The 56,229-nt window shown below is 69.1% G+C and carries 53 protein-coding genes (2 of these 53 cut by a window edge); 28 read left to right on the top strand and 25 right to left on the bottom strand.

Annotated features, from left to right (window positions below):
• Positions 1-300: the 3' end of a stage II sporulation protein M gene (locus J7E45_RS03010; protein ID WP_215067303.1), read on the top strand. The gene continues 693 nt to the left of window position 1, outside the view; the window shows 300 of its 993 coding nt (coding positions 694-993); its start codon lies off the left edge, out of view; it ends in the stop codon at positions 298-300.
• 27 nt (positions 301-327) lie between these two features.
• Here J7E45_RS03010 and J7E45_RS03005 read toward each other — a convergent pair whose 3' ends face one another.
• The 5 genes from J7E45_RS03005 to J7E45_RS02985 are packed head-to-tail and all read right to left on the bottom strand — an operon-like array spanning position 328 to position 5,811.
• Positions 328-1,635: a DUF58 domain-containing protein gene (locus J7E45_RS03005; RefSeq protein ID WP_167635329.1), complete on the bottom strand. Its 1,308-nt coding sequence runs from the start codon at positions 1,633-1,635 to the stop codon at positions 328-330.
• Complete coding sequence (locus tag J7E45_RS03000) at positions 1,636-2,559, bottom strand: MoxR family ATPase (RefSeq protein ID WP_205829398.1); 924 nt, start codon at positions 2,557-2,559, stop codon at positions 1,636-1,638.
• A gap of 44 nt (positions 2,560-2,603) precedes the next feature.
• Positions 2,604-3,809 carry a DUF4350 domain-containing protein gene (locus J7E45_RS02995; protein ID WP_215066967.1) on the bottom strand — a complete coding sequence of 402 codons (1,206 nt, stop codon included), beginning with the start codon at positions 3,807-3,809 and terminating at the stop codon, positions 2,604-2,606.
• Positions 3,806-4,447 carry a DUF4129 domain-containing protein gene (locus J7E45_RS02990; protein ID WP_091033933.1) on the bottom strand — a complete coding sequence of 214 codons (642 nt, stop codon included), beginning with the start codon at positions 4,445-4,447 and terminating at the stop codon, positions 3,806-3,808. Before J7E45_RS02990 ends, J7E45_RS02995 begins: the two co-directional genes overlap by 4 nt.
• Complete coding sequence (locus tag J7E45_RS02985) at positions 4,444-5,811, bottom strand: hypothetical protein (protein ID WP_251053358.1); 1,368 nt, start codon at positions 5,809-5,811, stop codon at positions 4,444-4,446. The genes J7E45_RS02990 and J7E45_RS02985 overlap by 4 nt, the downstream gene beginning before the upstream one ends.
• A 106-nt stretch (positions 5,812-5,917) precedes the next feature.
• Between J7E45_RS02985 and mtrA the strand changes: the two genes are divergently transcribed.
• The 5 genes from mtrA (at position 5,918) to hpf (ending at position 11,533) form a co-directional block, all read left to right on the top strand.
• Positions 5,918-6,598: an MtrAB system response regulator MtrA gene (gene mtrA / locus J7E45_RS02980; protein ID WP_029261966.1), complete on the top strand. Its 681-nt coding sequence runs from the start codon at positions 5,918-5,920 to the stop codon at positions 6,596-6,598.
• A 7-nt stretch (positions 6,599-6,605) separates the two neighbouring features.
• Positions 6,606-8,288, top strand: coding sequence for an MtrAB system histidine kinase MtrB (gene mtrB, locus J7E45_RS02975; protein WP_091033930.1), 1,683 nt, complete (start codon positions 6,606-6,608; stop codon positions 8,286-8,288).
• Entirely contained in the window at positions 8,285-10,003 is a 1,719-nt protein-coding gene (locus J7E45_RS02970; RefSeq protein WP_251053357.1) for a GerMN domain-containing protein, read from the top strand. Before mtrB ends, J7E45_RS02970 begins: the two co-directional genes overlap by 4 nt.
• Before the next feature lie 93 nt (positions 10,004-10,096).
• Positions 10,097-10,741, top strand: coding sequence for a phosphoribosyltransferase family protein (locus tag J7E45_RS02965; protein ID WP_215066966.1), 645 nt, complete (start codon positions 10,097-10,099; stop codon positions 10,739-10,741).
• A gap of 135 nt (positions 10,742-10,876) precedes the next feature.
• Complete coding sequence (gene hpf / locus J7E45_RS02960; protein WP_091033926.1) at positions 10,877-11,533, top strand: ribosome hibernation-promoting factor, HPF/YfiA family; 657 nt, start codon at positions 10,877-10,879, stop codon at positions 11,531-11,533.
• Between the two features lie 75 nt (positions 11,534-11,608).
• Here the strand turns inward: hpf and J7E45_RS02955 are convergent, their stop codons facing one another.
• The 4 genes from J7E45_RS02955 to J7E45_RS02940 form a co-directional block, all read right to left on the bottom strand.
• A complete protein-coding gene (locus tag J7E45_RS02955; RefSeq protein WP_215066964.1) occupies positions 11,609-12,934 on the bottom strand; it encodes a hypothetical protein in 1,326 nt (441 codons plus the stop codon).
• Positions 12,935-13,010: 76 nt separating this feature from the next.
• Positions 13,011-15,851, bottom strand: a complete 2,841-nt coding sequence (locus tag J7E45_RS02950; protein WP_215066962.1) for an ABC transporter permease — start codon at positions 15,849-15,851, stop codon at positions 13,011-13,013.
• Positions 15,848-16,573: an ABC transporter ATP-binding protein gene (locus J7E45_RS02945; RefSeq protein ID WP_091033918.1), complete on the bottom strand. Its 726-nt coding sequence runs from the start codon at positions 16,571-16,573 to the stop codon at positions 15,848-15,850. Before J7E45_RS02945 ends, J7E45_RS02950 begins: the two co-directional genes overlap by 4 nt.
• A complete protein-coding gene (locus tag J7E45_RS02940; RefSeq protein ID WP_029261958.1) occupies positions 16,570-17,190 on the bottom strand; it encodes a PadR family transcriptional regulator in 621 nt (206 codons plus the stop codon). The genes J7E45_RS02945 and J7E45_RS02940 overlap by 4 nt, the downstream gene beginning before the upstream one ends.
• A gap of 188 nt (positions 17,191-17,378) precedes the next feature.
• Here J7E45_RS02940 and secA point away from each other — a divergent pair, with 188 nt between their 5' ends.
• Positions 17,379-20,180, top strand: coding sequence for a preprotein translocase subunit SecA (gene secA, locus J7E45_RS02935; protein WP_091034522.1), 2,802 nt, complete (start codon positions 17,379-17,381; stop codon positions 20,178-20,180).
• 65 nt (positions 20,181-20,245) lie between these two features.
• Complete coding sequence (locus J7E45_RS02930; RefSeq protein ID WP_091033913.1) at positions 20,246-21,472, top strand: pyridoxal phosphate-dependent aminotransferase; 1,227 nt, start codon at positions 20,246-20,248, stop codon at positions 21,470-21,472.
• Here J7E45_RS02930 and J7E45_RS02925 read toward each other — a convergent pair.
• Together J7E45_RS02925 and J7E45_RS02920 are read right to left on the bottom strand one after the other, a co-directional pair.
• Entirely contained in the window at positions 21,396-22,643 is a 1,248-nt protein-coding gene (locus J7E45_RS02925; protein ID WP_215066960.1) for a P-loop NTPase, read from the bottom strand. The two genes, J7E45_RS02930 and J7E45_RS02925, sit on opposite strands and share 77 nt — an antisense overlap.
• Positions 22,640-23,263 carry an SAF domain-containing protein gene (locus J7E45_RS02920; protein WP_167633253.1) on the bottom strand — a complete coding sequence of 208 codons (624 nt, stop codon included), beginning with the start codon at positions 23,261-23,263 and terminating at the stop codon, positions 22,640-22,642. Before J7E45_RS02920 ends, J7E45_RS02925 begins: the two co-directional genes overlap by 4 nt.
• 97 nt (positions 23,264-23,360) lie before the next feature.
• Here J7E45_RS02920 and J7E45_RS02915 point away from each other — a divergent pair, with 97 nt between their 5' ends.
• The gene (locus tag J7E45_RS02915; protein WP_215066958.1) at positions 23,361-23,639 is read left to right on the top strand and encodes a helix-turn-helix domain-containing protein; all 279 of its coding nucleotides are present in this window, start codon (positions 23,361-23,363) and stop codon (positions 23,637-23,639) included.
• Here the strand turns inward: J7E45_RS02915 and J7E45_RS02910 are convergent.
• Positions 23,627-24,250, bottom strand: coding sequence for a hypothetical protein (locus tag J7E45_RS02910; protein ID WP_167633252.1), 624 nt, complete (start codon positions 24,248-24,250; stop codon positions 23,627-23,629). The two genes, J7E45_RS02915 and J7E45_RS02910, sit on opposite strands and share 13 nt — an antisense overlap.
• Positions 24,251-24,381: 131 nt before the next feature.
• Here J7E45_RS02910 and J7E45_RS02905 point away from each other — a divergent pair, with 131 nt between their 5' ends.
• Entirely contained in the window at positions 24,382-24,768 is a 387-nt protein-coding gene (locus tag J7E45_RS02905; protein ID WP_167633251.1) for an Rv3235 family protein, read from the top strand.
• 24 nt (positions 24,769-24,792) lie between these two features.
• Entirely contained in the window at positions 24,793-26,277 is a 1,485-nt protein-coding gene (locus tag J7E45_RS02900; protein ID WP_091033899.1) for a sensor histidine kinase, read from the top strand.
• A gap of 64 nt (positions 26,278-26,341) precedes the next feature.
• On the opposite strand, the gene J7E45_RS02895 is transcribed toward J7E45_RS02900, so the two are convergent.
• Positions 26,342-26,590, bottom strand: coding sequence for a WhiB family transcriptional regulator (locus tag J7E45_RS02895; RefSeq protein ID WP_017203224.1), 249 nt, complete (start codon positions 26,588-26,590; stop codon positions 26,342-26,344).
• Between the two features lie 230 nt (positions 26,591-26,820).
• Here J7E45_RS02895 and J7E45_RS02890 point away from each other — a divergent pair, with 230 nt between their 5' ends.
• Positions 26,821-27,207: a hypothetical protein gene (locus J7E45_RS02890; RefSeq protein WP_308162041.1), complete on the top strand. Its 387-nt coding sequence runs from the start codon at positions 26,821-26,823 to the stop codon at positions 27,205-27,207.
• A gap of 38 nt (positions 27,208-27,245) precedes the next feature.
• Here the strand turns inward: J7E45_RS02890 and bcp are convergent, their stop codons facing one another.
• From bcp to aroA, 3 genes are read right to left on the bottom strand one after another with little or no spacing between them, the layout of a single operon-like run.
• Positions 27,246-27,719 carry a thioredoxin-dependent thiol peroxidase gene (gene bcp, locus J7E45_RS02885; protein ID WP_215066955.1) on the bottom strand — a complete coding sequence of 158 codons (474 nt, stop codon included), beginning with the start codon at positions 27,717-27,719 and terminating at the stop codon, positions 27,246-27,248.
• 9 nt (positions 27,720-27,728) lie between these two features.
• Complete coding sequence (gene rsgA, locus J7E45_RS02880; protein WP_215066954.1) at positions 27,729-28,799, bottom strand: ribosome small subunit-dependent GTPase A; 1,071 nt, start codon at positions 28,797-28,799, stop codon at positions 27,729-27,731.
• Positions 28,800-28,801: 2 nt separating this feature from the next.
• The gene (aroA, locus tag J7E45_RS02875; protein ID WP_215066953.1) at positions 28,802-30,118 is read right to left on the bottom strand and encodes a 3-phosphoshikimate 1-carboxyvinyltransferase; all 1,317 of its coding nucleotides are present in this window, start codon (positions 30,116-30,118) and stop codon (positions 28,802-28,804) included.
• A gap of 70 nt (positions 30,119-30,188) precedes the next feature.
• Here aroA and J7E45_RS02870 point away from each other — a divergent pair, with 70 nt between their 5' ends.
• From J7E45_RS02870 to J7E45_RS02860, 3 genes are read left to right on the top strand one after another with little or no spacing between them, the layout of a single operon-like run.
• Entirely contained in the window at positions 30,189-30,851 is a 663-nt protein-coding gene (locus J7E45_RS02870) for a sigma-70 family RNA polymerase sigma factor (RefSeq protein ID WP_091033888.1), read from the top strand.
• Complete coding sequence (locus J7E45_RS02865) at positions 30,848-31,093, top strand: zf-HC2 domain-containing protein (RefSeq protein WP_029261944.1); 246 nt, start codon at positions 30,848-30,850, stop codon at positions 31,091-31,093. The genes J7E45_RS02870 and J7E45_RS02865 overlap by 4 nt, the downstream gene beginning before the upstream one ends.
• A 33-nt stretch (positions 31,094-31,126) precedes the next feature.
• The gene (locus J7E45_RS02860) at positions 31,127-32,428 is read left to right on the top strand and encodes a GNAT family N-acetyltransferase (RefSeq protein WP_215066951.1); all 1,302 of its coding nucleotides are present in this window, start codon (positions 31,127-31,129) and stop codon (positions 32,426-32,428) included.
• Between the two features lie 57 nt (positions 32,429-32,485).
• Here the strand turns inward: J7E45_RS02860 and J7E45_RS02855 are convergent, their stop codons facing one another.
• Positions 32,486-36,160 (bottom strand): multifunctional oxoglutarate decarboxylase/oxoglutarate dehydrogenase thiamine pyrophosphate-binding subunit/dihydrolipoyllysine-residue succinyltransferase subunit, encoded by a 3,675-nt coding sequence (locus J7E45_RS02855; RefSeq protein WP_215066949.1) that lies wholly within the window; start codon positions 36,158-36,160, stop codon positions 32,486-32,488.
• Between the two features lie 161 nt (positions 36,161-36,321).
• Between J7E45_RS02855 and J7E45_RS02850 the strand changes: the two genes are divergently transcribed.
• The 3 genes from J7E45_RS02850 to J7E45_RS02840 all read left to right on the top strand — a co-directional run bounded on the left by J7E45_RS02850 (position 36,322) and on the right by J7E45_RS02840 (position 40,263).
• Positions 36,322-37,776: a GuaB1 family IMP dehydrogenase-related protein gene (locus tag J7E45_RS02850; RefSeq protein WP_215066947.1), complete on the top strand. Its 1,455-nt coding sequence runs from the start codon at positions 36,322-36,324 to the stop codon at positions 37,774-37,776.
• Between the two features lie 112 nt (positions 37,777-37,888).
• Positions 37,889-39,205, top strand: coding sequence for a hemolysin family protein (locus tag J7E45_RS02845; protein WP_091033878.1), 1,317 nt, complete (start codon positions 37,889-37,891; stop codon positions 39,203-39,205).
• Complete coding sequence (locus J7E45_RS02840; protein ID WP_029261939.1) at positions 39,202-40,263, top strand: hemolysin family protein; 1,062 nt, start codon at positions 39,202-39,204, stop codon at positions 40,261-40,263. The genes J7E45_RS02845 and J7E45_RS02840 overlap by 4 nt, the downstream gene beginning before the upstream one ends.
• 66 nt (positions 40,264-40,329) lie before the next feature.
• Here the strand turns inward: J7E45_RS02840 and J7E45_RS02835 are convergent, their stop codons facing one another.
• Positions 40,330-41,397, bottom strand: coding sequence for an NADH:flavin oxidoreductase/NADH oxidase (locus J7E45_RS02835; protein ID WP_215066945.1), 1,068 nt, complete (start codon positions 41,395-41,397; stop codon positions 40,330-40,332).
• A gap of 56 nt (positions 41,398-41,453) precedes the next feature.
• On the opposite strand from J7E45_RS02835, the gene J7E45_RS02830 reads away from it, so the two are divergent.
• The 6 genes from J7E45_RS02830 to J7E45_RS02805 are packed head-to-tail and all read left to right on the top strand — an operon-like array spanning position 41,454 to position 46,191.
• Positions 41,454-42,296, top strand: a complete 843-nt coding sequence (locus tag J7E45_RS02830; RefSeq protein ID WP_215066943.1) for an ADP/ATP-dependent (S)-NAD(P)H-hydrate dehydratase — start codon at positions 41,454-41,456, stop codon at positions 42,294-42,296.
• The gene (locus J7E45_RS02825; protein ID WP_308162040.1) at positions 42,293-43,528 is read left to right on the top strand and encodes a hypothetical protein; all 1,236 of its coding nucleotides are present in this window, start codon (positions 42,293-42,295) and stop codon (positions 43,526-43,528) included. The genes J7E45_RS02830 and J7E45_RS02825 overlap by 4 nt, the downstream gene beginning before the upstream one ends.
• Positions 43,529-43,532: 4 nt before the next feature.
• A complete protein-coding gene (locus tag J7E45_RS02820) occupies positions 43,533-43,862 on the top strand; it encodes a thiamine-binding protein (RefSeq protein ID WP_091033868.1) in 330 nt (109 codons plus the stop codon).
• Positions 43,855-44,331: a GNAT family N-acetyltransferase gene (locus J7E45_RS02815; protein ID WP_215066941.1), complete on the top strand. Its 477-nt coding sequence runs from the start codon at positions 43,855-43,857 to the stop codon at positions 44,329-44,331. Before J7E45_RS02820 ends, J7E45_RS02815 begins: the two co-directional genes overlap by 8 nt.
• A 9-nt stretch (positions 44,332-44,340) precedes the next feature.
• A complete protein-coding gene (locus tag J7E45_RS02810; RefSeq protein WP_215066939.1) occupies positions 44,341-45,570 on the top strand; it encodes an MFS transporter in 1,230 nt (409 codons plus the stop codon).
• Between the two features lie 9 nt (positions 45,571-45,579).
• Positions 45,580-46,191, top strand: a complete 612-nt coding sequence (locus J7E45_RS02805; protein WP_215066937.1) for an NUDIX domain-containing protein — start codon at positions 45,580-45,582, stop codon at positions 46,189-46,191.
• 10 nt (positions 46,192-46,201) lie between these two features.
• Here the strand turns inward: J7E45_RS02805 and J7E45_RS02800 are convergent, their stop codons facing one another.
• The 3 genes from J7E45_RS02800 to J7E45_RS02790 all read right to left on the bottom strand — a co-directional run bounded on the left by J7E45_RS02800 (position 46,202) and on the right by J7E45_RS02790 (position 49,895).
• On the bottom strand, positions 46,202-47,407 hold the full coding sequence (locus J7E45_RS02800) for a homoserine O-acetyltransferase (RefSeq protein WP_167633237.1): 1,206 nt from the start codon (positions 47,405-47,407) through the stop codon (positions 46,202-46,204).
• A gap of 98 nt (positions 47,408-47,505) precedes the next feature.
• Positions 47,506-48,438, bottom strand: a complete 933-nt coding sequence (locus tag J7E45_RS02795; RefSeq protein WP_215066935.1) for an endonuclease/exonuclease/phosphatase family protein — start codon at positions 48,436-48,438, stop codon at positions 47,506-47,508.
• A 134-nt stretch (positions 48,439-48,572) separates the two neighbouring features.
• Positions 48,573-49,895: a bifunctional o-acetylhomoserine/o-acetylserine sulfhydrylase gene (locus tag J7E45_RS02790; protein ID WP_029261929.1), complete on the bottom strand. Its 1,323-nt coding sequence runs from the start codon at positions 49,893-49,895 to the stop codon at positions 48,573-48,575.
• 264 nt (positions 49,896-50,159) lie between these two features.
• On the opposite strand from J7E45_RS02790, the gene J7E45_RS02785 reads away from it, so the two are divergent.
• From J7E45_RS02785 to J7E45_RS02770, 4 genes are all read left to right on the top strand, one after another.
• Positions 50,160-50,777, top strand: a complete 618-nt coding sequence (locus tag J7E45_RS02785; protein WP_215066933.1) for a hypothetical protein — start codon at positions 50,160-50,162, stop codon at positions 50,775-50,777.
• Between the two features lie 62 nt (positions 50,778-50,839).
• A complete protein-coding gene (locus tag J7E45_RS02780; RefSeq protein WP_215066931.1) occupies positions 50,840-51,622 on the top strand; it encodes an SDR family oxidoreductase in 783 nt (260 codons plus the stop codon).
• Between the two features lie 2 nt (positions 51,623-51,624).
• A complete protein-coding gene (locus J7E45_RS02775) occupies positions 51,625-52,344 on the top strand; it encodes a uracil-DNA glycosylase (RefSeq protein ID WP_215066929.1) in 720 nt (239 codons plus the stop codon).
• A 57-nt stretch (positions 52,345-52,401) separates the two neighbouring features.
• The gene (locus J7E45_RS02770) at positions 52,402-53,013 is read left to right on the top strand and encodes a GNAT family N-acetyltransferase (RefSeq protein WP_215066927.1); all 612 of its coding nucleotides are present in this window, start codon (positions 52,402-52,404) and stop codon (positions 53,011-53,013) included.
• Between the two features lie 23 nt (positions 53,014-53,036).
• Here the strand turns inward: J7E45_RS02770 and J7E45_RS02765 are convergent, their stop codons facing one another.
• The 4 genes in view from J7E45_RS02765 to J7E45_RS02750 are tightly spaced (each overlapping or abutting the next) and all read right to left on the bottom strand, a layout consistent with a single transcriptional unit that may run on beyond the window.
• Entirely contained in the window at positions 53,037-53,846 is an 810-nt protein-coding gene (locus J7E45_RS02765; RefSeq protein ID WP_215066925.1) for an ABC transporter ATP-binding protein, read from the bottom strand.
• Positions 53,843-54,634 carry an ABC transporter ATP-binding protein gene (locus J7E45_RS02760; RefSeq protein WP_215066923.1) on the bottom strand — a complete coding sequence of 264 codons (792 nt, stop codon included), beginning with the start codon at positions 54,632-54,634 and terminating at the stop codon, positions 53,843-53,845. The genes J7E45_RS02765 and J7E45_RS02760 overlap by 4 nt, the downstream gene beginning before the upstream one ends.
• Positions 54,631-55,500, bottom strand: a complete 870-nt coding sequence (locus J7E45_RS02755; protein WP_374225442.1) for an ABC transporter permease — start codon at positions 55,498-55,500, stop codon at positions 54,631-54,633. Before J7E45_RS02755 ends, J7E45_RS02760 begins: the two co-directional genes overlap by 4 nt.
• Positions 55,497-56,229, bottom strand: the 3' portion of a protein-coding gene (locus J7E45_RS02750) for an ABC transporter permease (RefSeq protein WP_215066921.1). Its footprint extends 218 nt past the window's final position; 733 of the gene's 951 nt are visible here — the last part of the coding sequence; its start codon lies off the right edge, out of view; it ends in the stop codon at positions 55,497-55,499. Before J7E45_RS02750 ends, J7E45_RS02755 begins: the two co-directional genes overlap by 4 nt.

The raw sequence follows: 56,229 nt of genomic DNA, 5'->3' as shown, positions 1-56,229 counted from the left end.
GTGTTCTGGGCCTGGGTGGCTCCGGGGCACCGTACCCGTGGGGAGGCGCTGGCCGAAGAGGGGCGCTCACTCGCGACGGTCGCTCTCGGGCTCGTGTTCGCTCTTTTCCTCGCCGGTCTCGTCGAGGGCTTCGTCACCGGCTGGGGCTTGCCGTGGCCGATTAAGATCGGCATCGGCGCCGCTGCGCTGGGCGTGTTCCTCATCTACATGCTCGTCATCGGCGGCCGCGCGCATCGACGGGGCGAGACGGGCGACCTCGTCGAGTACGAAGCCGGGACGCCGCGCCTCATCGCCGGCTGACCGCGGACGGGTCAAGGACAGCAGTCGTCAGAGCCGGCCCGCCGCCTTCAGCTCCAGGTAGCGGTCGGCGATGCGGGGCGGAAGCTGTTCCGGGTCGGCGGCGATCGCCTCGCCACCGGCTCTGCGGATCGCATCCGCGACGTTCTCGGCGTCACGAAGCGTCCGCTCCGCCGCGGCAGCGAGATAGACCTCTTCGCGGGAACCGCGTTCGCGCGCCAGCGCAGCGATGCCGTCATCGGTGACCGATCCGACGAGCACGGTGGTCGCACGTGACGCGTTCGGGAAGGCGCCGAGGAACCCTCGAGCGGATTCTGCCGCGTCCTGCGCAGTCAGCACGACGATCAGAGAAGGCCGCGTGGTGAGCGTGCGCACGGCGGCGAAGGCACCGTGCCAGTCCGTGTCCACCAGGCGCGCGTGTACGGGCGCCATGGCGTCGCTCATCGCCGGCAGGAGTGCCGTGCCGTCCACGCCGGTGACCCGGCCACGCACCACGCGGTCGTACAGCAGCAGGTGCACGTGGTCGCCCGCGCGGGAGGCGAGCGCAGCCAGCAGCAGCGCCGCTTCGAGAGCGGCGTCGACGCGGGTGCCGTCGCCCACGCGTGCGGCTGCTGTGCGACCGGTGTCGATGATGATGACGACATGCCGGTCGCGCTCGGGGCGCCAGGTGCGCAGCATCGTGGTGCCGGCGCGGGCGGTCGCGCGCCAGTCGATCGAACGCACGTCGTCGCCGCGGACATACTCCCGCAACGAGTCGAACTCAGTGCCTTGGCCGCGGACCTGGATGCTCGTGTTGCCGTCCAGCTCGCGCAGACGTGCCAGGCGCGACGGCAGGTGCTTTCGCGAGGAGAAGGCGGGAAGCACCCGGATCGCGCCCCGGACCGGATGCCGTGCCTGCCGACCGGCGAGACCGAGGGGCCCGCGCGAGCGGATCATCACGAACTCGCTCACCAGCTCACCGCGTCGGCGGGGGGTGAGGGGGATGGCGACGCGACCGCGCTCGCCCGGGGCGACCTGCAGCTGCTGTCTCTCTGCAGGAGCACCGGCCGTGGGCTGCCACGCGTCGCGGAGCACCGCGTGCAGCGCCCTGGTGCCGTGGTTGTGGACGGCGACGCTCACGGGGACCTGTTCGCCGAGGCGGGCGCGCTTCGGCACGCGGCGACTCACGGTCACCGACCGGGCGCTGGCGGCGAGAGAGACGTCCACGACCACCAGCAGGATGCACACGCCGATCCAGGCGCCCAGCACCGCGTACGCCGGGTAACCCGCGAGCCCGGCGAGGACCAGCGGGACGATGCCGACGGCGAGAGCGACGGCGAGACGACCGGTGATGAACACCTAGATCGGTACCCTGGTCTGCTGCACCACCGAGGTGAGCACCGCGTCCGCGGAGACGCCCTCCATCTGGGCATCGGGCCGCAGCTGGAGCCGGTGCCGCCATACGGGCACCAGCATCGTCTGCACATGATCGGGGGTCACCGCGGTGGAGGCGTTCAACCACGCCCAGGCCTTGGCCGCGGCGAGGAGGCCGGTCGACGCACGAGGGCTGGCACCGAGCTCGACCGAGGGGGACTGCCTCGTCGCGCGCGCCAGATCGACGACGTAGCCGAGCACATCGTCCGTGACGTCCACCGCGGCGGCGGCCTGCTGCGCCGCCCGGATCTCGTCTGCGGAGACGACGGACTCGACGCCGGTCAGCTCACGCGGGGAGAAGCCCTCGGCATGCCGACGGAGCACAGACACCTCGGCGTCGCGCTCCGGCATGCCGACGACCAGCTTCATCAGGAAGCGATCCAGCTGTGCTTCCGGCAGCGAGTACGTACCCTCGTGCTCGATCGGGTTCTGCGTCGCGGCGACGAGGAAGGGATCGGGCAGCGTGCGGCTGACGCCGTCGGCCGATACCTGGCGCTCTTCCATCGCCTCGAGGAGCGCGGCCTGCGTCTTCGGCGGCGTCCGGTTGATCTCGTCTGCGAGCAGGATGTTCGTGAAGACCGGGCCGGCACGGAAGTCGAACTCGCCCGTTCGTGCGTCGTACACGAGGGAACCCGTGACGTCGCCCGGCATCAGGTCCGGCGTGAACTGCACGCGTTTCGTGTCGAGCCCGAGTGCGCGGGCGAACGACCGGACCACCAGAGTCTTGGCGACGCCGGGCACTCCTTCGAGGAGCACATGGCCGCGTGCGAGCAGCGAGACGAGGAGGCCGGTGACGGTGCCGGCCTGGCCGATGACCGCCTTGTCGACCTCGGTGCGCACCCGGTGCATGGCCTGACGAAGCGCGGCGTCGTCGGTGGAGTGGTTCTCAACGGTCACGTGGTTCCCTCGGCTTCTGTGGGATGGATGGTCGGTCGGCGGGTGCTGGTCTCTACGGCCGCCTCGAGCTCGTCGAGACGCCGAGCGAGGTCGACCAGAGCGGCGTCGTCGGTGGGGAGAGGCCCCGCCAACAGTGTCTGCAGGGTTCCCCGAGGAATCCGGAGCCTGTCGGACGCGGCGTCGGCGACCTCGTCTGCGCCGGCATGCACGGCCAGGCCCAGTCGGCGGGCGAGGCGCCGCTGCGCACCGTCGCGAAGGGCCTCGGCCGCGTGTGCGGCGTCGGCGGCTCGGGCGGTGAGACGTGCGCGACCGTGCATCGTCTCGGACGCGCGCACCGTCACCGGCAACGTCTCGGCGACCAGGGGGCCGAAACGCTGACCGCGCCAGATCGACGCGGTGACTCCGGCGAGCAGCAGCAGCAGGATCGCCGGAGTGACCCACGGCGGAGTGAGGCTCCCCAGCGTGTCGACCGACTTGCCCTCGATGTCGGAGTCGCCGAAGCTCGGGACGTACCAGACGACCCGCTCGGTCTGCCCGAGCAGTGCGAGCGCGAGGGCGGCGTTGCCGTTCTCCGCCAGGTACGCGTTACTGAAGAGTCTGGTGCCCTCGACGACGGCGACGCGGTCATCGCCGCGGTCGTCGATGAGCACGGCGGCACCGGCGGCATCGCCGAAGCACCCCTCGACCTCGGCGGCGGGAGCGAAGAGTCGATCGGCCCGGATCGTTCCGACCTCGGCGAACTCCGGGACATCGCACCTGGCTGCCACGGCCGCGCGTGTGCCCGGGGCATTCTCGCCGATGCCCAGTGCGTTCAGCAGGTGCGAGCTCGTCGAGAGGAAGACGACGCGATCCGCCGGTTCCATCAGGGTCTCCAGGGCGCCATCGGTCAGCGTGTACGGGTTTGCCATCACCAGCGTGGTTCCCTCGTCGAGGGCGGCACGTGCCTCCACTCGCGATCGGTGGATGTCGACCTCGACCCCCTGGCCACGCAGGATCTCCGCGAGGGCGAGGGCGCCGGAGTCATCACGCCCTTCGGGATCGAGAGCTCCGTGTTCCCCCGGCGCCGTGGCGCTGACGCGGATGGTGACGAAGACGACGATCAGGACCAGGACGGCGAGGACCAGCCAGCCGACGATGGTCTTCGTCCTGCGCGGTCGGTGCTCGGCGGTCGCCGGGACACCGCTCAACTCGGTCGCCGTCATGCGGGCACCGCCTCGAGGCGACGGGTGCGGAGCCGTTCGTCGGTTGCCGAGAGGTCCTGATAGCTCTCCTCGGTCGCCGGATGCCCGAGGTAACGCACGTCATCGAATGCCACGGCCGCGCGACGCAGGGCCGAGGCCTCGTCCGAGAAGACGGCGCTGGCGTCGCGGGCTATCGACTGCGCGGTGGCACCGGGAGCAGGGTCGATCAGATCGCGCTCCAGCAGGCTGCGCGCGATCGCGCGGTAGCGGAGGATCGTCGCAGTGCTCCAGTCGCCCGCACGGGCGCTGCGCTCGGAATCGGACCGGAGCTGCGCTGCCGTGCGGTCATCGGACTCGCCGAGGAGGTCTGCACGGGCACGCCGAACGGCGCGGGAGCTGCGGGGCCGGCCCCAGATGATCAGGGCAGCGATGAGAGCCGCCACGATGACGGCCGTCACGATGATGAGCGCGGACGGGCCGATGTTCGCGCCGTTGTCCGAGCTGAACAGATCGGCGAGGAAACGGCCGATGTCACGCGCGACCAGATCGAACCATGTCGGCTTCGCCTCCGCATACCGCGGGTTGGCGAGCTCGTCCTCCGCCCAGCGGCGTGCCTCATCGCCGTCGGGGATGAACAGGTCGTCGAACCGGGAGATCATGCCGTGTCGTCGCTGCCGGGAGCAGCCCAGCCTCCGTCAGCGGGTCCGGGCGCGGTCGTCGGGTGCGGCGTGGGCGCGCTCGCCGCGGGGGGCGGCGGCGGAGGGAACGCCGCGGGAGCATCCGCGACCGGCGCGGGCGCTGTCATCGTCGCGCCGTTCTGCTGCGGCGCGTACGGCTGTTGCCCGTACGGCGGCGGCTGCTGCGTGTACGGCTGCCCGGGGTAGGGCTGTCCGGGGTAGGGCTGGGGGTAGGCATTGCCCGGTGTCATCAGCACGTGATCTGGCACCTGTCGGGGCGGAGGCGCCGAGGTGACGGCTCGCGTGGGGTCGACGATGAACGGGTCACCCAGCTCATCGTCGGTCTTCCCGAGATCCCGGTGCTCGACATACGCGATGAGTGTCTGGTCGAGTCCCTCGTAGCGCATCCGGCAGTCGAGATAGACGAGTGCCGACCCGGTGCTCTGCACGACGAGGGTGATCGCCTGGATGACGAGGAGCAGGATCTGGGGTGCGAGGAAGGCGAGGACAAAGCCGACGATGGCGCTCGGATCCTCGGCGCCCGTCGGCGCGATGACCGACCCGAGAAGGCTGCTCAGCAGCGTGGCCGGAATGCTCACCACCTGCGCGGCGACGCCCATGATGGCGCTGATGAGGAAGGTCACTCCGAACGCGACCCAGAAACGGCCCCGGGTGAGTCGCCAGGAGCGCACGAAGGCGTCGCGGAAGCGCGCGCGCTCGAGGACGAGGATCGACGGCACCAGCAGCAGCTTCGTCGTCAGCCAGACGGACAGCGGGATCGCAGCGAGTCCGAGGAGGACCACGACGAGGACGACGACCCCGATGAGCTCGACGCTTCCCCCCGCACCACCGGCGACGAACGCGGCGATGATGGTCACGACGATCGCGAGGACACCGAACACTGCGATCACCGAAAGCGACGCGAAACCGGCGAGACGCCAGAATGCCGGCACCATCCGGCGCCAGAGCATTCGCAGCGTGGCCTTGACGCCGACGGCTGCGTAGCCGATCTCCGCGGCGACCACGCCCTGCATCATGGCCGTGAAGGTGATCGATGCCAGTCCGACGCCGAGGCCGGCGATGAGGTTGATCCCGATGGTCCCGGCCAGCACCGCCTCGAAGTCGGGGGAGGAGGGGGAGACGGTCTCGAGGCGCGAGAAGGTCGTGAAGAGGACGACGCCCATCACGGACGCCGTGACGACGGTCGCGATGAGCTGGATCACGACGGCGAAGCCGAACAGCACCTTCGGGTTGTGTCGCAGCGCCGCGAAGGCCCTGCCCAGCAGCATCCCGAACGTCAGCGGATGAAGGGGGATGATCCCCTTCTTCGGCGCGGGCGTCCACATCTGGCCACTCAAAGGCACTCCCTCCATGGTGGCTCCATCGTGTCACACCGCACACGTGGTGCGCAGACCTGGGGTCGGCGGGACTCGGTGCCATAAGGTAACAGTTATGACCTCACGCATTCTCGTGGTCGATGATGACACAGCGCTCGCCGAGATGATCGGAATCGTGCTGCGCACCGAGGGTTTCGAGCCGGTGTTCTGCGCGGACGGTGCGCGTGCCGTCGACGAGTGGCGCTCGCAGCGGCCCGATCTCGTGCTGCTCGACCTCATGCTGCCCGGCATGGACGGGATCGAGATCTGCACCCGCATACGCGCCGAATCCGGCGTCCCCATCATCATGCTCACGGCGCGCAGCGACACCGCCGATGTCGTCCGCGGACTCGAGGTGGGCGCCGACGACTACATGGTCAAGCCCTTCAACCCGAAGGAGCTCGTGGCTCGGATCCGCACCCGTCTGCGTCCGACGCCGCAGACCACCAGCGAGCAACTTCGGGTGGGCGACCTCACCGTCGACGTCGACGCCCATGAGGTGCGCCGGGGCACGGCGCCCATCGCCCTCACGCCGCTGGAGTTCCAGCTGCTGGTCGCACTCGCCTCCAAGCCGCAGCAGGTGTTCTCCCGTGAGATGCTCCTGGAGCAGGTGTGGGGGTACCACTACAAGGCCGATACCCGTCTGGTGAACGTGCACGTGCAGCGCCTCCGCGCCAAGGTCGAGCTCGACCCGGACAACCCGAAGATCGTGATGACGGTGCGTGGCGTCGGCTACCGTGCCGGGAGCGTCGGCTAGGAGCACGATGGCCGCGACGACAGCGACCACCACGACGGTCGCTGTCCTGCGCGACTGGCGAGGCTGGCCGACGATGCTCGGCACTCTGTGGCGACGCTCGCTGCGGTTCCGCACCCTCTCGATCACGCTGCTCGCGACATCGCTGGCGATCTTCATCACCTGCGTCACGATGGCCCTCGTGATCCAGAACGACCTCTTCATCTCGCGCAAGACCGTCGCCCTCGAAGACGCCCGTCGTGCGGTCGACCAGGCCCAGCGCATCCTCGACGTGGCCGAGGTGGGAGACGATCCCGCGGCGCTCTCGAGTCTCTGGGCCGGCATCCAGGACACGCTCGCCCGCACCTCGAGCACCGATCAGCTCGCGGGCTACAAGATCGACACGGGTGCGGACACCGCGCGACTGAACGGATTCGAGGCCGGGCTGAACGAGAGCCTGCTGAGCCCGAACCTGCGCGCACGTGTGGTCAAGCTCGACGATCGCCAGGCATGGCAGTCGGTCGCGCTTCCGGTGGAGGACGGGCCCCCGGTCCCCGGCATCGTCGTGGGGCAGCAGTTGCAGGTGCCCGAAGCCGGACCCTTCGAGATCTATTTCGCCTACGACCTCGGCGATGCCGATCAGACCCTCGTCTTCGTGCAGCGCACACTGTGGATCGCCGGGATCGGGCTCGTGGCCATCGTCGCCGCGATCTCCTGGATCGTGTTGCGGGCGGTGGCTTCCCCGATCGTGCAGGCCGCCGAGACGAGCGCACGACTCGCTGCGGGCGAGCTCGGGGTGCGCATCGACGTGCACGGCGAGGACGAGCTCGCCGTCCTCGGTCGGTCCTTCAATGCGATGGCCGACAGCATCGAGGCGCAGATCAAGGAGCTCGGCGAGCTGTCGATGGTGCAGCAGCGGTTCGTCTCCGATGTCTCGCACGAGCTTCGCACTCCGCTCACCACGATCCGGCTCGCCGCCGACATGCTCAACGATCAGCGCGAGGAGTTCGATCCCACCACCGCGCGCACCGCCGAGCTGCTGCACACCCAGGTGCAGCGGTTCGAGACGCTGCTGTCCGACCTGCTGGAGATCAGTCGGTACGACGCGGGGTCGGTGCAGCTCGAACTGGAGGCGACGAGCCTCGCGCATCTGGCGGAGGACATCATCGATCAGATGCGACCGCTCGCGGAGGGGCACGGTACGGAGCTGAGGCTGGTCGCCCCCGGCGGGTATTCGCCCGTCGACATGGACCCCCGCCGCGTGCGGCGTGTGCTGCGCAACCTGATCGGCAACGCCATCGAGCACGGCGAGGGGCGCCCGGTCGTCATCACGATCGACAGCAACCAGCATGCGGTGGCGGCGGGGGTGCGGGACTTCGGGATGGGAATGGAGCCGGACGACGCGGAACGGGTGTTCGACCGATTCTGGCGCGCTGATCCCTCCCGTCAGCGGACGATCGGAGGGACCGGACTGGGGCTGTCCATCGCGCTCGGTGACGCCACGCTGCACGGCGGTACGCTCGCCGTCTGGTCCGAACTCGGCGTCGGCACGAACTTCGTCCTCACCATCCCCCGTCACGAGGGCGTGCTGGACGGCCCGAGCCCCGTCCCGATCGAGCCGCAGGAGCCCCTCGCGGAACTCGGGGATGCGACGCAGCCGATCTCCCTGGCCGAGCCTCCCCCTGGGCTCTTCGACGAGAGCGACAGGTCATGAACCGGACGAGATGGACGAGGACGCTGCGCGGTGGCGCGGTGGCCCTCGTGGCGCTGCTGCTCACCGCCTGCGCCGGGCTTCCGACCAGCGGCGGGGTCTCGGTGGGGCTCGAACTCGGGGAGTCCACGCAGGATGTCGACTTCCTTCCCGTGGCCTCCGGACCGATCAAGGGTGCCGGTCCCGAGGAGATCGTCGAGGGTTTCCTCGAAGCGGGGATCACGACGTCCGACAACTGGGCGACGGCGCGGGAGTTCCTGGCTCCCGACCTGCAGCGCACATGGCGGCCGGCAGCGGGGGTCTCGATCGACGTCGGTACGGACACGCGCACGATCACTTCCACCGTTCCGCCGGCGGACGTCGAGAACGCGGACTCGGCCGACGTCCAGGTCCTGCTCGATCTGGTCGCCAGCGTCGACGATGCGAACACCTACTCGGAAGCGCTCGGTGCCTCCACCATGCCGTTCACGTTGCAGCGCATGGAGGACGGTGAATGGCGCATCACGGAAGCCCTCGACGGGATCGTGATCGACGAGCCTCGATTCGAGAACGTCTTCGAGGGCTATCCGCTCCAGTACTTCGACCTCACCTGGTCGCGTCTGGTGCCCGACATGCGGTGGTTCCCGCGGCGGCAGAGTCCGGCGACCACCGTGACCCAGGCCCTGATCGGCGATGCTCCGAGCGATTGGCTCGACCCCGCGGTGCAGAACGCCTTCCCCGCCGACGTGCAGTTGGCCCAGGATGCCGTGCTCATCACCGGGCAGGTGGCCGACGTCGCCCTCACCCGCCCTGCGGCCGCACTCGACGAGACGACGCTCTCTCGCATGCGCACGCAGTTGCAGGCCACTCTGCGGGCCGCGGGGGTCGCCGTCACCCGCGTGCAGTTCACCGTCGACGGTCGCAGCGTCGACGCGGGGGTCGTCGACGTCGTGGAGCCGTCGGCGGAGATCGGCACTCTCGTGCTGCAGAACGGTGCGTTCGGTCGGATCGTGGGGGACGAGATCTCCCCGATCGCCGGAATCAGTGCCGAGATCGCCGCGATGCCGCAGCCCATCACGTCGATCGATGTGGCCCTTGACGACTCCATCGCGGCAGTCCAGCTCGGCGACGGGCGGGTGTACCGGGTCGGCGACGGAAGCCGCAACGAGTTCGATGCGCCACCGGGACTGATCGAACCGTCCCTCGACCCGTACGGGTACACCTGGACCGTTCCCGAAGGTGACCCGGCGGCCCTGCAGGCGTGGGGTAGCGATATCGCCGCGCACAAGATCGGGAATGCGTGGCCGACGGCGTCGGCGGTCTCGGACCTGCGCGTCGCCGGGGATGGCAGCCGCGTGGCGGCGGTGCTCACCGTCGGCAAGCAGCGCTGGGTCGTCGTTGCCGCTGTCATCCGCGACTCGGCGGGGCTCCCCGTGGAACTCGGAGATGCCAAGCAGCTGGTGCAGCTCGATGAGGCGGCGACGGGTCTGGTGTGGCTGGGGCCGGATCGGCTGGGTGTGCTGGTGGATCCGGTCAGCCCTCGGCTCATCACCCAGACGGTGGGCGGACCCGGCACGTCGGAGGCCGCTCCGGGCGAGGCCGTCTCGGCGGCCGGTGCGCGGACCGCTGCCGGTGTTCGCATCCTCGGTGCGGGCGGCCAGCTGTTCGCACACGCGGGGTCGGCGTGGCGCGAGGTCGCATCCGACATCTCGGTGCTCGCCACGCGCGTCGGGGAGTGACTCCTCCTGCACGCCCGGGGGGATTGATCGCTGTTGTCGACGGTAGCGGCCTCGTCGTCGGCGGGGTGCAGGGCGCGGCCCCAGAATCGTCGGATGCAGACATCTTCGCGCCTCCTCGGCGTCGGGGCGGAGCTGGCGGCGTTCCTGCTGGCGGCGACCTGCGCAGGATGCGACGAGCCGGGAACACTGCTGTGTCCGCGGTGCCGGTGCGACCTGACGCCGCGTCCGCGATCGTCGGTGACGCCGGGAGGCCTGCCGGTGCACGCCGCGCTCGAGTTCGACGGGGTCGCGGCGCGCTGCATCCGCAGCCTCAAGGGCGAGGGTGAGACGTACCTCGCTCGGCCGCTGGCTGCGGCGCTCGCGACGGTGCTCTCCCCATTCGCGACCCCGATGACCTGGATCGTGCCGGTACCCACTGCACGAGGAGCGTTCCGCCGCCGCGGCTATCGCGTGCCCGAGCTGCTGATCCGCCGCGCACGTGCCCAGCCGCAACGGATGCTCTCGCTCGTGGCCGCAGCCGTCGATCAGCGCGGCTTGGGGGCGCGCGAGCGTGAGGAGAACGTTCGCGGCACGATGCGCGCGCGGGGGCGGGGAGAGGGCGCTGAGGTCGTGATCGTCGACGACGTCGTGACCACAGGGGCGACGCTCGATGAGGCGGCCAGAGCGCTCGAAGCGGCCGGCTATCGCACCGTGGCAGCGGTGGTGCTCGCCGCCACGCCGCATCGGTCGGGATTCTGAGGAACCTCATCGAGAACGCACCGGCGACACAGGGTCGCAACCCCGTGACATCCGTCGACGGTCGGACTACGGTGGGGTGACACAAGGCGACCACGGTCCGCCCTTGGCCGGGAGGACCGGGACAAGGAGGCAGCAATGGAAACAAGCATCGTTGGCGTCGGGGTGGGTATCACCGATCGCTTCCGAACCGTTGTCGAAGAGAAGATCGCCAAGGTCCAGATGTTTGCGTCACGGGCGCAACGACTGGATGTCAAGGTCACCCACCGCGTGTATCGCAATGGGCGCATCCCGGACGAGACCGTCGAGCTGACACTGGTCGGCAAGGGACCGGTCGTCCGCGCGGAGGCGACGGACGGTGACAAGTTCGTGGCTCTCGATCTCGCCATCGACAAGATGTCCGAGCAGCTTCGTCGTGCGAAGGAGAAGCGTGTCGATGGCCGACAGCACCCGCGCGGCGCCCACTTCGAGAAGGGCACCGGATCGCTGGAGGGCATCGATGTCCAGCCGGCATCCGTGGACCTGCTCCACGCCGTCGCGACGGGCAGTGTTCCGGTGCAGCAGTCGGAGGACGAGTCCTACTCGCCCGTCGTCATCCGCACGAAGAGTTTCGACGCCGAGTGGATGACGGTGGAAGAGGCGGTCGATCGGATGGAACTGGTCGGGCACGACTTCTTCCTCTTCGTCGATGTCCGCACCGACCACCCGAGTGTCGTCTACCGGCGCAAGGGTTGGGACTACGGCGTGATCGCATTGAGCACGCAAGCGCCGCCCTCTGAGGCCCTCGCTTCCTGACGGAGTCGCAGAACGGCCCGGTCCCTCGAGGGACCGGGCCGTTCTGGCGTCTGACGCTGCCGCAGGTGCGGGTCGTCAGTCGAAGATGCCGTCCAGGAGGCTCCCGATCACGAGTCCGCCGAGGATGCCGGATGCGAGGTCGCCGCCGCCACCGCCGCGTCGCTGTCCGCCGCCCCAGCCCCCGCCGCCGCCCCAATCCTGATCCCGCGGACGCGAAGAGTCGATGTCGCGCTGGGCGAGCTGGAGAGCCTCGGAGGCGAGGTGCGCGACCCGACGGGCCTGGATCAGGGCCGCCTCGCGCGTGTCCTCCGCAGGAAGGAGGTCGGAGACGTCGACGCGGAGTCGCTCTGCCTCGGCGAGACGCGTGCGGGCGTCGGCGCCGATCCAGCCGCGATGGCCCGCGATGAGGCCGCGTGCGACGCCGAGCTGACGGTCGGCGTCGTCGATCGCGTGCTGCACCTGCGCGATGCTCGGGAGGGGGTTCTCGGCGCGGTGGCGCGCCTTGGCGATGGCCTCGTCGAGCGCCGAGTTGGCGTCGCGCAACTGCGAGAGCTCGGCGAACGGATCGTTGGGCTTTCCGGACGGCGTGAGGGCGGAGAGTGCGGCCTGGAGCGCCGCGACGGCCTCGGCGACGGCGGGCACACCGGGGGCGTTGCGCGCGGCGATGAGGTCACCGCGGGAGTCGGCGACGACCTCGGCGAGGGTGGATTCCGCCCGGAGCGCCTCGATCTCGAAGTCCTCGACCGCATCGAGAAGCGCGGATGCGCGCCGGGTGGCCTCCGTGGCCGTCTCGAGGGCGATGTTCGCCTCTTCGTTCTGCTTGGCAGCTCGACGGCGTTCGGAGATGTCGGCGCTGTGGGTGGCGAAGCGGATGAGCTGCTCGGCCTCGGCGGCGCTGGCGGTGATCTGGTGCATGGCCGAGTCCGCGTAGCGCGCCGAGAGGCGTGCAACGGCCTCGTTGGTCTGGGGGATGCGGGTGCTGAGCGCGGCCGCATCCGCCCGCACCTGCGCGATGATCTCGGGTGCGCGGCGGACCTTGGCGACGGATTCGGCGAGGACGGAGGTCTTCTCGTCGAGAAGATCCTGAGCCCAGTCGCACAGCTGCAGGATGCGCGCGTTGCGTGTGCGCAGCTCCTCTGGCGTGTCGGGGATCTCATCATGGTTCAGCTGGTGGAGCTGGAATGCCTCACGCAGGTGGGTGCGCACCGCGGTGAGAGCCGTGCGCAGGTCGGCGGTCAGCGATTCGCCGAGTTCGGCCTCGGCGAAGGAGAGCTCATCCGACGTCGTGCGGATCCGCTCGTCCGCGCCGACCAGTGCCTGCTCGGCGCGGCGCGCCAGATCGGCGTCCTGTGCGGCGAGTTCTTCCTGTTCGCGTTTGCGTCTGCCCCATATTCCAGCCATGGATCGATCCTAGTTTCTCGCGTACGGGCGGTGGCTGAGCATCCGCTTCGGGCAGGCACTGTTCGCTCAGGGCACGTCAGGCGATCGCCGTACGTCGAGTGAGTTCTGCGCGCCGCGGGGGGATGAGCCAGCTGACCGCGGCGATCGCGAGAGGCAGCGCGACCGCGAGCAGGGCGAGCACTGCCCAGGGGATGTCCGGAATCAGGAGGAAGCCGCGCGACTGGATCGCGAAACCGATCGGGGGCAGCACACCGGCCACGGCTCCCGCGAGAGTGCCGAACCCGGCGATGATGAGTCCCTGCCAGAGGCCGACTCGGCGACGGAGGCCGTTCGTGCCGCCGACCGCGGAGAGCGTGGCGTCGTCGGGGCGGCGCTCGAACCGCGCCAGACTCAGAGCCACACCGCTCGCGCAGAGGACGAGCACACCCACCGCGCTCAGGATCGGCACGATCCACAGGGAGTCCTCGGGCGGGCCGTTCTCGAAGTACGGGGAGACGAGCCAGTCGGCTGTCGCCAGCGCATCGGCGTGTTCCTGCACGCGGTCGCGCACCTCCACCGGCACGGGGGCGTCGAACGAGGCGATCACCAGGCTGGGAGTCGTCGCCATGTCCAACTCCGCCGCGGTCTCCGGGGCAATCGCGATCGCGATGGCCTGGTGGGGGAGTTCGAGCGCGATGGCGTCGACCTTCCGTTCCCAGAGCGGCTCGCCGCGTGGTGCCGCGTCTACCCATGCGGTCCAGATGTTGTCGGGCGCCTTCCCCTCGTAGACATCCCGGCCGCTCCAGGCGCCGACCTCGATCGTGCCGTCGGTGACATACCGTGGGTCGGTGACGATCGCCGCACCGTCTCGATACGCAGCACGCTGGGCAGCAGTCACCGTGATGCCCAGGGCCCCGTCGAGCTCCTCCGCCGAGACCACCGCGATCGGGTTCGGTCGGTTCTGGCCGTTCGCCGTGAAGGAGGTCTCGCTTTCGGGGTCCAGGAGATGGCGTTCCGGCATCACGGCGATGACCCGCGTCTCGTCCGCGGGAATGTCGAGCGAGTTCGCGTAGCCCCACACCTCGGGCTGGCGGGCGATGACGGCCGTGCCGGACGCCCCCACGCTGTCCGCGAGCGCGATTCCCGCGTCGGCGGCGTCGGAAGCGACGGAGGCATCGACGGTCGACTCGGCTCCGGTCGGCTGGATGCCGATCGCAAGGGTGCCGACCGGAGCCTGATATGCCCAGTCCCGCGCGGTCCACGCGTTCTGCATGGAGGTCTGGCTCAGGGCGAAGACCGCGACGAAGACGGTCGCGGCGATCGCGGCGAAAGCGGGAACCGTGCGCGAGGAGTTCGCTGCGGCGTCGCGGGCGGCGATGCGAGCAGCGACGCTGACCGGCGAGAGCGCTTTGGCGGTGATCCACAGCAGCCAGCGCCCGGAGAGCAGGATGCCGATCTGCACGAGGATCGGCCCGATCACGATGCCGAACGGAGGAATCGCCCGCAGCGGCGAGTCCCATGGGAGATCCGTCACCTCGATGGCGAGGATCGCGAAGGCGCTGCCGATCGTGAGCGCGACGCCGAGGATCAGCAGGATCGATCCCCAGATCGGCCGAGATGCTCGGGGCCTCTGCGGACGACGCGCGCCGCGCAGCGCACTGAGGGTGTCGGTGCGGGCGACCGTGCGTGCGGGGAGCACTGCGGATGCCGTACCGACCAGCACCGAGAAGAAAAGGATCCCCGCAAGTATCAGCCACGGCACGTGGAAACCCCAGAACTGGGTGGCCGATCCGTCGGCGAGGAGCGCCATCGTGACCGCGGCCGCCCCGACGCCGAGGGCCAGCCCGAGAATGCCGGCGATGAGGCCCAGACCCGTGCCCTGGAGCAGGATGACCCGGCGGAGGTCCGACGGCGACGCTCCGACGCTTGCGGCGACGGCGAGAGACCGCTGCTGGCGCCGTGCGGCGACCGCGAAGGCGGCACCCGCGAGCATCACCACCACGTACGCGGCGAAGAGCCCGCCGGCGACGAGCACGATGAGCACCGTCCACAGGGCGCCATCGTCCGCTCCGGACCACCCGCCCCTCGTCTGGTCCGAGATGACCGGCGGTTCCTGGATCACCGACCGCGAGTAGGCGACGACGCCGTCTCCGTTCAGCTTCTCGACCTCCGGCCAGCTGAGTGACAGGTCGGGGAGATACCAGCGGGCGTCGCCGGAGAGTCCAGCGCTCGCCGGCAGGAAGAGCGCGGAGGTCGCATCGGAGAGAACTGCGGAGTCCAGCGTCCCGACGACGGTGTAGGTGCGCTCGCCGTCGGTGACGACGACCTCGTCTCCGATCGCGATCCCGAGCCGCTCGAGTGCGGCCGGGGTCGCCATGATCTCGCTGCCGGACCGCGGGGTCGTCCCCTCGAGAAGCTCGTACCGTCCCTCGAAGCGCGCATCCCAGACTTCGCCTCCCCACGCGGGCATCCCCGTCAAGCCGTCGGGAGTCTGCACTCGCACGGTGGACTCGACGACGCGGATCGCCTCGGTGCCGGACGGCAGCACAGTGGTCGGATCCGCGATCGGCGTCCCCTCGGGGGCATTGCCGGAGTTGTCGGGATATCCCGTCCACGTGGGGTCGGTGGGGGACTGCCAGAATCCGCTTCCCGGCAGGCCACCCACCGAGATCCACGCCTGCATCCGTCCCAGTTCCGCGGTCACGCGCTCCTGTGGGCTGCCGATCATGCTCGCCCCTATGACCGCATAGGCGGTCATGGCCGCGATCGGGAGCAGGACGAGGGCGCTGATGAGCGCGCTCGACAGGAGGGTGCGGCGCAGCTGCCGGTGCGCGAGCCGGGCGGCGACGCGCCAGCGGGCACGCCTCCCCGGCCGTCGGACGGACGAGGAGGGCTGGTCGGACGTCCTCGTCTCCGGCCGCTCGACGGTCGAGGTCATCGGCCCGTCCCGCTCAGCAGCACCTCGGCGTCGTCGCGCCGGGTCTCGTCGACGATCCTCCCGTCCCTGAGGAACACGATCCGATCGGCGAATGCTGCATGGCGGGCTTCGTGCGTGACGAGGATGCCCGCCGCGCCCGCGTCCACTCGTCCCCGGAGCATCCGGAGCACGAGTTCGCCGGTGACGGAATCCAGTGCGCCGGTCGGCTCGTCGGCGAGGATGAGTCGTCGTCCGCCGACCACGGCGCGGGCGATCGCGACGCGCTGCTGCTGACCTCCGGAGAGATCGTCGGGATAGGAGTCGAGCTTGTCCGCCAGGCCGACCGACTGCAGGGCGTCCTTCCCCGCGCGGCGGGCGACCCGGGTGCGGAAGCCGTCGAGTTCCAGCGGGAGCGTCACGTTCTCGATCGCGGTGAGGGTGGGGATCAGATTGAAGTCCTGGAAGACGAATCCGAGGGAGCGTCGGCGCAGGCGCGCGAGTTCTGCCGCGCTCTGCTCGCTGAGGTAGGCGTCTTCGATCACGACCTCCCCGGTGGTGGGGCGAGCGAGTCCGCCGGCGATGGCCAGCAGCGTCGACTTGCCGGAGCCCGAGGCGCCCATCACGGCGACGAGTTCACCGCGCCGGACCTCGAGGTCCACGCCGGACAGCGCGGACACCGCCGTCGCGCCGGCCCCGAACTGTTGCGTCACCCCGACCAGGCGCAGGACCGTCTCGGCGCTCACAGTGAGGGAGCCGCATCCGCGAAGGGAGCACCAGCTTTCGCGGGCCGCCCGCGCTTGGGGCGCTCGGTCGCGAGTTCGAGCGCCATCGCCTGTCGCGGGTGCAACGCGAGACGCTGTTCCGTGTGGTCGAGCCACCGCACCTCGGCCTCCGCGGCGAAGATCATCGAATCGACGACCAACGCCCAGGAGAGCTCCTCCGGGCCGTCCGCGTCACCGCCCGCGTACTTCGCCCGCTGCAGGGACTGCAGCTGTCGCAGCGACGCCGTGCGCTGCGACTGGATGACCGCTGCGACGTCGACTCCGGGCAGCGTCGCGGCCACGGCGAGCTTGATCGCGAGCTCGTCCCGTGTCGCCTGCGTCCGCACCACCGGGGAGGAGAGCCACTGCGCGACCTCGGCGGAACCGGCATCCGTGATCTGCCAGTACACATGACCCTGCTCGTCGGCGTCACCGCGCTCGACGAGTCCGTCGCGCTCGAGACGCTCGAGCGTGTTGTAGATCTGTCCGACGTTCAGCGGCCAAGTGGAGCCGGTGCGTCGATCGAATTCGTGCCGCAGCTGGTAGCCGTAGCAGGGGCCCTGATCGAGGATCGCGAGCAGGCTCTGACGTACCGACATGGTGGGCTCCCTGGTTGTCGAGATGAATGCAATACCGAGTATATGCATACTCGGCAACTATTCGAATCTTCGCGCGGAAGCCTCGTGCAGGCGACGTGCAGGTCACAGGCCGGTAACATGGCAAAGCATGCCTGGCGTCGGGTTCACCGGCGGCCGGCGATTTACCCACTGACAGGGAGATGACATCCGTGGCCAATCCTCTTGAGAAGCTGCTGCGTGCTGGCGAGGGGCGGGTCATCCGCCGCCTGAATCAGGTCGTCAAGGCAGTGGGAGCGCTGGAAGAGGACATCTCCAAGCTCACCGACGACGAACTGCGCAACGAGACAGTCGAGCTGCGCGCGCGCTTCGAGAACGGCGAGACGCTCGACCAGCTCATGCCCGAGGCCTTCGCCGCGGTGCGGGAGGCAGCCAAGCGCACGCTCGGCATGCGCGCCTACGACGTGCAGATCATGGGTGGCGCCGCCCTCCACCTCGGCAACATCGCCGAGATGAAGACCGGTGAGGGCAAGACCCTCGTCGCGACCCTGCCCGCGTATCTGAACGCGATCGCCGGCAAGGGCGTGCACGTCATCACGGTCAACGACTTCCTCGCGAGCTACCAGGCCGAGCTGATGGGACGTGTGTTCCGTGCCCTCGGCATGACCACCGGCATCATCGTCTCCGGCCAGACCCCCGCGGTGCGTCGTGAGCAGTACGCCGCCGACATCACCTACGGCACGAACAACGAGTTCGGCTTCGACTACCTGCGCGACAACATGGCGTGGCGCAAGGAAGACCTCGTCCAGCGCGAGCACTTCTTCGCGATCGTCGACGAGGTCGACTCGATCCTCATCGACGAGGCCCGTACGCCGCTCATCATCTCGGGCCCGTCCTCGGGTGAGGCCAACCGCTGGTTCGCCGAGTTCGCGAAGATCGCCCGCACCCTCGAGGTCGGCGAGGACTACGAGGTCGACGAGAAGAAGCGCACCGTCGGCGTGCTCGAGCCCGGTATCGAGAAAGTCGAGGACTATCTCGGCATCGACAACCTCTACGAGTCCGCCAACACCCCGCTCATCTCGTTCCTCAACAACTCGATCAAGGCGCTCGCGCTGTTCAAGAAGGACACCGACTACGTCGTGATGAACGACGAGGTCATGATCGTCGACGAGCACACCGGTCGCATCCTGGTCGGACGCCGCTACAACGAGGGCATCCACCAGGCGATCGAGGCCAAGGAGGGCGTGCCGGTCAAGGCCGAGAACCAGACTCTCGCCACGGTGACGCTGCAGAACTACTTCCGTCTCTACGACAAGCTCGCCGGCATGACGGGTACGGCCGAGACCGAGGCCGCGGAGTTCATGTCGACCTACAAGCTCGGCGTCATCCCCATCCCGACGAACCGGCCGATGGTCCGCAAGGACCAGTCCGACCTCGTCTACAAGAACGAGACCGCGAAGTTCGCCCAGGTCGTGGAAGACATCGCCGAGCGTCATGCCGCCGGCCAGCCTGTGCTGGTCGGAACGGTGAGCGTCGAGAAGAGCGAGTACCTCTCGCGCCTGCTCGCGAAGAAGGGCGTCAAGCACGAGGTCCTCAACGCGAAGAACCACGCACGCGAGGCCGAGATCGTCGCCCGCGCCGGACGCCTGGGCGCCGTCACCGTCGCCACGAACATGGCCGGACGAGGCACCGACATCATGCTCGGCGGAAACGCAGAGTTCCTTGCGGTCCAGGAGCTCAAGGGCAAGGGGCTCGACCCCGTCGAGACGCCCGAGGAGTACGAGGTCGCGTGGGATGAGACCTACGAGTCGATGAAGAGCATCGTCGCCGAGGAGGCCGAGAAGGTCATCGAGGCCGGTGGACTCTACGTGCTGGGCACTGAGCGGCACGAGTCGCGTCGCATCGACAACCAGCTCCGTGGTCGTTCCGGGCGTCAGGGCGACCCCGGTGAGAGCCGCTTCTACCTGAGCCTGACCGACGACCTGATGCGTCTGTTCCAGTCGGGTGCCGCCGAGGCGATTCTCGCCCGCACGAACTTCCCGGACGACGTGCCGATCGAGTCGGGCCTCGTGTCCCGTGCGATCCGCAGCGCCCAGTCCCAGGTCGAGTCGCGCAACGCCGAGATGCGTAAGAACGTCCTCAAGTACGACGACGTCCTGAACCGTCAGCGCGAGGCCATCTACGCCGACCGCCGACACATCCTGCAGGGCGATGACATCGCCGACCGTGTCCAGCACTTCATCGAGGACGCCATCAGTGGCGTGGTCCGCGATCACACCGGCGAGGGGCACAACGAGAGCTGGGACTTCGACGCGCTCTGGACCGAGCTGAAGACGCTCTACCCCGTGGGCGTGACGATCGACGAGGTCGTCTCGGAGGCGGCAGGGCGCAAGGGCGGTATCACGGCCGACGGACTCACCCGAGAGCTGCTCTCCGACGCGAAGATCGCCTACGAGACGCGCGAGGAAGCGCTCGGCGAGGCGGCTACGCGCGAACTGGAGCGTCGCGTCGTCCTCCAGGTGCTCGACCGCCGCTGGCGCGACCACCTCTACGAGATGGACTACCTCAAGGACGGCATCGGCCTGCGCGCGATGGCTCAGCGCGATCCGCTCATCGAATACCAGCGCGAGGGCTACGCGATGTTCCAGTCGATGATGGGGCAGATCAAGGAGGAATCCGTCGGGTACCTCTACAACCTCGAGGTCGAGGTGCGTCGCGCCGGAGACTCCCAGACGGCCGAGGTCGAGGCCAAGGGACTCGCCTCCGACGGGGGAGAGCAGCGTCTCGAGTACTCCGCGGCGAACGACGCGGGCGAGGTCGAGGTCCGCAACGATCGCGGTCAGGTCCAGCAGGCGGCCACCGATCGTGTCCGTCAGGCGGCGGCTCGCGCGCAGGCCCCGCAGACCGAGCCGGAAGAGGCGCCGCGAGGCGCCTTCGGGCAGCGCACCGATGCCGAGGCTCCGGCCGCCGGCAACCGCGAGCAGCGTCGCGCCCAGGGCAAGAAGAAGAAGTAACTCCCGCGCAGAGGAGGGCCAGTCCACGTGGATTGGCCCTCCTTTCGTCGCTGTAGGCTTGGCCGATGACCCCAACGCGCCACTTCGACCAGTCGTCGAAGCTCAAGAACGTCCTGTACGAGATCCGCGGAAACGCCCTCGTCGAGGCGGCGCGCCTGGAGGCCGAGGGGCACAAGATCCTCAAGCTGAACACCGGGAATCCGGCGATCTTCGGCTTCGATGCTCCCCATCAGATCGTGCATGACATGCTCGCGGCGCTCCCTTCCGCGCACGGCTACAGCGACAGCAAGGGCATCATCTCTGCCCGCCGCGCGGTCGTGAGTCGCTACGAGCAGATCGAGGGTTTTCCCCGCTTCGACCCGGACGACGTGTATCTCGGCAACGGCGTCTCCGAGCTCATCACCATGACGATGCAGGCGCTGCTCGACGAGGGCGACGAGGTGCTCATCCCGGCCCCGGACTACCCCCTGTGGACAGCGATGACCAGCCTCGCCGGTGGCACCCCCGTCCACTACCTCTGCGATGAGGATGACGAGTGGCAGCCCGACCTCGAGGACATCCGGTCGAAGATCACGCCGCGCACCAAGGCCCTCGTGATCATCAACCCGAACAACCCCACCGGCGTCGTGTACTCGCGCCAGATCCTCGAGGGGCTCGTGCAGATCGCTCGGGAACATGAGCTGCTGCTGCTGTCGGACGAGATCTACGATCGCATCCTGTTCGACGGTGCCGTGCACATCCCGACCGCGACGCTGGCTCCCGATCTGCTGTGCCTGACCTTCAACGGGCTGTCCAAGACCTACCGGGTCGCGGGATACCGCTCGGGCTGGATGGTCATCACCGGGCCGCAGGGCCACGCCAAGGGATTCATCGAGGGCATCACGCTGCTGGCGTCGACGCGACTGTGTCCGAACGTTCCCGCCCAGCACGCGGTGCAGGCCGCACTGTCGGGTGTGCAGTCCATCGACGCGCTGATCGCACCGACCGGTCGCCTGCACGAGCAGCGGGATATCGCGTGGGAAGGGCTCGAGTCGATCCCGGGGGTCTCGTGTGTCAAGCCACAGGGCGCGCTGTACGCCTTCCCGCGGCTCGACCCGAATGTGCACGAGATCAGAGACGATGCCCGCCTGGTCTACGACCTGCTCGTCTCGGAGCACATCCTCCTGGTGCAGGGGACCGGTTTCAACTGGGCGACCCCGGATCACCTCCGGCTCGTCACGCTCCCCGAGCCCCGAGTATTGAGCGAAGCCGTCGAGCGACTGGGGAACTTCCTCGCGAGCTACCGCCAGTAGCGGGCTCTGCGTCGACAGGAGACAGCGTCGCCGCGAGCCCTCGGATGCCCGCGACGAGCGTCGAGCGCGGTGTGACGTCCGTCATCGGACGGGCATGCAGCAACGACGCGTCGGCGGCGCGCTGGTCGAACGGCAGGAACGTGACGTCGGTGATACCCGCGAACCGCTCGAGGGTGCGCCGCACCTGCCCGCGGGCATCGATTCCGAGCGGTCCCGGCCGGACCTGGTTGACGACGACCGACACCGGTGTCGGCGCGGTGAGCCGGCGCACTTCTGCGTGATCCCGGAGGAAGCGGCTGATCCCCAGCGGATCGGCTGCGGCCACGGCGACGATCAGGTCGGCTTCGCTCAGCGTCGCCGACGTCGCGGCATGGCGTCGAGGCCCGGCGATGTCGTACGTCACCTCGTCGTCTGCATCGAAGGCGCTCGCCACGTCGACGACCGTCTCCTCCCTCCATTCACGACACGCGCCCAAAGCCATTCGGAGACGGGCTGCCCCCAGCTCCGGCCATCGGCTCGGGCGGTTGATACCCGCCAGCACCTCGACGGCCTCACCGCCGCCGCAGGACACCATCGTGGCGAGCCGGGTCAGCTCCGTGGCGTCGAGGGCGCCGCGCTCGGCCCGACGGCAGGCCGCAGCGATCCCCGGTGCGTCGTCGCTGAGCCCGAGCAGCAGCGCGAGCGACGGAGCGACCGTATCTGCGTCGACCAGGGCGGTGCTGCGCCCGGACCGTGCGAGTTCCACTGCGAGCTCGATGGCGATCGTGGAGCGGCCCGGTGCGCCATGCGGCCCCCACACGGCGATGACTCGGTGCGGATGGAGTGATCGGGGTGCGGGCACGTGGTCGGAATCGGCGCGCAAAGCCGCCGCGACCTCCCAGCCGGCCGCCTCGGGCGGCAAGGCTGCGGACAAGCCCAGGCGTCCGAGCAGACGGCTGTCGGCTCCTCCGAGCGGGAGGATGCGGACTCCTGCTCGATCGCACGTGGAGACCAGCGCGGCCGTGAGAACTGTACGTGCGGCCGTCACGATGATCGCCTCGGCACCACGAGGAAGGTCGAACTCGGCGGTGGGGAGAGGCAGGACGGCGAGGACCGTGACTCCCTCCAGTTCGAGTTCCGCAGCCAGTTCGCTCGCACGCGGCTCCGGGATGGCCACGACGACAGCCGTCACGAGCCGGCCCCGACCGGCAGCACGGAGAGGGAGGCGCCTTCGGTGATCGCGGCGAGCACGTCGGCCGTGTCGCCTCTGTCGATCACGAGTTCGAGCCGGGCCGCCGCGGTGTCGGCCAGCATGCCGTTCGACTCGATCACGTCGCGGACGACCACGTCCGTGACGAGGATTCGTGGAGTGTCGTACGTGCGACCGTCGTCGAGAGGCGGGGCGAACCAGACGTCGACCACCGAACCGGCCTGTACCTCTCCGGGGATCCCGGTGCTGCTCTCGACGACGATCGTGGTGCTGCGGCCGTGGTCGGCATCCGCCAGCGCAGCAGACGGCACGATCTCGCCCTTGGTGAGTGTGCGCGCCGCGATCTGACCGGGTTTCAGGTCTTCGGGGCCGAGGTAGTCGTCGGCAGACAGGCCCAGTCCCACCTCGATGACCTGGAAGTCGTCTGAGGTCAGCTTCTCACCCTCCACGATGGTGCGGTCGGCTCGGAGTACCGGCCGTGCCTGGTCGGATCCGGTGACGATGAGCCACACTGCGGTGATGGAGAGCGCCACCAGGGCGATCCCGATGAGGAATCGGGTGTCGCCCCAGAACGCACGCCGAGGGCGAGAAAGGGAAGCCATGGCGATATCGTCACAGAAATCCCGCACGTGCACCGTCGGTTATCCACAGGACGGCAGAGCGCCCGATCCTCCCGACCCCGTCATGGAGAATAAGGGGATGGCACCCCCGACCCGGCCCGCGTCGCGATTCCTCGCCCCCGCGCAGGTGGCCGAACTCCTGAGCATCGGTGTGGACGAGGTGGTCGAACTCCTCCATGAAGGAAGACTCCGCGGTGCGCAGCTCGGCTCGCCGCCGCACTGGCGGGTGGAGGAGTCGAGTCTCGAGGACTACCTGGCGGAGGAATCGGAGATCGCTCGCCGCATGGCGTTGTGGAGGCAGTCGCAGGTCGCGAGCTTTCCTGAGGTCTGGGGCACCTCCTCGGCTCACCGCAGCTGATCTCCCGGGGTACGCACGGCGACGAGCGCGGCGAACGGGATGATGCGGAAGCCGTGCACAGCGCCGGCGAGACGCGCCTGGCCCGGATCGTGCAGCGCCAGATCGAGGTGATCCGCCGCGGCGCGGTCGATCGTGCCGTGGGCGTCGTCGCCGACCTGCACGCTGATATGCACGGGTATCCGCCGTCGGGCGAGATCCCGCAGCACGAATCCGAGCGTCATCCGCTCGCGAAGCGGGTGTACGTCCGTCGCAGAGTCATCGAGGCTCGCCAGGATCATGCCGTGGTCCGTCGTGAGGCCGGCGACGGCGTGCAGGGGGAGGATCAGCGCCGATGCTGCCGTGCCCGTCGAATGGCGGGCGCCGCCGACATCGCGTGAGACCACGGCGAGCCAGTCTGCTCCGAGAGCCTGGAGTGTGACCGGCAGCCGTCGTCCGTTCACGAGGTCGATCGTCGCGTCGGTGCTGGCGCTGCACAACGTCCGGAGACGGGCGCGCAGGTCCAGCTTCGCGATGCGTAGTCGCTCGGACTCGGCGTCGAGCACGGCTCGCTCCGCCTCCCAATCCGACGCCAGCTGGCCTTCGAGGTCTTCGAACAGACGGTCCCAGTGCACCCGACAGAGCGTAGGCGACGAGGAGATCTCACGTACGAGTTATCCACATAGTTGCTCGATGCGCCCCCCGGCGGGGGACGACGCGGTGCTGTACTGGCGGACTTCCAGACCTCCCCGACCGAGAGTCCGACATGATGCCTCACGAGTACTTCGCCGCCCAGCCCACGCCGACCAGCGAGCTTCCCGACCCCGCACCGCTCCTGCGGAGCCTCACCACCGGCGTCCTCGAGGCTCTCGCCGGAGTCAGGGAGGTCGATCAGCTCGCCCGCTGGCTCAGCGAGGATGCGTATCGGAGTCTGGTCACCAGAGTCAATCTCTCGGCGAGAGCGCGCAGCGCGCGGGGTGTCGCTCCGGCGCGACCGGCATTCGCGATCAGGTCGCTGCGCGTGGCCGAGCCGACCGACGGCGTGATCGAGGCCGTCGTCGTGGTGGCGGGGCCGGGGCGCACGCGCGCGGTCGCCGTCCGGCTGGACGGCATCGATCGGCGTTGGCGCGCGACGTCCTTGGCCATCCTCTGACGGATCTGACCGTAGGCTGGTGGGGTGTCAACCCTCAGTGATCTCGCCCATGCCCAGGGTCTCCTGACCGACAGTGATGTCGAGTGGCTGCACCGACTCGCCGGTGACGGGCAGCTCCTCGCCGACCTCGCGTCGGCGGACATCGTCATCTGGATTCAGACGGAGGACGGTACCTTCATCGCGGTCGCTCACGCGCGGCCGAGCGGGGCGGCGACGCTGTTCTACCGCGACATCGTCGGAGAGCGGGTACGACCGCAGTGGCGTACGCAGGTCCAGGGCGCCTTCGAGTCTGCGGAGATCGTGGACTCGTCGTCGCCGGACTGGTTCGAGGAGACTCCGACCAGGGTGCGCGCCGTGCCGATCGTGAGCGAGCGACGCGCAGCAGATGCCCCGCCCACCGTGATCGGCGTGGTGACCAGGCACACCAACCTCGGCGAGCTGCGCACCCCCTCTCGCCAGCAGATCACTTTCGACGAATGCGCGAACGATCTGTTCCGGATGATCGCGGACGGCAGCTTCCCCGACCTCGCCGCGCCGACCTCACCGCGTCGAGGCGCACCGCGTGCGTCGGACGGACTCATCCGGATCGACGTCGACGGGATCAGCACGTTCGCCAGCCCGAACGCACTCTCCGCCTTCAACCGCATGGGATTCGACGACGAGCTCGAGGGGGAGTCCCTCGCCGAGGTCACTACGCGGCTCGTCCCGCCCTCGCGGCAGGTCGACGAATCACTTCCCGTGGTGGTGACCGGGCGTGCTCCCTGGCGGACCGACATCGAGGCGCGCGGCGTCACGGTGTCGTTGCGCGCGATCCCGTTGAAGGACCACGGAACGCGCATCGGCGCGATCGTGCTCTGCCGCGACGTGTCGGAGCTGCGCCATCAGGAACAGGAGCTCATCACCAAGGATGCGACGATCCGCGAGATCCACCACCGGGTGAAGAACAACCTCCAGACCGTGGCGTCTCTCCTGCGGATCCAGGCGCGCCGCACCCACTCCGATGAAGCCCGAGATGCACTCACGCAGGCCATGCGTCGCGTCGATGCGATCGCGGTCGTGCACGACACCCTGGCTCAGGGGCTCACGCAGAAGGTCGATTTCGACGAGGTCTTCCACCGGGTGCTCAAGCTCGTGGCTGAGGTCGCCTCGGCGCCGAACACACGCGCGCGCACGCAGTCGACCGGGCGGTTCGGTGTGCTCCCGAGCGAGTATGCGACGCCCCTCGCCCTCGCGCTCACCGAGGTGGTCACGAACGCCGTCGAGCACGGCCTCGCCGGTCAGGAGGGCATCGTCACCATCGATGCCGCGCGGACCGAGGAGAATCTCCGCGTCACGGTGCGTGACACCGGCCTCGGTCTCCCCGAGGGGCGGATCGGTCAGGGGCTCGGCACGCAGATCATCCGCACCCTCATCCAGGGGGAGCTGGGCGGCACCATCGAGTGGCACGGAAGCGATGGAGAGGGCACAGAGGTGATCATCGACATCCCTCTGCGCTGGCTCGACCGCTGACCTGACGCACGCAGGGCAGACGAAAGCGGCCTGAGACCTCGTCTCAGGCCGCTTTCGTGCAGATTCAGGAGGCGCGGCGTGCGCGTGCGGCGCGACGCTTCAGAGCGCGGCGCTCGTCTTCGGAGAGACCGCCCCACACGCCGGAGTCCTGGCTGGTCTCCAGGGCGTACTGCAGACAGATCTCCGTGACTGTGCAGGTGGCGCAGACGGTCTTCGCCTTCTCGATCTGATCGACGGCCGGGCCGGTGTTCCCCACGGGGAAGAATAGCTCGGGGTCGACAGTCAGGCAGGCGGCCTTATCGCGCCAGTCCATGGGGGCTCCTCGGTGTGGATTTCAAGAGATGTCGCGATGCGACCTCTCGGATTCGGGTAGCAGTTCGGGTTCGGCTACCCTGGTGATGTGCGGACGGAATGCCCGCGATTTGTGATGCGAGCGAGATTGCTCGCCCCACGCCGCTGTGGGAGCACATGACTTTCTCTATTCTGTTACATGAAAACCGCGAAATCAAGGGTTTTCTCCTCTTTCGATGCTTGGGAGATGCTGTGCGCGCACCTGGAATCGCTCTCGCGGCAGCGGCGGTGCTCGTCGCGGAAGCCGCGGCGCTTCTCGTCTTCGCGGTCATCGAACTGGTCGGGCTCGGCGCCGGCGACGCGGCGTCGTTGCCGACCGCGCTGGCACTGATCGCGCTCACTCTCATCGGCGCCGCCGCTCTCGTGGCGTTCGCGATCGGTGTTCGAAGCGGCAAGTCGTGGGCGCGATCAGGGGGAGTGGTGTTCCAGGTGCTCGCGGTAGCCCTCGCGCTGGCATCCCTCACGCTGCAGCCGGTGTCGTGGGCATTCACCCTCGGGGTCGGGCTTCCCGGCCTGGTGGGCTTCGTGCTGCTGATCTCGAGCGCCCGACGCGAGGCCGAGCAGCGCCCGGCGGAGTGAGTTCCGGCGGCCGCTGAGAGCGAACTCAGCGGCGGGTGTCAGACGTCGATGCCGAGCTGCTTGCGCAGTCGCGCCACGTGACCGGTGGCCTTCACGTTGTACTGCGCGAGAGTGATCGTGCCGTCCTCGTCGAGGACGAACGTGGAGCGGATGACACCCTCGACGAGCTTGCCGTAGTTCATCTTCTCGCCCCACGCGCCGTAGGCGGTATGGGTCGCGTGGTCGGGGTCGCTCAGCAGCGGGAAGGTGAGTCCATCGCGTTCGCGGAACTTCGTCAGCGTAGCCGGCTCATCGCGCGAGATGCCGACGACCCGGTAGCCCGCACCCTGGAGCGACGAGATGCTGTCGCGGAAATCGCAGGCCTCCGTGGTGCAGCCGGGCGTCATCGCGGCGGGGTAGAAGTACAGCACCGTCTTCTGTCCGCGCAGATCGGCGAGACGTACGGTCTTCCCGTCCTGGTCGAGGAGAGAGAAGTCAGGGGCTGCGGTTCCGGGTTCCAGGCGCTGGGTCACGTCTCCAGCCTAACGGCCGGGGGCCTGCTCCGCTTTGTCGGCGAACGTCTGGAGCAGCCGCTGCAGGGAGTCGAGCCGCGCGCGGCCGGTCTCGCCCAGCTCACCCCGTTCCGCCGCTTCGATCAGGGCACAGTCCGGGGCGTCCGCGAGATGCGTGCACCCTCGGGGACAATCCTGGGCGATCGCGGCGAGCTCCGTGAACGCGGCCAGGATGTTGGCGGGATCCACGTGGCCGAGACCGAAGGAGCGCACACCGGGGGTGTCGATCACCCAGCCGGTGCCCCCGGCCCCCTCGTAACGCAGCGAGACGGTCGAGGAGGAGGTGTGACGTCCGCGTCCGGTGACCTGGTTCACGTGGCCGGTGGCGCGCAGAGCCGTGGGCACGAGCGCGTTGACGAGGGTGGACTTGCCGACGCCCGAGTGGCCGACGAAAACCGTGGAGTGCCCCACGAGCGCCTCGCCGATCTCCTCGACGGGCATCTCGTCCTGAGCGCTGGTGAACACGCGCAGGTCGAGACCGTCGAAGTGGGTGAGGAACTCCGTCGGATCGGCGATATCGGTCTTCGTGACGACCAGAAGAGGACGTATCCCCGCATCCAGTGCGGCGACGAGGTATCGGTCGACGAGACGGGCTCGTGGCTCGGGGTCGGCCGCGGCGACGACGACGAGCATCTGATCGGCGTTCGCGACGATGACGCGCTCGACCTGGTCGGTGTCATCGGCACTGCGACGCAGAAGCGAGGTGCGTTCCACGATGCCGACGATGCGGGCGAGGGTGCCCTCGTCGCCCGAGGTGTCTCCGACCACACGGGCCTGATCACCCGTGACGATAGGCATGCGTCGAAGCTCCCGGGCCCTGGTGGTCGTGATCATGCGCTCGTCGGGGGTGTTCTCGCCCAGGAGCACCGAGTACCGGCCGCGGTCGACGCCGAGAACCCTGCCCACCCGGGCATCGTCGTGCGCGGGTCGGCGTTTGGTGCGCGGGCGGTTCGCCTTGGGGTTCGGGCGTGTCCTGATGCTGCTCTCGTCGAAGTCCTCGAAGTCGTCATCGAGGTCGTCGCTGTCGTCGAGCCAACTCACCATCAACCTCGCAGCATCCGCTCCCAGAGCATCGTGAACTCCGGGAGGGTCTTCGCCGTGGTTCCGATGTCGTCGATCTCGACGCCGGGAACACGCAGGCCGATCAGCGCACCGGTCGTGGCCATCCGGTGGTCGTGGTGCGCTGCCCAGCTGCCGCCGTGCAACGGGCGGGGGATGATGCGGAGCCCATCCGGGAGCTCCTCGGCATCCCCGCCGAGTGCGCGGAGGTTGCCGATGAGTGCCGCGATGCGGTCGGTCTCATGGAGACGGATGTGGCCGATGCCACGGATGGTCGTCGGGGACTCTGCGAATGCAGCGAGCCCGACGAGGGTCGGAGTCAGCTCGCTCGCCGCGGAGAGGTCGAGGTCGAGACCGCGGATGCCGGAGCCAGCGCGCACCGTGAGCGTTCCGCCGTGTCGACCCACGTGCGCTCCCGTGGCCTGCAGGATGTCCGGCAGCAGCGCGCCCGGCTGCGTGGAGTGCGCCGGCCACCCGGTGATGGAGACGGAACCTCCGGTCACGAGCGCTGCCGCGAGGAACGGTGCGGCGTTGGAGAGATCCGGTTCGATCGCGATCTCCTTCGCGCGCGGTACACCGGCCTCGACGAGCCACTCGCCGACAGCCGGACGCTCGATGCGGATGCCGCGGCGGCTCAGAGCCTCGATGGTCATGTCGATGTGCGGAAGACTCGGCAGGTGTTCGCCGACGTGGACGAGATGGAGTCCGACGTCGAAGCGAGGAGCGGCGAGCAGGAGGCCGGAGACGAACTGGCTCGACGCCGATGCGTCGATCTCGACTCGTCCGCCGCGGATGCGCCCGTGACCGCGGATGGTGAACGGGAGCGCCCAGGTCCCCTCGTCGTCGATGTCGACTCCGAGGTCCCGCAGGGCGCTGATCAGCCCACCCATGGGGCGATGGAGTGCGGTCTCATGCGCAGTGAGGTGCACGTCGTGCTGGGCGAGGCCTGCCAGCGGAGCGATGAAGCGCATCACAGTGCCCGCCTGGCCGCAGTCGATCGTCGTGCCCCCGCTGAGCTTCGCCGGGGTGACCACGAGGTCGGGGCCGAACTCGTGTCCGGCTTCCACCTCTTCGATGCCGACACCGAGCGCGCGCAGGGCGTCGACCATGCGCGCGGAGTCGTCGGAGTGCAGGGGGGCGATCAGCCGGCCGGGGCCGTCGGCGATCGCGGCGATCATCAGCTCGCGATTCGTCAGCGATTTCGAGCCCGGGATCGTGAGCTCGGCGTGCACGGGCACGTCGGTGGTGGGCGCAGGATAGGTGCCCTGCACCCGGGAGGGGGAATACCTGTTGGCGCTCATCGGTTCTCACCTTAGTAAACGCAGGAAGCTTCGTCGCGAAAGACAGGCTCCTGAAAGCGAAGGAGAGAGCATGACGGCGACGTTGGAGCGCGAGGTGATCGACCTCAGCGGCCTAGACTGGCCGGTGATGGATGACACCGCAACCGCAGACATCGTCGGCGACCCTCGACGCGAGTTCGAGGAGCAGGCGATCCCTTTCATGGATCAGCTCTACGCCGCCGCGATGCGCATGACGCGCAACCCCGCTGACGCCGCCGACCTCGTGCAGGAGACGTTCGTCAAAGCCTATGGCTCCTGGTCGACGTTCTCGCAGGGGACCAACCTCAAGGCGTGGCTGTACCGCATCCTCACGAACACGTACATCAACATCTACCGCAAGCGCCAGCGCGAGCCGTTCCAGGGCACGATCGACGAGCTCGAGGACTGGCAGCTGGGCGGTGCGGAATCCACGACCGCTTCGCACAGCCGCTCCGCCGAGGCGGAGGCCATCGACCGGATGCCGGCCTCGGTGGTCAAGGATGCGCTGCAGGCCGTGCCGGAGGACTTCCGGCTCGCGGTGTACCTCGCCGATGTCGAGGGCTTCGCGTACCAGGAGATCGCCGACATCATGAAGACCCCCATCGGCACCGTGATGAGCCGTCTGCATCGTGGCAGGCGGATGCTGCGGGAGCTGCTGGCAGATTACGCCGCCGAGCGGGGCATCGCGGCGGCTGAGACGAGGAGCAAGAAATGAGCGACTGCGGCTGCGACAAAGCGCGTCAGGATCTGGAGGAGTACCTCCGCAACGAGGTGTGCAAGACCGAGCACACCGAGATCCGTGAGCACCTCGAGCATTGCCCGTCCTGCCGTGATGAGGCGCTCGTGGCCACGACCCTCACCGAGGTCATCGCCCGTGCCTGCAAGGAGACTGCTCCCGAGCAGTTGCGCGACCAGGTTTTCGCTCGGCTGCGCGAAGCTCAGGCTGCCCAGCACTGACCCCGCGTCCGAGCCCGTCGGTAGTGTGGATGGATGAGCTCCATGGATGCGCGGGACGTGCCCGCAGACACCACCTCGACTGAACGACTGGCCGCCGCCGGACTCGAGTACCGCGTCGTCGATCTGACCGATGACGCGAGCGCCGTGGCATTCCAGCGTGCGGTGGACCGCGGTTTCCTCGGTGCCGAACCGAGCAGCGAGATGCTCGCGCAGGTCACGAAGACCTTCGCGGCCCGACGCAACATCGGCGTGTTCGAGAAGACGGCACCGGAAGCTGCGCTGCCGGTCGCGACCACCAACGCGTGGGTGACTCCACTCACGCTTCCCGGAGGCGGCGAGATCGGCATGTGGGCGATCAGCATCGTCACCGTCGCGGCGACCCATCGGCGCCGGGGCATCGCGAGAGCCCTCCTCGAGGGCGAGCTGCGGGCCGCAGCATCCGCCGGTGTCGCCGTCGCCGGGCTCACGGTGACAGAGGCGACGATCTATGGGCGCTACGGGTTCGGCTCGGCCGTCCCGGTCGCGCGACTGACCGTGGACACGCGACGAGCAGGGTGGGGCGGCGAGACTCCGCCCGGGCACCTGGAGTACGTGGACCGCGAGACGCTCGCCGCCGACCTCGGGGCTGTCCACGAGCGCGCGCGTCGGCGGACAGCCGGACAGATCCCCGGCTGGCGCGGCCGCTGGGAGGGGTATGCGGGCGTCGCACCGACCGCCGATCGGGATCACGCCCGTGGCGTGCGCTATCTCGACGAGCACGGTGTGCTCCGAGGGGTCATGGCATACGCCGTGAGTGAGGCGAACGGCACGTTGCGGTTCCGTCTGGACGTGCGGCTGCTCGTCGCCGAGACCGCCGAGGCGCGCGCCGCGCTGTGGCGTTTCGCGCTGCAGCACGACCTCGTCGACGAGGTCATCGCCGACCTCCGTCCCCTCGACGATCCGCTGCTGTGGCTCGTCGCCGACCCCCGCGGTGTGAAGCAGGAGGTGCATGACCACGGGTGGCTGCGCATCCTCGATCTCCCGGCCGCGCTGATCGCGCGACGCTACTCTGCTCCGCTCGACACGGTGCTGCGCGTCGAGGACTCCCTCGGATTCACGAACGGCGACTGGCGGTTGCACATCGACGAGTCCGGTGAAGCGACGGTAGAGGTCGCCGAGGGCAGCACGGCCGACATCGTGCTCGACGTGTCGGCGCTGTCCTCGCTGTACGCCGGTGGAGTCCGCGCGGCATCTCTGCACGGCGCCGGTCGCATCTCGGGTGACGCGGCGGCCGTCGAGGCACTCGATCGCGCACTGATCGCCTTCCCGGTGCCGTCTCTCGACATCTGGTACTGAACCGGAACGAGAAAGGGCGCCCCGACCGCGGTCGGGGCGCCCTTTCTCATCGATGGATCAGCCGAGTGTGACGGCCGAACGGATCAGTGCGGCCTGCTCGGCGGCATGCACCTTGGACGATCCCGTCGCCGGCGACGCGGATGCCGTGCGGGCGACGGGTCGGAAGGACCGGTCTCCGGGGACGTCGGCGAAGGCGAGCGCGAGGAACGGCCACGCGCCCTGGTTCTCCGGCTCCTCCTGCACCCACACCAGCTCGGCGTTCGGGTAGGAGTCGGTGATGGCCTTGAGCTCGTCGATCGGCGTCGGGTAGAGCTGCTCGAGCCGGACGAGGGCGACCTCGGGGTTCGGGTTCTTGTCGAGTTCGGCGCGCAGATCCCAGTGCACCTTGCCCGAGTGCACGAGGACGCGCTTCACGGCCGAGCGGTCGAGACCGCGGTCGTCGTCGATCACCGGCTCGAACCGGCCCTGGGTGAAGGCCTCGACCGGGCTCGTCGCGCCGCGCAGACGCAGCATCGCCTTCGGTGTGAAGACGATGAGCGGCTTGCGAGGACGGGCGTAGGCCTGGCGGCGCAGCAGGTGGAAGTACGACGCCGGGGTCGACGGACGGGAGACGATCATGTTCTCCTGCGCGCACATCTGCAGGAAGCGCTCGATGCGCGCCGACGAGTGGTCAGGTCCCTGGCCCTCGTAGCCGTGGGGGAGGAGCAGCGTCACGCTGGACTGCTGTCCCCACTTCTGCTCGGCCGCCGAGATGTACTCGTCGATGACGGACTGGGCGCCGTTGACGAAGTCGCCGAACTGCGCCTCCCAGAGCACGAGTGCCTCGGGAGCCTCGACCGAGTAGCCGTATTCGAACCCGAGGGCGGCGTACTCGCTGAGGAGCGAGTCGTAGACGAAGAAGCGGCCCTGCGCATCGGACAGATTCGACAGCGGCAGCCATTCCTGGCCGTTCGCACGGTCATGCAGAGTGGCGTGACGCTGGACGAACGTGCCACGACGGGCATCCTGTCCGGCGAGACGCACCGGGGTACCCTCGACCAGAAGCGAACCGAATGCGAGAAGCTCGCCGAAGCCCCAGTCGATACCGCCGTTGCGGCTCATGTCGAGGCGCTTCTCCAGCAGCTGCTGGATCTTCGGGTGCACCGTGAAGCCCTCGGGCTTGTTCACGAATGCGTCACCGATGAGCTGGATGACCTCGCCCGGCACGCCCGTGACCTCGGGCGCTCCGACCTGGTCTTCCACCGGAGGCAGCTCCGGCGCGATCGGTGTCGCCCCGGTCTCCGCCGCGTGGGTCTCGGCGAAGGCGATCTCGAGGCGGTTCTGGAAGTCCGCCTTGGCCTCGTCGTACTCCTGCTCCGTGATGTCGCCACGGCCGACGAGCGACTCGGTGTACAGACGGCGGACAGACCGCTTCGCCTGGATCAGGTCGGTCATCAGCGGCTGCGTCATCGAGGGGTCGTCCCCCTCGTTGTGACCGCGTCGGCGGTAGCACACGAGGTCGATGACGACGTCGCGGTGGAAGCGCTCGCGGTACTCGAACGCGAGCTGCGCGACGTGGATGACGGCCTCGGGGTCGTCGCCGTTCACATGGAACACCGGTGCCTGGATGGTCTTCGCCACGTCGGTGGAGTACACCGAGGTGCGTCCGTCGTTCGGGGTCGTCGTGAAGCCGACCTGGTTGTTCACCACGACGTGGATCGTGCCGCCGGTGCGGTAGCCGCGCAGCTGGGACATCTGCAGCGTCTCGACGACGACGCCCTGGCCGGCGAAGGCCGCGTCGCCGTGGACGAGGATCGGCAGCCAGGCGAACGTGCCGATCGGCTTGCGGTCCTGCTTGGCGCGGACGATGCCTTCCAGCACGCCGTCGACCGTCTCGAGGTGCGACGGGTTCGCCGCGAGGTAGACCGGCAGCTCGGACTTGTCATCGGCGACGAAGGTGCCCTCGGTGCCGAGGTGGTACTTCACGTCACCCGAGCCACGCTGGTTGCCGGGGGTCTGGGTGCCCTCGAACTCCCGGAACACCTGGCCGTACGTCTTGCCGGCGATGTTCGTCAGCACGTTGAGGCGGCCGCGGTGGGCCATGCCGATCGCAGCGCCCTCGAGTCCGGAAGTCGCGGCGCCCTGGAGGATCTCGTCGAGCAGCGGGATCAGCGACTCGCCGCCCTCGAGCGAGAAGCGCTTCTGGCCGACGAACTTCGTCTGCAGGAAGGTCTCGAACGCCTCGGCCTCGTTGAGCTTGCGGAGGACCCGCAGCTGCTCGTCGTGGCCGGGCTTCTGGTACTTGACCTCGACCTTCTCCTGGAACCAGCGACGCTGCTCCGGGTCCTGGATGTGCATGTACTCGATGCCGAGCGTGCGGCAGTACGAGTCGCGGAGCACACCGAGGATGTCGCGGAGCTTGGCGATGCGCCGACCGCCGAACCCGCCGGTGACGAACTCGCGGTCCAGGTCCCAGAAGGTGAGCCCGTGGCTCTCGATCTCGAGGTCGGGGTGTGAGCGCTGCTGGTACTCGAGCGGGTCGATGTCGGCCATCAGGTGGCCGCGCACGCGGAAGGAGTTGATGAGCTCCTGCACACGGGACTGCTTGTCGACGCGCTCGGCGAGGTCGACCGCGATGTCGGGGTTCCAGCGGATGGGGGCGTACGGGATGCGGAGCGCCGCGAAGATGTCGTCGTAGAAGCCGCGCTGGCCGATGAGCAGCTCATGCACCTTCTTGAGGAACTCGCCCGAGCCTGCACCCTGGATGACGCGGTGGTCGTAGGTGCTGGTGAGCGTGATCGTCTTGCCGATCGCCAGCTCGTTGAGCGTCTTGTCGCTCGCGCCCTGGAACTCGGCGGGGTACTCGAGGGCTCCGGCACCGATGATGCAGCCCTGGCCCTTCATCAGCCGCGGCACGGAGTGCACGGTGCCGATGCCGCCGGGGTTGGTGAGGGACACGGTGGTGCCCTGGAAGTCCGCGGCGGTGAGCTTGTTGCCGCGGGCGCGGGTGACCAGGTCTTCGTACGCGCTGAGGTACTCGGTGAACGACAGCGTGTCGGCGCGCTTGATGCTGGGCACCATGAGAGCGCGCGTGCCGTCGGGCTTGGGCAGGTCGATCGCGATGCCGAGGTTGACGTGCGCAGGGGCGACGACCGAGGGCTTGCCGTCGATCTCGGCGTAGAACACGTTCTGGCTGCGGAACTCGTCGAGCGTGCGGATGAGCGCCCAGCCGATGAGGTGGGTGAAGCTGATCTTGCCGCCGCGGGTGCGCGCCATGTGGTTGTTGATGACGATGCGGTTGTCGATCATCAGCTTCGCGGGCACGGTGCGCACGCTGGTCGCGGTCGGGACGGTCAGTGACTCGTCCATGTTCGCGGCGAGGGTCTTCGGCAGGCCGCGCAGCGGAGTGACCTTGTCCTCCTCGACGGGCTCGACGGCCTCCTTCGACTCGGGCTTGGGTGCGGGCTTGGGTGCCTGTGCCGGGATCGGCGCGGCGGCCGCGGGCTTCGCGGTCGTGCGGGCGACCGGCTGCGAGCCGATCACGGGGATCGGGGCGGTCACCGGATGTGCCGACGTGTCCGCAGCGGCGGGTGCCGATGAGGAGGTATCCGAGTGGTACTTCTCGAGGATCGGCCACCACTCCTTGTCGACGGAGTCGCGGTTCACTTTGAACTGCTCGTAGAGCTCTTCGACGAGCCAGGAATTGGCTCCGAACCCCCCGTCGCCGTTGACGCCGGTCACCTGGTTCGACACTCTCGATCGCCCTCTTTCATCGCTGAAGCTCTCTGGTGCGGACGTCGACGCAGGATGCGTTCGGATCCGCACACTCTCGACCAACAAGCCTAACGTGTTTCGCTCGGGGAATCGTCGGAAGCCACGCGCCCACACGGCTGCGATCTGGGTACCGTGGAGACATGGAGTTCTCTGGAGCGCAGCCGACCGTCGACCTGACCTACTCGGACGTCTTCCTGGTGCCGCGGAGATCCGGGGTCACCAGCCGTCTTCAGGTCGATCTGGCACCGCTGGACGGCACCCCGGCGACTCTTCCGATCGTCGCCTCGAACATGAACTCCGTGACCGGCCCCAGAATCGCGGCGGTGCTCGCCCGCCGAGGCGCGCTCGGCGTGCTTCCCCAGGATCTGCCGCTGCAGGATCTCGATTCCGCGATCCGTGACGTGAAAGCCCAGCCGGTCCTCTGGGACACCCCGATCGTGCTCCCGCCCGAGGCCTCCGTCGCGGACGCGCTCCGCCTGCTCCCGGCCGCTGCCGGTCACGGGATCGTGGTCGCGCAGGGCGCCGCGCCGATCGAGGTCGGACGGATCCTCGGCGTGCTCCCGGCCACAAGACTCGCCACCGCGCTGCCGGATGCCCAGCTCGGAGATCTCGTTCACCGCGGGACACCGTCGATCGACGCGGACGACATCGGTTCGGAGCGGCACGCCTTCGACGTCATCACGGACGCCGACGTCGAGATGGTGACGGTGGTCCACCACGGACATCTCGTGGGCACCCTGAGTGCGCGCAGTGCACTGCGCTCCACCCTGTACCGTCCGGCTGTCGATGCCGATGGACGACTGGCTGTGGCCGCGGCCGTCGGCATCAACGGCGACGTCGCGGCGAAGGCCAAGGCGCTGGCCGGAGCAGGCGTCGACGTGCTGGTCGTCGACACCGCGCACGGCCATCAGGAGGGCATGCTGCGCGCTCTGCGTGCGGTCGCCGAGCTCGACCTCGGGCTGCCCATCGTCGCCGGCAACATCGTCACCGCCGACGGCGTCGCCGATCTGGTCGACGCGGGCGCGACGATCCTCAAGGTGGGCGTGGGACCCGGGGCGATGTGCACCACACGAATGATGACCGCGGTCGGACGCCCCCAGTTCTCCGCCGTGCTCGAGACCGCCCAGGCAGCGAGGGAGCTCGGCGCCCATGTCTGGGCAGACGGCGGCGTGCGGTACCCCCGCGACGTGGCACTCGCGCTCGCGGCCGGCGCGGCATCCGTCATGGTCGGCTCGTGGTTCGCCGGCACGATCGAGGCGCCGGGGGAGCTGCAGCGCGACAGCGATGGTCGCCTGTTCAAGGAATCCTGGGGCATGGCGTCGACCAAAGCGGTGCAGGCGCGCTTCGGCCGACTCGACGCCTACGAGCGGGCTCGCAAGGAGCTCTTCGCCGAGGGCATCTCCTCGTCCAAGATCTATCTCGACCCGCTGCGGCCCGGCGTGGAGGATCTGCTGGACATGATCACCTCGGGCGTGCGTTCGTCGTTCACGTATGCGGGCGCCTCGTCCGTGCCGGAGTTCCACGATCGCGCGCTGGTCGGACTCCAGTCGGCAGCCGGGTACGAAGAGGGCAAGGCGCTTCCCGTCAGCTGGTGATCGCGAGCGCGAGCACAGTCGTCTTCTGTACAATCGTCCGCATAATGGACGACCCTCCCAGTTGCAGAACATCGCCCCACTGTCCGCCTCTCTCGCAGGAGAGGAACCGCTGATGGACTACATCATGTTGGGCGTGGGGCTCCTTCTCACGGTCGGCACCGGCCTCTTCGTCGCCAGCGAGTTCGCGTTGGTCAACCTCGACCGCGCCGAGCTCGAAGCGCGACAGGCCAGAGGTGAATCCCGGCTCTCGCTCACGATCGGCGCCCTCCGGCACACGTCCACGCATCTCTCCGCAGCACAGCTCGGAATCACGCTGACGACGCTGCTCACCGGTTACACGATGGAGCCGGCGCTGTCGAACCTGCTGCGTCCGACGCTTGTCGCCTGGAGCATCCCGGAGGCGGCGGTCGCGCCCATCGCGACGATCGTGGCGATGCTCGTGGCCACCGTGCTGTCGATGATCCTCGGCGAACTCGTGCCGAAGAACTTCGCGCTCGCCCTGCCGCTGGCGACGGCGAAGCTCGTCATCCCCTTCCAGGTCGCCTTCACGACCGTCTTCAAACCGGCCGTGGTCGTGCTCAACGGCAGTGCCAACGGCGTGTTGCGGAGCATGGGGATCGAGCCGAAGGAAGAGCTCTCCGGCGCCCGCAGCGCGGAGGAGCTCTCCTCGCTCGTGCGACGCTCCGCCAGTGCGGGACTGCTCGAGGCCGACACCGCGACGCTGCTCGACCGCACTCTGATGTTCTCCCGGCTGACCGCCGCCGACGTGATGACCGCACGGCCGAGCATGCACGCGATCGCCGCCGGTGACTCGGTGGACGACGTCATCCAACTCGCACGGCGCACCGGGCACAGCCGCTTCCCGGTCTACGACGACGATCTCGACGACATCACCGGCGTCGTGCACCTCAAGGCAGCCATCTCGGTGCCGCGTGATCGCCGGACCGAGGTCCCCGTGGGGGCCCTGGCGACCGAGCCTCTGCGCGTGCCCGAGACCGTGCACGTGGACGCCCTGATCTCCGAGCTCCGTGCTCGCGGGTACCAGCTCGCCGTCGTCGTCGACGAGTACGGCGGGACGGCGGGGCTCGTCACGCTCGAAGACCTCGTCGAGGAGCTGGTCGGCGAGGTCGCCGACGAGCATGACCGCACGAGGGCCGGAGTCATCCGCAACCGGGAGGGCGTGACCTTCCCCGGCGAGCTGCGTCCCGATGAGCTGCGCCGTCGCGCGGGCGTCGAAGTTCCGGAGGGTGACGTGTACGACACAGTCGGCGGCTACGTCATGAGTGTGCTCGAGCGTGTGCCCTCGGTCGGCGACGAGGTGCCGCTCGACAGCGGCATCCTCCAGGTCGTCCGCATGGACGGCCGGCGCGTCGACCGCGTCCGCTACGTTCCGAGTCCGCTCGACGGGGGAGAGGAGGCCACCCGATGAACGATTGGGGAGGACTCGCCTGGCTCGTCGTGCTTCTGATCGCGAACGCGTTCTTCGTCGGTGGAGAGTTCGCGGTGATCTCGGCTCGTCGGTCGCAGATCGAGCCACGCGCAGACCAGGGCTCGCGTGCAGCGAAGACGGCACTGTACGCGATGGAGCACGCGACTCTGATGCTCGCGACCTCGCAGCTCGGCATCACGATCTGCTCGCTCCTGATCCTGAACGTCTCGGAACCCGCGATCCACCACCTGCTCGCCGTGCCGCTGCATGCGCTCGGCTGGCCGGACGGTGCTGTCGACGCAGTCTCGTTCGCGATCGCGCTGCTGATCGTCTCGTTCCTGCACGTCGTGTTCGGCGAGATGGTGCCGAAGAACCTCGCGTTCTCGGTGCCGGATCGTGCCGTGCTGATCCTGGCTCCGCCGCTGGTGTGGGTGTCGAAGGTCTTCATGCCGGTGATCTGGGTGCTCAACGCCGCCGCCAACGGTGTGCTGCGCCTCTTCCGGGTGGAGCCGAAGAACGAGGCGGCCTCCACGTTCACGCTCGACGAGGTCGCGACCATCGTGAGCCAGTCGCGACGTGAGGGCCTGCTGATGGACACCGCGGGAACGGTCGCCGCCGCGGTCGAGTTCACAGACAAGAAGGCACGGGACGTCGCCGTGCCTCTGGGCGATCTGGTGACCCTGCCGCAGTCGACCACGCCGGACGACATCGAGAAGGCCGTCTCACGCTACGGGTTCTCCCGCTACGTGATCGTCGACGACGAAGCCGTACCGATCGGGTATGTCCACCTGAAGGACATCCTGCGTGCATCCGAAGGGCCGGACGCCGAGACGAAGATGATCCAGCCGGTCCCTGCCAAGCGCATCCACCACATGGTGCCGGTGCAGGAGGACACGGATCTGGAGGATGCCCTCGCGGTGATGCGCCGCGCGGGCCGCCACCTCGCGAAGGTGCGCGACGCGCAGGGGAACACCACCGCCGTGCTGTTCCTGGAGGACATCCTGGAGGAGCTGGTCGGCGAGGTGCAGGACGCGACGCGTCGCTTCCGCGGACGCTGATCCGGACTGACGCACGAAGGCCGCCGACCCGGGAGGATCGGCGGCCTTCGTCGCGTGTGCGCCCGCTCAGCGCCAGCGCGCGCGTTCGTACTGCGGGGGCCAGGCGACCTCCGCACCGAGCTCGTGGGCGGCGCGGAGGGCGAAGTGCGGGTCACGCAACCACTCCCGACCCGCGAAGACCACGTCCGCCGCACCGTCGGCGAGCACCTGCTCCGCCTGGGCCGAGGCGGTGATGAGCCCGACCGCGGACACCGGGATGCGGCCCCCCTGGCGCACCGTCTCGGCGAGAGGCACCTGATATCCCGGGAATACGTCGATGCTCTGATGCGCCACGAGCCCGCCGCTGGAGACGTCGATCAGGTCGGCCCCGTGCTGTGCCGCCCAGGCGCCGACGATCGTCGCCTCTTCCGGGGTGAAGCCACCGTCCGCGTGATCGGTGGCCGAGATGCGTACGAGCAGCGGCACTTCGGTGCCGGCGGTGGTGCGAACGGCGTCCACCACGCGGAGCAGCAGCCGGGCGCGATTCTCGAGCGAGCCTCCGTACTCGTCCTCGCGCAGGTTCGACAGCGGCGACAGGAACTGGTGCAGAAGGTAGCCGTGCGCCCCGTGGATCTCGATGACGTCGAAGCCGGCGTCGAGTGCGCGGCGCGTGGCGGACGCGAAGGCCTCGACCACACGGTCGATGCCCGCCAGGTCGAGGGCGACCGGTTCCTCGACGCCGTCGAACGCCACGGCCGAGGGCGCGGTGGTCGTCCAGCCGCCGTCCTCCTGCGGGACGGAGCCGCGCAGAGGAGCCCAGGGCCACCAGGTCGAAGCCTTCCGACCCGCGTGCGCGAGCTGGATGCCGGCGTGCGCTCCGCGGTCGTGGATGGCCTGGACGATCGGCGCGAGCGCGTCACGCTGGTCGTCGTTCCAGAGGCCGAGGTCACGAGGGGAGATCCGGCCCTCGGGGACGACCGAGGTGGCCTCGGCGACGATCAGCCCGGCGCCGCCCGAGGCGAACTGGGCGAGGTGGGCGTGGTGCCACTCCTGAGCGACGCCGTCGACGGCGCTGTACATGCACATGGGCGAGACCCAGAGGCGATTGCGGAAGGTGACGGATCGGATGCTCAGTGGGGAGAAGAGAAGACTCACCGTTCGACGCTACCCCCGCGGGCGTGCGTCTCGGGCCGTCGCACTAACGTGGAGTCATGATCGAGGTGCGGGAGTGGTCACGCAGCGATACGGCGCGCCTGTTCCGTGCGCCCACGGCGGAGGACGACAAGTACGCCCGCGGGGTCGTGGCGCTGCGTACCGGATCTCCCGCATACCCCGGCGCCGCGGTGCTCGGAGTCGAGGCGGCGTGGCGGTCCGGAGCGGGGTTCGTGCGGTACGTGGGCGCGGAACGGGTGGCGGACGCCGTCCTGGCTCGGCGACCCGAGACCGTCGTAGGAGCGGACATCGGCAGTTCGCGCGTCGGAGCCTGGGTGATCGGCTCCGGCACGGATCCGGTGCACCGCACGGACGCGGAAAGCGTCGCGCTCCGTGAGATCCTCGCCGGTGCGGTCCCCGTGGTCATCGATGCGGGTGCCCTGGACCTCGCGCCGGGAGCGCGGGCGCCGTTCCTCGTCACCCCGCACGCACGGGAGTTCACCCGGTTGCAGGAGCGCCTCCGCGTGCAGCCCCACGACGACGAAGACGACGAGCGGGCGGATGCGGCGCGGCAGGTGGCTGCGAAGATCGGCGGCACCGTGCTGCTCAAGGGAGCGCGGACGTTGGTCGCCGACCCCGACGGAGCCGTCATCGCCGTCGAAGCGGGAACGGGGTGGCTGGCGACGGCCGGCACCGGAGACGTGCTCGCCGGCGTGCTCGGAGCGGTGTCGGCCGCGAACCCCGGAGCGGCGCTCGCCGAGGTCGCCGCCGCCGGGGCCTGGCTGCATGGTCATGCTGCGCGGATCGCAGCCAGGACGCTCGCCGGCGGCCCGGGGCACCCGATCGTGGCGATGGACGTGGCGGAGGCGCTGCCGCAGGCGATCCAGGACGTCCTGGGGTGAGCCGCGACTCGACGACGAGGGTGCTCGTCCTGTGGGGCGCGTTCCTCCTCGTCCACCTGCTCACCGCTCTGCTCGGGTGGGTGTATCCGAGCCAGCCCATGGGCGATGTCGTTCTCGTGTACGAGCCGTGGGCGTCGGCGGCTCTCGGCGGCGGACCGATCGTCGGCATCACCGAGACGTGGGTCTACCCCCAGCTCGCGTTGGTGCCCATGCTGCTCGCCGCCGGACTCGCCGCGCCTCTAGTTCCCGTGCTCGGCGTCTCGAGCGCCTACCTCGTCGGCTGGGCCGTGCTGGTCATCGTCCTCGATGCGATCGCCTTCGGTGTACTCATCGGGCGATCGCCCTCGCACGCGCGGCGGGTCGCTGCCTGGTTCTGGTGTGGGGCCGTCTTGCTACTCGGTCCGATCGCGCTGTACCGGATCGACGCGATCACCGTGCCCCTCGCCGTGATGGGCGGACTCTGGCTCGTCGCGCGACCGATGATCGCCGCCGCCCTGTTGACGGCCGGCGCCTGGATCAAGATCTGGCCCGGCGCCCTCGTCGTGGCTGCGGTCGTCGCGGTCCGCGCGCGGTGGCGCGTGCTGCTCGCCGCGATCATCGTCACGGGCGGCGTCGTGTTGCTGCTGGTGCTGTTCGGCGCCGACACGGAGATCCTCGGGTTCCTGACCGAGCAGACCGGGCGCGGGCTGCAGATCGAGGCGGTGGCCGCGACGCCGTTCCTCTGGCTCGCTGTCGCGGGTGCGGCACGCATCGAGTACAGCTTCGAGATCCTCACCTTTCAGGTGACGGCGCCGGGAGTGGATGCCGTCGCCGCGGCCCTCACCCCGCTGATGATGATCTGCGTGCTGGTGGTCGCGGCGATCGGCGCGGTGAAGGCGATGCGCGGTGCCGCCTTCCCCCGGCTGTTCCCTCCGCTCGCCCTCACGCTCGTGACGCTGCTCATCGTCACCAACAAGGTCGGCTCGCCCCAATTCCAGACCTGGCTCATCGCGCCGGTGATCCTGTGGATCGTGCTCGATCGCGCCAGATCGCGCACACCCGCGGTCATCGTGCTCGCGCTCTGCCTGCTCACCTGTCTCGTGTATCCGCTCGGCTATGACGCCCTGCTGCGCGCCGAGGCGCTTCCCGTCGCGGTGCTCACCGTGCGGAACCTCCTTCTCATCGTCCTGCTCGTCCTCGGCATCCGCGCTCTCCTGCGCGTGCCCGTCCGTCATCCGAAACTCCAGGAGTGAACCCATGCTGATCGCCTTCTCCGTCGCCCCGAGCGGCACACCCGCCGAAGGAACCGAGCGAACCGATGCCTCCGTGCACGACGCGGTGGCCGCGGCTGTGCGCGTGGTGCGCGAGTCGGGGCTGCCGCATCGCACGACGAGCATGTTCACCGAGATCGAGGGTCCCGACTGGGACACGGTGATGGACGTCGTCAAGCGTGCCACCGAGGCGGTCATGCCGTTCGGCTCGCGGGTGTCGCTCGTGCTCAAGGCCGACATCCGCCCCGGGTACTCGGGCGAGCTCGACGCGAAGATCGAGCGCCTCGAGGCGGCGATCGAGGAGTCGGATGACTGATCGGCGCGCTCCTGCCGAGGTCCGGACACGTCCGGCTGTCGACGATGACGCCGAGTGGATCGCCGATCTGCGGGCGATCGTGCTCCGGTCTGATCTGACGCGGCTCGGTCGCTATGACGATGCGCGGGTGCGGCAGCGATTCCGGGACGCGTTCGCGTCGGAGGAAACCCGCGTCATCGTCGTGGACGGACAGGACATCGGCTCCGTCGCGCTCCGTGACGAAGGCGGGTCGCGCTGGCTGGAGCACTTCTACATCGCTCCTTCGCACCAGGGGCGCGGCGTCGGAGGACGCATCCTGACCATGCTGCTGGACGATGACGTGACCCATCGCCTCAACGTGCTCCAGGGTAGCCCTGCCCGGGCGCTCTATGAACGCCACGGGTTCGTTCTCGAGCGGCAGGACGAGGTCGACGTCTTCATGTTGCGTGAGCGGACGAGCACGGACGGCGTGGCGTCGGACGGCCGCTAGGCTGTACCGGTGAATCCCTCGACTGAATCGAGGGGTGCGGCGAAGTGGGCGCTCCTCTCTCTCGCCATCGGCAGCTTCGGCATCGGCATGACCGAGTTCGTGGTCATGGGTCTGCTGCCCAACATCGCCGCCGACCTGCTGCCCTCGCTCTGGGCCACCAGCCAGGAAGAGGCGCTGAGCCAGGCCGGTTGGCTGATCTCGCTGTATGCGCTGGGCGTCGTGGTCGGTGCACCGACCATCGCCGGCTTCGTCGCGCGCTTCCCGCGGCACCGGGTCATGATCGTGCTGGCCCTCGCGCTGACGGTCTTCAACGCGCTCACAGTCATCTTGCCCACGTTCGAACTGGTCGCCGCCTCCCGGTTCCTGGCAGGGCTCCCGCATGGCGCGTACTTCGGCATCGGCGCCCTGGTCGCGGCCGACGTCATGGGGCCGGGGAACCGTGCCAAGGGCGTGGCATTCATTCTCACGGGACTGACGGTCGCCAACGTGGTCGGCGTGCCGCTCGGCACGTTCCTCGGACAGGTGTGGGGATGGCGCGCGGCGTTCGCCGTCGTCGCGATCGTGTTCGCGCTGGCGACGGTCTTCATCGCGGTGTTCGTGCCGCAGCACCCCGGTGATCCCGGACGCACGATGCGCCAGGAACTCCGGGTCTTCCGCATCCCGCAGGTGTGGTTCACACTCGGCGTCGGTGCGATCGGTTTCGGTGGTTTCTTCGCCGTCTACAGCTACATCGCGCCTCTCGTGACCGAGGTCGCGGGGTCGCCGGACTGGGCGGTGCCCATCGTCCTGGTGCTCATGGGGCTCGGCATGACCGCGGGAAACCTCGTCGGCGGCCACCTCGCAGACATCGACCTGCGCCGCACCCTGCTCTACGGACTCGCGGCCCTCGTCGTCGTCCTCGGCCTGCTCGCGGTCTTGGCCTTCTGGATCGTGACGCTCGGGCTGCTGGTCTTCGTGGTCGGGTTCGTGTCGTCGGTGCTGAGCCCGACGATCCAGACGCGTCTGATGGATGTGGCCGAAGACAACCAGTCGATCGCCGCGGCGATGAACCACTCCGCCCTCAACATCGGGAACAGCCTGGGCGCTTTCCTCGGTGGGCTCGTGATCGCGGCAGGCTGGGGCTTCACGGCGCCCGCATGGACCGGTGCCGCGCTCGCCGTGGCCGGCCTGTTGATCGCCCTGCTGTCCTACCGCGTGGAGGCGCGTCGGCCCGCCGCCAGGGAACGCATCGCATCGTAGAGTGACGGGGTGATCACGCCCGATTCGTCCTTGCCCGTCGCCGGCACGGTCGTGCTGCTGCGCGCAGCCGACCCCGGCTTCGAAGTGCTGCTGATGCGGCGTCCCGATCGTGGATCCTTCGCGGGTGCGTGGGTCTTCCCCGGCGGCAAGGTCGAGCCGGCCGATCGGCGTGATGGTGACGAAGACGTCGAGGACGCGCGTCGTGCCGCGATCCGGGAGACCTTCGAAGAGGTCGGGGTCGTCGTCCAGGAGCTGGTGGCGTTCTCCCAGTGGCATCCGCCGGTCGAGGCGCCCACGCGCATCCGTACCTGGTTCTTCCTCGCTGCGGCGCCGTCCATCGATCCTTCACCGTCCGAAGACGAGGTGGCCGAGCTCGCCTGGGTCCGGCCGGCCGAGGCTCTGGCGCGGCACGGTGCCGGGGAGTGGATGCTGTACCCGCCGACCTGGATCACGCTGCATCAGCTGTCGGCGTTCACCGACGCGGCATCCGCGCTGTCTTCCGGCGGTGCCGTGCAGCTGTTCCAGACCCGTGTTCTGGGCTCGGGCGCCGCGCAGGCGTTCGCGTGGGAACAGGGGCGTCTCGAGGCCGGCGCGCTGCCGTGGCGGTTCCTCCCCGGGTGAGGGACGCGGATCAGCTCTCGAGCAGCCGCCGCAGGTTCGCGCCGACGATCTCGGTCTCGATGAGGAAGCCGTCGTGTCCGAAGTCGCTGGAGACCACCACGGCCTCCCCGTCGATCACGTTCCGGATGCTGCGGGCGATGCGCTGCTGTCCGTCGACGGGGAACAGGCGGTCGCTGTCGATACCGAGGACGAGCGTCGTGGCTGTGACCGCGTGCAGCGCCTCTTCGACACCGCCGCGCCCGCGGCCGACATCGTGCGAGTTCATGGCCTCGACGAGCGTGATGTAGCTGTTCGCGTCGAAGCGACGGGTGAACTTGTTGCCGTGGAAATCGAGGTACGACTCCACGGCGAAGCGTCCGCCGTGACCGAGAGGTGAGACATCCGACTGCCACGACCGCTGGAAGCGCTGGTTCAACTCGATCGGGCTGCGGTAGTTCAGCAGAGCCATCCGCCGTGCCAGCGCGAGTCCACGGTGCGGGCCGTCGCCGTCTCCGAGGTCGTAGTACTCGCCGCCCTGGAACCGCGGGTCCATCCGGATGGTCTCCAGCTGCACGGTGTTCAGCGCGATCTGGTCGGCCGTCGTCACCGGGGGAGAGGAGAGCACAGCCAGCCGTTGTACGCGCTCGGGATGCGTCACCGCCCACTCCAGGGCGTGCATGCCGCCCATGGATCCGCCGATGACCGCGGCAAAGCTGTCGATGCCCAGCGCATCGGCGAGCCGCACCTGCGCCGCCACCTGGTCGCGGATCGTCAGGTAGGGGAAGCGCGACGCCCATTCGTAGCCGTCGGGGGCGACGCTTGCCGGTCCGGTCGATCCCTGGCAGCCGCCCAGCATGTTCGGAGCGATCACGAACCAGCGGTCGGTGTCGAGCGGCGCACCGGGGCCGGTGATGTCTTCCCACCACCCCACGGTCGGATGGCCGGAGCCTGCAGGACCCCGCACATGGCTGTCGCCCGTGAGCGCATGCAGCACGAGGATCGCGTTGTCGCGAGCGGCATTCAGTTCGCCCCACGACTCGTAGGCGATGCGGATGCCCGGCAGCTCGCGGCCGCTCTCGGTCGAGAAGGCACCGAACGCCGCGAAACGCCTACCGCCGACCGGGTCGCCGTCGCGCCACGCGCCCGTCGCCGGTGGGCGGGCACGGAGCAGCCGCACGTCGGCCTCCGTCACGGGCGCCGACGGCACCGTGTCCTCGGAGGTCGTCTGCCAGTCCATCCCTCCATTGTCGCCTGGTCGAGCACCCGGCGGCGGCAGGTTACGACCCGGTGTCGTGTCGCCGTGTGTGCGACGGCCCGGACGACGGGGCGGTTGACTCAGCGGACGCGGGTCATCGTGGCGAGGTGGTCGCTGTTCCCGGCGCGTTGGGTGCTCGAGGCGACGACATCGAGTCCGCGGACGAACACCTGGTCGATCCGGACCAGCGGGAATGCGGCGGGCCAGGTGAACCCGAGCGTTCCGTCGGTCGGCCGTGCCCACTCGGCTTCCGCTCGCAGCGCGGCCAGGCTCGGGTCCGTCGAGGGTGCGTTGAAGTCCCCGACGACGACAAGTGCGGTGGCTGCGTCGGAGGCGACCTGCTCGGCGATGCCGTTGAGCATCGTGTCGCGGTCCTGTTGCTGTCCGGGGCGCACGGAGGCGGCGTGCAGCACGTAGACGGCGACCGGTCCCGCGGGGCTCTGCACCTCGACGCGGAGCGCGCGCTTCCAGCTGAGCCCGAGCGTGAGCGGTTCGGCGCTCGCCAGCGGGTATCGACTCCACAGTGCCACTGTGCCGACCGTGTAGGAGTGCGGGTACGCGTCGGCGAGTACCTCGCTCGCGGCGGAGAGGCTGTCGCCGTCGAGTTCGGTGAGGGCGATCACATCCGCCTCGCTCTGCGCGAGTTCTGCGGCGGAGGCGGCAGCGCTGCCGGAGTGCGCGCGCACGTTCTGGCTGGCGATCGTGAGTTCGCTCTCTGCACCGGCCGATCCGGGGAGTCCGGGGAACGCCGGGGCCATCGCGAGGAACCAGAGGAGCGTGGGCACCAGGAGGAGGACGATCACGCGCCGCGCGAGGAAGAGCGCGGTGACGACGAGTGCGAGGAGGACGAGTCCGAGCCAGGGGAGGACGGCGGCGACGGCGGTGCCGATCACGCCAGGAACCCATCCGCACACGAGCAGGATCAGCACGGCGATGCCGGCGATCGCGAGACGGCGGGCATGGCGCGTCGTGGTGCGTCGGGCGAGCGGTGGTCGGTGTTCGACGTCGATCATGCTCTCCTCACAGCGGGGATCCCATTCTCGACGGAGCCGCCTGTGGGTCGGCCGGGTGGCGCCAGCACCCGCGAACGCGAGGATGCCCCGGACCGCGTGGTCCGAGGCATCCTCGTAGTGGTGCGTGTGGAACGTCAGGCGCGAGCAGCCTCTGACACGGCGCGTGCCGCGGCGAGAGCCTGGTCGAGGTCGGCCTTCAGGTCGTCGATGTTCTCGATGCCCACGGAGAGGCGGACGAGGCCCGGGGTGACACCCGCGGTGAGCTGCTGCTCGGGGGTGAGCTGCGCGTGCGTGGTCGAGGCGGGGTGGATGACAAGCGAGCGCACGTCGCCGATGTTGGCGAGGTGGCTGAACAGCGACAGGCTGTTCACGAACTCGCGGCCGGCCTCGACACCGCCCTTGAGCTCGAACGACAGCACCGCGCCGACGCCCTTGGGAGCGTACTCGTTCGCCTTGGCATACCACGGCGAGGAGGGAAGGCCCGAGTAGTTGACGGTCGCGACGTCGTCACGGCTGTCGAGCCACTCGGCGATCTCCTGCGCGTTCTGCACGTGACGCTCGATGCGCAGCGACAGGGTCTCGATACCTTGGATGAGGTTCCACGCGCTCTGCGGCGCGATGGCCGAGCCGAGGTCGCGCAGCAGCTGCACGCGGGCCTTGATGATGTAGGCGAGCGGGTCGCCGACCGCAGCGGTGTAGCTGGCGCCGTGGTACGAGGGGTCCGGAACCGTGAGGCCCGGGAACTTGTCGACGTTCTTCGACCACTCGAACGTTCCGCCGTCGACGATGGCGCCGCCGATGGTGGTGCCGTGTCCGCCGAGGAACTTGGTGACCGAGTGCACGACGATGTCGGCGCCGAACTCGAACGGACGGATCAGGTACGGGGTGGCGATCGTGTTGTCGACGATCAGCGGGACGCCGGACTCGTGTGCGATGTCGGCGACGGCGCGGATGTCGAGGATGTTGATCTGCGGGTTGCCGATGGTCTCCGCGAAGAACAGCTTCGTGTTCGGGCGCACCGCGCGGCGCCACTCCTCGGCGTCATCCTGGTTCTCGACGAAGGTGACCTCGATGCCGAGCTTGGCGAGGGTGTACTTGAAGAGGTTGTAGGTGCCGCCGTAGATCGAGCTCGAGGCGACGAAGTGGTCGCCGGCCTGAGCGATGTTGAGGATCGCGAAGGTGGACGCGGCCTGGCCGCTGGCGAGCACGAGTGCGCCGGTGCCGCCTTCGAGCGCGGCGAGACGCTGCTCGAGCACGTCCTGCGTCGGGTTCTGGATGCGGGTGTAGATGTTGCCGAACTCCGCCAGGGCGAAGAGGTTGGCCGCATGGTCCGCGCTGTCGAACACGTACGAGGTGGTCTGGTAGATCGGCGTGGCGCGGGCCTTCGTGACCGGGTCGGGGGCGGCGCCGGAGTGGATCTGCTTGGTCTCGAAGCGCCAGGACTCGGGTGCGGACATGATTTCCCCCAGGAGTGGTCGGAAGGTCGGATGGCGGATGCCGTTGCAGCGAGAGTACGGAACATCGGCCCGTGTCAACAACAACCGGGAAATGTGACGTAACACGGCGGAGGCCCGGAATCACGCGGGAGAGGGGCCATCGCCGGGTGAGCAAGCGGGTGATGCAGGGGGTGAGAGACGGGTTCCGATCGGCGTTCGGCTTCTGTACTGTGTGCCTCACACAAGCACGGGGACGTGCACCGCAACGCGGAGGGAGTCGTCCCGATGGTCAGTCACGAGGGACCGAACACGGCGGGTGGCGAGAGCGCCCGTGACGGATCGACGCCAGGGGTCGGGCGACGGACGGTCCTGACGGGTGCCGCGTGGTCGCTCCCGATCGTCGCGGTCGCCGTGGCGACCCCGGCCGCTGCCGCATCGGGCGGTGCGCTCGGACGCTTCGTCATCGAGTCCATGCTGGGCGGCACCTGGGTGGATACGCAGTACTACGGGGCGTCGATCCAGCTCCGCAATGACGACACCCAGGCGACGACGCTGCCAGTGGAGGACGTCACGAGCGGCACAGTCACGGTCACGTTCGCTCGGGCGGATGTCGGTGACGTCGTGCCGGCCGTCATCGCCAATGCGGGCGGGACGAGCCCGACCGTCGGCGGCCTCCCTGTCACGGACCCCACGTGGACCGCCGGTGGCGCCACGGAGAACGGCGACGGCACGGTCACGTACACGCTCGTCTACGCCGGCAGCCTCGCCGGACAGGGCGTCACGAACGTCAGCTTCGGCATTCTCGGGCCGACGCCGCTCAACTCAGGCATCAGCGTCACCGTGACCTCCACCGGCAGCCCGACCGACGGCTTCGTGAGCAGCCGCACTGCGATGCTGTTCTGAGGGTTCCGCGACTGCCCCGTGCGGGACTCCGCATTCCCGGCGGAACATCGTACGGTGGAGGCATGGTGAACAGACGTGCAGTGGTAACAGGTGCGAGTTCGGGAATCGGCGCGGCGACGGTGCGCGCACTCCGGGCACGAGGATGGGATGTCGTCGGTGTCGCCCGACGCGAGGATCGTCTGTCCGCGCTCGCCGCGGAGACCGGGGCTTCGGCCATCGCGTGCGACCTGACCGACCCGGCAGCCGTCGACGCACTGGTCTCGGAGCTCGAAGCGTCGGGACCGGTGCACGCGCTCGTGCAGGTGGCCGGAGGCGCCCGCGGAACCGACCGCATCGAAGACGCATCGGTCGCGGACTGGCAGTGGATGTTCGACGCCAACGTGCTCGCGTCGCAGCGCCTCGTGGCCGGACTGCTCCCGCTGCTGCGTCGGGCCGCTGCGGCAGACGGTCACGCCGACACGCTCTTCGTGACCTCGACCGCCGCCCAGTCGGCATATGCGGGAGGCGCCGGGTACAACGCCGCGAAGGCCGCCGAGGGCATGCTGGTGAAGGTCCTGCGTCAGGAGCTCAACGGCGAGCCGATCCGCGTCGTCGAGGTCGCGCCCGGCATGGTCCACACCGAGGAGTTCACGCTGAACCGCCTCGGGGGAGACGCCGTCGCCGCCGAGGCCGTCTACTCGGGGGTCGAAGCGCCTCTTCTCGCCGAAGACGTCGCCGACGTGATCTCCTATGCGCTGGAGTCGCCGGGACACGTCAACCTCGACTTGATCACGATGCGCCCGGTCGCGCAGTCGGCGCAGCACCTGCTCGCGCGCGGGCCCCTGCGCGTGCGCTCCATCGACTGACGATGGCGCAGTCTCTCGCCGAGCTCGCCGCGGACGGGCAGATCGACGCGGGGTGGGCGGAGGCGCTCGCTCCTGTTCAGGACACGATCACCGAGCTCGGCGAGCGACTCCGCGCCGAGCAGGAGGCGGGGCACGGGTATCTTCCATCGGGGGAGAACGTCCTTCGGGCCTTCCAGCGTCCGTTGGCGGATGTGCGGGTGCTGATCACCGGACAGGACCCCTATCCGACGCCCGGCCACCCGATCGGTCTGTCTTTCGCGGTCGATCGTGATGTGCGCCCGCTGCCGCGCAGCCTCTCCAACATCTACAAGGAGCGGGAGAGCGACATCGGGATCCCGCCGGCACCCCATGGCGATCTCACTGCGTGGAGCGATCAGGGTGTGCTCCTGCTCAACCGCGTGCTCACTGTGCGGCCCGGTGCCGCCGCCTCGCACCGCGGCTGGGGCTGGGAGAAGGTCACCGAGCACGCGATCCGGACGCTGGTCGCCCGTGATCAGCCGCTCGTCGCCGTGCTGTGGGGAAAGGACGCCGCGAACCTGCAGCCGATGCTGGGTTCGACGCCGATCATCGCCTCCGCTCACCCGTCGCCGCTGTCCGCCAGCCGCGGCTTCTTCGGTTCTCGCCCGTTCTCCCGTGTGAACGACCTCCTCGTGGAGCAGAGTGCCGACGCGATCGACTGGCGGGTGGGTGGCGAGCCCGCGGAGCACGCTCGCCTGATCTAGGCGCTGCGATCGACTGGAGAGTGGAGGGCGAAGCCACTCCGTCTCTAAGCTGAGCGCATGCAGTTCGAACCGGGGGACCGTCGCCGCGTCCTCCCGCGCCACCTCCGCCCCGAGATCGCCCCCGAGGTCTTCTCGTACACGATCCGTGCGGTGCGTCCGGCGGACCTGCCTCACGTCCGCGAGATCTACAACCATTTCGTGAGCAACTCGGCGGTGACGCTCGACGAGCGGCGCAGCAGCATCCCGTACTGGCGCGACAAGTACGCGCTGCTCACGCGGCTGGAGCTGCCGTTCCTCGTCGCGGTTTCGCCGGCCGGCGTGGTGATCGGATACGCGCTCGCGCAGCCCTGGGCAGGTAAGAACGCCTACAAGTACACGGTCGAGGATTCGATCTACCTCGGACCGGGCGCGGGCGGGAAGGGGCTCGGGGCGGCCCTGCTGCAGGCGCTCATCGACGCCTGCGAGCAGATTGGTCTGCGCGAGATGGTCGCGGTGATCAGCGACAGCGGTGCGGAGGCATCGATCCGGCTGCACGAGAAGCTGGGGTTCGTCGAGGCCGGGCGCATGGGCCGGGTCGGCCACAAGTTCGGTCGCGATCTCGGGACCGTCTACATGCGGCGCGTGCTCAAGCCGACCGGACGCCGGCGAAGGCTCTTCGGTTCGCGCTGACGACCCGACGAATCCGTGGCGGCTCAGTCGCTGGAGGGGCGAGGAGGAGCGGCCGGGATCACTGGGATCGCCGCGAGCAGCGTCTTCGTGTAGTCCTCCGTGGGGTGCAGCAGCACATCCTGCGTCGAACCTCGCTCGACGATGTGGCCGTCCTTCATCACGACGACCGCGTCGCACAGGTTCTGCACCACGCCGATGTCGTGCGACACCAGCAGTAGCGTGAGATCGGTCGTGCGGCGGAGCTCGATCAGTAGCTCGAGGATCTGTGCGCGCACCGTCACGTCGAGGGCGGAGAGCGGCTCGTCGCCGACGAGGATTCGGGGGCGATGCACGATCGCCCGCGCGAGCGCGATCCGCTGTCGCTGGCCGCCCGAGAACTCGTGCGGATAGCGGTCGCCCATCTCGGGCTCGAGCCCGACCTGGGCGAGCACCTCGCGTACTCGCGCCCGGTGGTCCCCCTCGATGCCGAGGGCCCACAGCGGCTCTCGCACGATCTGACCGGCCGTCATGCGCGGGTCGAGCGACGCATAAGGATCCTGGAAGACGAGTCCGGTCTCGCGCCGCAGCCAGTGCAGCGACTTCGCGGATGCCGTGGCGTCGACGGGGCGTCCGTCGATCGACACGGTCCCGGACGTGGGGCGGTCGAGACCGAGGATCAGTCGGACCAGCGTGGACTTTCCCGACCCCGACTCGCCGATGATCCCCAACGAAGACCCCTCGACGACATCGAGATCGGTCTCCGCCAGCGCCGTCTGCGTGCGCGTTCGTTCGAATGCGGTTCGCTTCGGGACGACGAAGTCGCGGCGGAGCCCCCGTGCTTCGATCAGGCTCATGCGGCACCACCGTTCGGGCGCCAGAGAGTCGCCGTGGCATCGCGCAGCAGGCCCTGGGTGACCGGTGAGGCAGGAGTCGACAGCAGGGTCGAGACCGGGGCCGCTTCGACGACGCGTCCGTGCTCGAGCACCACGCCCTCGGTCGCGACCTGCGCGAGCACGGCGAGGTCGTGCGTGATGAACACGAGCGACATCCCCTCGTCGGCGACGAGCGCGAGCAGCAGGGAGAGGATCTCGGCCTGGATCGTGACGTCGAGTGCCGTGGTCGGCTCGTCGGCGATGAGCAGCCGCGGACGACAGGCGAGTGCCATGGCGATCGCGACGCGCTGGCGCTGACCGCCCGAGAGCTGGTGCGGGTACCGGTCCACGATCGACTCGGGATCGGGGAGCCGTACGCGTGCCGCTTCCGCGATTGCGCGCTCTCTGGCTTCCCGGCGGCCGAGCCCCTCGTGGATGCGGATCGACTCCGCGATCTGCCGCCCCACCGTCCGGATGGGGTTGAGTGCCGTGCGGGGCTCCTGGAACACGATGCCGATGTCGTCCCCGCGGAGCTTCGCGAGCTCCCGATCCGGCATCCCGATCAGCTCGACGCCGTTCCAGCGGATGCTGCCGCTCGCCGTCGCGCCGTCGGGGAGCAACCCGAGGACCGCGAGCGCGGTGAGCGACTTGCCCGATCCCGACTCGCCGATCAGTCCGAGTCGCGCACCGTCGGGTACCTCGAACGAGATCCCGTCGACGACGCGGCGCCCGTCGATCTCGATCACCAGATCCTGCACGGACAGGCTCATGCGACCACTCCCGGTGTGTGGATCTCGGCGGCGCGATGCCGCAGGGTCGGGTCCGTCGCCTCGCGCAGTCCGTCGCCGAGGAGGTTGAGTGCGAGCACGGTGATCGTGATCGCGAGCCCCGGCCAGATCACCGACAGCGGATGCACGCCGATGTAGCGCTGGAGATCGGCGAGCAGGAGCCCCCAGCTCGGCTCGACCACCGACGCGCCGAATCCGAGGTACGACAGGCCGGCCTCGGCGAGCACGGCGACGGCCATGGACCAGGAGAGCTGCACGATGAAGACCGGGGCGACGTTCGGAAGCAGGTGCCGCACGAGGCTCTGCGTCGGCGTGAGACCTGCGGCGCGTGCGGCGAGCACAAAGTCGCTCTGCTGCACCCGGCGCAGCTCGGGTCGGGTGACGCGGGCGATGTTCACGCCGAAGCCGATCCCCACGGACCAGATCACGACCCAGAGCGACCCGCCCCAGACCGACGAGATCATCATGGCGATCAGCAGCACGGGGAAGGCGATCAGGATGTCGACGAGCACCGCGACGGTCTCACGCATCCAGCGAGCGGTGAGGGCGCCGAGGGCGGCCAGGGCGATGCCGACGAGCGTGGCCACGATTCCCGCGCCGACGCTGACGAAGACGGTCGTGCGCGCGCCGGCCATCAGCAGGCTCAGGATGTCGCGGCCGGTGTCGTCGGTGCCGAGCAGGTGCGGCCAGCTCGGGGGCAGCCATCGATCGCCGATGTCCGACGCCTGCGGGTCAAACGGGGTCCAGAAGAGCGCCACGATCGCAGTGAGAGCGATCACGGCGACGACGATGATGCCGAAGCACCCCGTCGGCGTACCCCAGAGTCGGCCGAGCCAGCGCGGCATCATGCGGCCTCCCGCTGTCGCGGATCGATGGCACGGTGCAGGAGGTCGACGACGAAGCCCACGATCAGCACGAAGCCGGTGAGGACGAGGAGCTCGCTCTGCACCTTGATGAGGTCGCGGGTACCGACGTCGGCGACCAGCATCCGTCCGATCCCGGGGAGGGTGAAAAGCTGCTCGATGATGACGGATCCGACGATGATCCCGGCGACCTGGAGTCCGAGCACCGTGATGATCGACAGTCCCACCGCAGGGATGCCGTGCTGGATGAGCGCGCGGGTGCGGGTGAGTCCCTTCGCCGCGGCCGTGCGGACGAAGTCCTGTCCCGCGGCCTGCAGGGTCGCGCTGCGCACGAAGCGCATGAGCATGGCTCCCTCGACCACGCCGATCGTCAGCGCGGGGAGCAGCAGCGACTCGATCGCGCGCCCGGGCGTGGACCAGCCGGTGCGGGGGAATCCCTGCGGCGGCAGCCAGCCGAGCCAGACCGAGAAGACGACGATGAGCATCATGCCGGCCCAGACGACGGGCACGGCGGCCAGCGTCTGAGCGCCGACGCTGAGGGCGGTGCCGGTGCGTCTGCCGCGCAGGAGGGCGGCGAAGATTCCGAACGGCACGGCGATGAGCACGGCGATGAGCAGCGACATGATGCCGAGAGGCACGGTGACCTGGGCCTTGAGCAGCAGTTCTTCGCCGACCGAGGCGCCAGAGAGCAGCGAGGTGCCGAGGTCGCCCCGG

Source organism: Microbacterium sp. ISL-59, from assembly GCF_018613945.1.
GTDB classification, from domain to species: Bacteria; Actinomycetota; Actinomycetes; order Actinomycetales; family Microbacteriaceae; genus Microbacterium; species Microbacterium oxydans_B.
The sequence above is the reverse complement of the archived record's forward strand: the minus strand, read 5'-3'. Positions and strand labels throughout refer to the sequence as shown.

Coding starts and splice junctions, on each gene's coding strand:
- J7E45_RS03000 (WP_205829398.1), bottom strand. CDS start 2,559: ATGCACCGGGTGCGCACCGAGGTCGACAAGGCGGTCATCGGCCAGGCC.
- J7E45_RS02995 (WP_215066967.1), bottom strand. CDS start 3,809: ATGACGGCGACCGAGTTGAGCGGTGTCCCGGCGACCGCCGAGCACCGA.
- J7E45_RS02990 (WP_091033933.1), bottom strand. CDS start 4,447: ATGATCTCCCGGTTCGACGACCTGTTCATCCCCGACGGCGATGAGGCA.
- J7E45_RS02985 (WP_251053358.1), bottom strand. CDS start 5,811: ATGTGGACGCCCGCGCCGAAGAAGGGGATCATCCCCCTTCATCCGCTG.
- mtrA (WP_029261966.1), top strand. CDS start 5,918: ATGACCTCACGCATTCTCGTGGTCGATGATGACACAGCGCTCGCCGAG.
- mtrB (WP_091033930.1), top strand. CDS start 6,606: ATGGCCGCGACGACAGCGACCACCACGACGGTCGCTGTCCTGCGCGAC.
- J7E45_RS02970 (WP_251053357.1), top strand. CDS start 8,285: ATGAACCGGACGAGATGGACGAGGACGCTGCGCGGTGGCGCGGTGGCC.
- J7E45_RS02965 (WP_215066966.1), top strand. CDS start 10,097: ATGCAGACATCTTCGCGCCTCCTCGGCGTCGGGGCGGAGCTGGCGGCG.
- hpf (WP_091033926.1), top strand. CDS start 10,877: ATGGAAACAAGCATCGTTGGCGTCGGGGTGGGTATCACCGATCGCTTC.
- J7E45_RS02955 (WP_215066964.1), bottom strand. CDS start 12,934: ATGGCTGGAATATGGGGCAGACGCAAACGCGAACAGGAAGAACTCGCC.
- J7E45_RS02950 (WP_215066962.1), bottom strand. CDS start 15,851: ATGACCTCGACCGTCGAGCGGCCGGAGACGAGGACGTCCGACCAGCCC.
- J7E45_RS02940 (WP_029261958.1), bottom strand. CDS start 17,190: ATGTCGGTACGTCAGAGCCTGCTCGCGATCCTCGATCAGGGCCCCTGC.
- J7E45_RS02930 (WP_091033913.1), top strand. CDS start 20,246: ATGACCCCAACGCGCCACTTCGACCAGTCGTCGAAGCTCAAGAACGTC.
- J7E45_RS02920 (WP_167633253.1), bottom strand. CDS start 23,263: ATGGCTTCCCTTTCTCGCCCTCGGCGTGCGTTCTGGGGCGACACCCGA.
- J7E45_RS02915 (WP_215066958.1), top strand. CDS start 23,361: ATGGCACCCCCGACCCGGCCCGCGTCGCGATTCCTCGCCCCCGCGCAG.
- J7E45_RS02905 (WP_167633251.1), top strand. CDS start 24,382: ATGATGCCTCACGAGTACTTCGCCGCCCAGCCCACGCCGACCAGCGAG.
- J7E45_RS02895 (WP_017203224.1), bottom strand. CDS start 26,590: ATGGACTGGCGCGATAAGGCCGCCTGCCTGACTGTCGACCCCGAGCTA.
- aroA (WP_215066953.1), bottom strand. CDS start 30,118: ATGAGCGCCAACAGGTATTCCCCCTCCCGGGTGCAGGGCACCTATCCT.
- J7E45_RS02870 (WP_091033888.1), top strand. CDS start 30,189: ATGACGGCGACGTTGGAGCGCGAGGTGATCGACCTCAGCGGCCTAGAC.
- J7E45_RS02865 (WP_029261944.1), top strand. CDS start 30,848: ATGAGCGACTGCGGCTGCGACAAAGCGCGTCAGGATCTGGAGGAGTAC.
- J7E45_RS02860 (WP_215066951.1), top strand. CDS start 31,127: ATGAGCTCCATGGATGCGCGGGACGTGCCCGCAGACACCACCTCGACT.
- J7E45_RS02850 (WP_215066947.1), top strand. CDS start 36,322: ATGGAGTTCTCTGGAGCGCAGCCGACCGTCGACCTGACCTACTCGGAC.
- J7E45_RS02845 (WP_091033878.1), top strand. CDS start 37,889: ATGGACTACATCATGTTGGGCGTGGGGCTCCTTCTCACGGTCGGCACC.
- J7E45_RS02840 (WP_029261939.1), top strand. CDS start 39,202: ATGAACGATTGGGGAGGACTCGCCTGGCTCGTCGTGCTTCTGATCGCG.
- J7E45_RS02830 (WP_215066943.1), top strand. CDS start 41,454: ATGATCGAGGTGCGGGAGTGGTCACGCAGCGATACGGCGCGCCTGTTC.
- J7E45_RS02820 (WP_091033868.1), top strand. CDS start 43,533: ATGCTGATCGCCTTCTCCGTCGCCCCGAGCGGCACACCCGCCGAAGGA.
- J7E45_RS02815 (WP_215066941.1), top strand. CDS start 43,855: ATGACTGATCGGCGCGCTCCTGCCGAGGTCCGGACACGTCCGGCTGTC.
- J7E45_RS02800 (WP_167633237.1), bottom strand. CDS start 47,407: ATGGACTGGCAGACGACCTCCGAGGACACGGTGCCGTCGGCGCCCGTG.
- J7E45_RS02795 (WP_215066935.1), bottom strand. CDS start 48,438: ATGATCGACGTCGAACACCGACCACCGCTCGCCCGACGCACCACGACG.
- J7E45_RS02790 (WP_029261929.1), bottom strand. CDS start 49,895: ATGTCCGCACCCGAGTCCTGGCGCTTCGAGACCAAGCAGATCCACTCC.
- J7E45_RS02785 (WP_215066933.1), top strand. CDS start 50,160: ATGGTCAGTCACGAGGGACCGAACACGGCGGGTGGCGAGAGCGCCCGT.
- J7E45_RS02780 (WP_215066931.1), top strand. CDS start 50,840: ATGGTGAACAGACGTGCAGTGGTAACAGGTGCGAGTTCGGGAATCGGC.
- J7E45_RS02775 (WP_215066929.1), top strand. CDS start 51,625: ATGGCGCAGTCTCTCGCCGAGCTCGCCGCGGACGGGCAGATCGACGCG.
- J7E45_RS02770 (WP_215066927.1), top strand. CDS start 52,402: ATGCAGTTCGAACCGGGGGACCGTCGCCGCGTCCTCCCGCGCCACCTC.
- J7E45_RS02765 (WP_215066925.1), bottom strand. CDS start 53,846: ATGAGCCTGATCGAAGCACGGGGGCTCCGCCGCGACTTCGTCGTCCCG.
- J7E45_RS02760 (WP_215066923.1), bottom strand. CDS start 54,634: ATGAGCCTGTCCGTGCAGGATCTGGTGATCGAGATCGACGGGCGCCGC.
- J7E45_RS02755 (WP_374225442.1), bottom strand. CDS start 55,500: ATGATGCCGCGCTGGCTCGGCCGACTCTGGGGTACGCCGACGGGGTGC.